Origin of the sequence: Rhodanobacter sp. Root179, from assembly GCF_001428465.1 — a bacterium.
Taxonomy (GTDB): Bacteria; Pseudomonadota; Gammaproteobacteria; order Xanthomonadales; family Rhodanobacteraceae; genus Rhodanobacter.
Map to the genome: position 1 here is coordinate 1 of NZ_LMHR01000085.1, position 56,369 is coordinate 56,369.

The window sequence follows — 56,369 nt, forward strand, 5'->3', positions numbered from 1 at the left end:
GTCACCGCGAAGGTGCGACTGCCCGCAGTGAGCAACTTGCCCATGTCGATGCTGGACAGGCCGGCCAGCGCCTTGATGCTGAAGTCGGGAAAGAACTGGGCACGGGCCGCATCGGTCTGCTTCAGTGCCGCCTCGACCTGCCAGCGGCTGGCCGCGATGTCAGGGCGACGGGCCAGCAGGTCCAGGCTGGCATCCGCCGGTACGCCGCCGTTGATCACGGGCAGCGGGCTGGCGTGCAGCTCCGGCAGCTCGGCCGGCGCCACGCCGAGCAGGGAAGCCAGCGCCACGCGACGGATCTTCGCCGAGCCGTCCAGTGCCACCCGCATCTCGCGCACCGCCGCCAACTGCGCACGGGCCTTCTGCGCCTCGTCGGGCAGGTCCACGCCCTGTTTCACGCGCAGATCGGCGATGTGGGCGAACTGCTGTTGCGTGGCCAGCAGGCGGTCGGCCAGCTGCAACCGCGCCTGGTCGGCCTGCCAGCCAAAGTAGGTGTCGGCCACGGCGTACTGGATCGCCAGCGCGGCGGCGCTGCGCTGGGCCTGGGCGGCGCGCGCCTGGTCCAGCGCGGCTTCCATGGTGGCGCGCTTCTTGCCCCACCAGTCGAAATCGTATTCCAGCTGCACGCCGAGATCGGCCTGGTTGTACCAGCTGAAGCCCAGGAACTTGCTGGGAATCAGGCCGTGGTCGCTCATCCGCGTGCGCGACACCTGCGCGCTGCCGTTGACCGACAGGCCGAGTTGGGCCGCCGCGAGCTTCGCCGACTGTTCGGCGTTCTCCACGCGGCTGCGTGCCAGCGCCAGGTCCGGCGACTGCTGCATCGCGCGACTCATCAGGTCGTCCAGTTGCGGATCGTTGTACTGCCGCCACCATTCGGCGCTGGGCCAGCCGGGGCGAACGGCCGTCTGCAGGCCGGCCAGGGGCGCCTCGTCGCGCAGCGCGGGCGTGTCCAGCTTGGCCGGGGCGCGGGCACAGCCGGCCAGCATCAGCACGATGGCGGCGACAAGCACGGTGCGACCGCAATGCGGGGCATGCTTCATCGGGGTTTCCTTCATGGGTGGCGGCTTTCGCCCAGTTGGTCGAGGTTGCCGGCCAGTTTGCGCAGCAGACGGTCAAGTTGACGTTTGTCGGTGGCGCTGAAGCCGGCGAACATGTTGGCAAGGCGGGGGAACATCGGCGGCAGCATTTTCTGCACCAGCCGCCGGCCTGCCGCGGTGATGCGGATCACCACCTTGCGCCGGTCGCTGGCGCCGGCGCCGCGGCTGATCAGGCCGCGCTTGACCAGCGCGTTGCCGATGCGGGTCATGTTGGTCGCGCCCTGGTTGGTGTAATCGCACAGCTCGCCGGGCGTGGAAATCCCGTCGGGGCGGCTGTACAGGATCATCAGGGTGAGAAATTCGCTGTGATTGAGCCTGTTCGGCTTCAGCTCGGACTCGAGTTCCTCCTCGATGTCCTGCCCAAGCATCAGCATCAGGCGGCACAGGCGTGCCTCGGCCGCAGGCATTTGCGGAATGATCCCGCTCACTCGCCCGATGCCCTCGTCCATCATCGCGATGCACTGCTTCAGTTGCGCCATTTCACTGATTCATATTTCACCAGTGAAGTAAAATATCAGCAGGTGGCCTACGCCTGCAAGTATCCGTCAGTGGATGCCAAACAGGCGCCGGGTGTTGGCGCGTGTCAGGTCGGCGACATGCTGTTCCGATTCCTCGCGCAGGCTGGCCACGCAGCGCAAGACCTCGACCACCCGGGCCGGCTCGTTGCGCTCACCGCGGTGGAAGGCATCCGGCTGGTCCGGCGCGTCGCTTTCCAGCAGCAGGAATTCGAGCGGCATGCCCGCCACGATGCGGCGCAGTCGCTGCGCGCGTTCGTAGGTCACCGGGCCGCCGATGCCCAGGTGAAAACCCATGTCCCACAGTTGGCGGGCCTGCTGCTCGCTGCCGGAAAAGCTGTGCACCACGCCACGCAACCCGCCCTGGCGCCGCAGGGTGAGGATGACTTCCTCCAGCGCGTTGCGGGCGTGCACGATCACCGGGAGTTCGTGTTCGCGTGCCAGTTCCAGCTGGCGCAGGAAGTACTCGCGCTGCATGTCCGCGTCCAGGTCCTCGCGATGGAAGTCCAGCCCGATCTCGCCGACCGCCACCGGTCTGCTGTCGTTCAGCAGCGAAGACAGCGCCTGCACATTTGCGGGAACATGATTCGACAGGAATACCGGGTGGAGACCCCACGCCGGATGCAATGCAGGATGACGACCGCAAAGCTCGCCGATAACCGGCCAGCTGGCGGCATCCACGGACGGCACGACCATGGTGTCCACGCCAGCCTCGAGTGCCCGTGCAATCACCTGGTCGCCGTCGTCCCGGAAAGCGGAGTCATTGAGATGGACGTGGCTGTCGGCGATCTTGCGCATGGTCGATTTTCGTGTCGTGGCCGAGAGAAATGTCGTGATGGCGTGAAGATAATGTAGCCGGACCGAGCTAACTCCGATTCAGTTGGAGCAAGGTTCAATGAACTCGCATGTTATTGCGCTCGCACCCGGCAATGCAGCCAGCCACAAAACAAAACAAAACAGAGGAGAGGTTGTTATGAACAGATTGACGATCAACGTGCTCAATATCGCGATCGCTGCGGTACTGGCGACCGGCATTTCCGCCTGCAATCGCAACGCCGACGCGGGCGTCTCCAACGGTGCGGCCGACGCCGGCAGCACGGATGCCGGCGGCGCCGCCGTGAAGTATGCCAAGGTCGTCAGCGTCGATCCGGTGCGCTCCACGGTGAACAACCCCAAGCAGGTCTGTCACGACGAAACCGTAACGCACACCGCTCCCCCGAAGGATGAGCACCGCATTGCCGGCACCGCGATCGGCGCGGTGGTGGGCGGGTTGGTCGGCAACCAGGTGGGCGGCGGCAAGGGCAAGACCCTGGCAACTGTGGCCGGTGCCGTCGGTGGCGGTTATGCCGGCAACCGCATCCAGGCCAGCAAGCAGCATGGGCAGGTGACCTCGACGGTCGAGCGCAAGTGCGAGACCGTGAACAACAGCACCACCAAGATTGTCGGCTACGACGTGCGCTACGAGTACAACGGCGTGACCCGTACCGTGCGCATGGATCACGATCCGGGCGACCGCGTGCAGGTGCAGGAAGGTGTCACCGCCGTGTCGGACGCCCACTGAAACCCCTCTCCCTCCCCGTAACAAGGAACTGACCCATGAATGCACTCACCAGCAAGTTGGCACTCGTTGCGGCAATGACCGGCGGGCTGGCCCTGGCCGGCTGCGCCACGACGCCCTACGGCAACAACGGCGGCTATAACGGCGGCTATCAGTCGCAGCAAGGCAGCTACGGCAACCGCAACGTCCGTTGCCAGTCTTGCGGCGTGGTGCAGGAAGTGCAGCAGGTCTATACGGATGGCAGCAGCGGCAACGGCGGCACGCTGGGAGCGATCATCGGCGCGGTTGCCGGTGGCGTGCTGGGCAACCAGGTGGGCAAGGGTGACGGTCGCAAGGCCGCCACCGTTGCCGGCGCGGTCGCCGGTGGCGTGGTCGGCAACCAGGTAGGCAAGCGCAACAGCGGCAGCGATGTCGCCTGGCGCGTCGTGGTTCGACTGGACAATGGCCAGTACGCCACGGTCACCCAGCGCGAGAACCCCGGCGTTCGCAATGGCGACTATGTCGAGGTGCGTGGCGACCACGTCTACGCGCGCTGATGCATATCGCGTAGTTTGATATTTGGACGTCTGGACGTCCAAATAAAAAGGCCCTCGAAAGAGGGCCTTTTTCTTGTCGGAATGTATTTGCGGTTCAATTCACCGCGTAGAAGGCGTGTTCGCCGATCGTCACGCTGGGGCGATTGTGCGACCACGCGGGCGAGATGGCGGTGGTGGCGAAGTGATCGGCGCGCGGAACCACCATGCGACGTTCTGCCACGGGCAATTGCCAGTTGTGCAGCGACATGCCGGCGATCTGCCATGCCTTGTTGAACGCTTCGAGGTTGGTGATCTCGAACGAGCCCGGCGTGGTCGTCGTGGCGAACTGGTGCGGTGCCGTCACCACCTTGCAGACGGTGTCGCCCCAGCGACCGCGATCGCGACGGCGCAGCGCCACTTCGGCGACCGCCAGCTGGCCATTGATCGGCTCGCTGCGTGCTTCGAGATACACCGTGGTGGCCAGACAGGCCTGATCGGCGACGGGTTGTGGCATCAACGTGGTCAGCCACAACAGCATGGAAAGTTTCATGTTCTGCCTCCAGCGTGCTGTACGCGCGAAGCAGAAGCAGCTTCACGTGCCGTTGCGGTGGACGGGCGGGCAGGCCGTTCCACCTGGATCTGTCGTCATGGCCGAAACTTGTGGCCATGGCGCTTTGCCACGGGATTGTGGCGGTCGAACGACGGTCAGGCCGTTCGGGGGACTGGTTTCGGTCGGGCGTTGCGCGGCGCTATGGGCCGTATTGCCTGCGACTTGTACGCACTCGTTGGCTGCGAGGCGTTGTTCCATCCGGCGATGTGGCTGCCGGGTCGCGCCGATTCGGAATTCATCCGGTTCGTCGCGTCAATCGACACCCCGTGTTACGGGTGCCGCGATATTCGATCGGCGGAGCCTAGTGGCGGAAATCGCCGCTGGCAAGTGCCGGGGTGCCGAAGTTTAACCGGCACTCACGATGGGTTGACAAGTGCCATCGCGAATCTCGTTGTTATCACGAACTATTGTGTTTACGACGGCCACGACGAAAGCAGGGTCATTGCGACATCGTCGTCGAGGATCAGCGTGTTCCCGTCGTTCGCTTCGGCGACAAGTTCGTCATTCAATATCGCGAGTGCCTCGAACGTCCCGTCGGTTGCAATCACGTCAAGCACGCGCCCGATGTCGCGCTCTTCCTTTCGCAGCACGTCGCCCGCATTTGCAGCTTGCGACAATGTGACGCGATGCAGGTGTCGCTTGTGGCCGCCACGAAAATGCAGGCGCGCCACGATTTCCTGGCCGGGATAGCAACCCTTGTCGACCACCACGGCCTGCAGGCGTTGCAGCGAGATTGCCGGCGGCAACAGTTCGCCCAGGCACGATTCCGGCAACCACGGCCAGCCGTCGCGCAATTGCGGCAATCGCCAGGCGTCGTCGCCGACGCTGGTGATGCGCAGGCTGTGCGAGTCGCAACCGAACGAAACATCGCCGTCGTCATCGCCGGTCGGTCCGGTCACCAGCGATCCCTGCGCCAGCGCAGGTCCGCTGGCGAGATGCCGCGGTGGCAATGCGGTGATGCGCACTTTCGAACGGAACACGAAACGGCGCAGCGCCTCGGCCATCACCGCGGCGCTGCCGCCACGCAACAGCAGCAGGTAGCGATCATCGGCGAGACGCGCCAGATGAAAGAGCGTCAGCACGCGTCCTCGTGGATCGAGCCAGGCGCTGAATTGCCATCGATCGACCGTCAGCGATTTCACGGCGCTGCTGAACTGGGCGTGCGCGAATGCAGGCGCGTCGGCACCTTCGAGCAACAATGTTTCGGCGGGCAGGGGCAGGTTCATGGGAATGGCGGAGTTGGGGACGGAGGGCTGCAGACACAAGGGCGCGGACGCCATGGCACGAGCCTGCATGGTTGTACTGCACTGCCGCAAGTATTAACCTTTGTCGGCTTACAAAAACCATGTCCAATACCACGACTCCCGCCGAATCCCATCCTGCTTCCGTTCCTGCGGAAACGACTGCCGTGCCTGCGGGTAAGCCATCGGAAAAGGATTCCACGGAGCGCGCGGTTCCCGATCCCACGCGTTATGGTGACTGGGAAAAGAACGGACGCTGCATCGACTTCTGAACGTTCGCGCCGGCGCTCGTCGCCGTCGTGCAAGGGGCAGGACAGAGGCGGCATGGACATCAGCGATTCCACACAGGATAGCCGCCATGGCAGATACGCAACGACCGCTCTCACCGCACCTGCAGATCTACAAGAAGCAGGTGCAGATGATGACCTCCATCACGCACCGCGCCACCGGCATCGCGCTGGCCGTCGGCAGCCTGCTCGTCGTCTGCGGCCTGATGCACCTGGCCACTGGTGAGGAAAGCTTCAACCACTTCAAGGGTGTGCTGGGCAGCCCGCTCGGCATGATCCTGATGCTGGGCTGGAGCTGGTCGCTTTTCTATCATCTTTGCAACGGCATCCGGCACCTGCTGCAGGACGCCGGCCTCGGTTATTCGATTCCCCAGTTCGTGCGTTCCAGCTGGCTGTCGGTCATCGGCAGCATCGTGCTGACGGTCGTGGTGTGGGCTTACGTGTTGATGGCCGGGGGTGCGGCATGAGTGCGAAGGATGTCGCCGTGAAGGATCGGCGCAACCCGTTGAAGACGGCTCGCGGCCTGGGTTCCGCCCAGTCCGGCGTGGAGCACTGGTGGACCCAGCGGGTTACCGCGGTGGCGTTGGTGCTGCTGGGCCTGTGGTTCGTGGTCACCGTGCTGTGCCTGCTGCACGCCGATTACGCCACCGCCCGCGCCACCGTGGCCAAGCCGTGGAATGCACTGCTGCTGATCGCTTTCGTGCTCACCATGTTCTGGCATGCCGTGCTCGGTCTGCAGGTGGTGATCGAGGATTACGTGCATACCCGCTGGAAGGAAGTGGTCCTGATGGTGGCGATCAGGTTCCTCGCGGTGCTGGGCGCGCTGGCTGGCGTGCTGGCCGTGCTGCGCATTGCGCTGACCCCATAAGACGCGAGGAAAAGGTTTCATGGAAAGCTACAAGATCCAGCAGCACCTGTATGACGTGATCGTGGTCGGCGCCGGCGGCGCCGGTCTGCGCGCCACCTTCGGCCTGGCCGAGAAGGGGCTCAAGGCCGCCTGCATCACCAAGGTCTTCCCGACCCGCTCGCACACCGTGGCGGCGCAGGGCGGCATCTCCGCCGCGCTGGGCAACATGGGCGAGGACGACTGGCGCTTCCATTTCTACGACACCGTCAAGGGTTCCGACTGGCTCGGCGACCAGGACGCGATCGAGTACATGTGCCGCGAGGCGATCCCCTCGATCATCGAGCTGGAACACTACGGCGTGCCGTTTTCGCGCACCGACGAAGGCAAGATCTACCAGCGCCCGTTCGGCGGCATGACCACGCATTACGGCAAGGGCACCGCGCAGCGCACCTGCGCCGCGGCCGACCGCACCGGCCACGCGATCCTGCACACGCTGTACCAGCAGGCGCTGGCGCATGACGCCACGTTCTTCATCGAATACTTCGCGATCGACCTGATCTTCGACGCGGAAGGCGTCTGCCGTGGCGTGCTCGCGCTCGACATGAACGAGGGCACCCTGCATTTCTTCCGCGGCCATGCCGTGGTGATGGCCACCGGCGGTTATGGTCGCGCCTACTTCAGCGCCACCTCGGCCCATACCTGCACCGGCGACGGCGGCGGCATGGTGCTGCGCGCGGGCCTCGCCCTGCAGGACATGGAGTTCGTGCAGTTCCATCCCACCGGCATCTACGGCGCCGGCTGCCTGATCACCGAAGGCGTGCGTGGCGAAGGCGGTTACCTCACCAACTCCGAGGGCGAGCGCTTCATGGAGCGCTATGCGCCCAGCGCGAAGGACCTGGCCTCGCGCGACGTGGTCAGCCGCGCGATGACGCTGGAGATCCGCGAAGGTCGCGGCGTCGGCGAGCACAAGGACCACATCTTCATCAACCTGATGCACCTCGGCCCCGAGGTGATCCACGAGCGCCTGCCGGGCATTGCCGAATCGGCGCGCATCTTCGCCGGCGTCGACGTGACCAAGGAGCCGATCCCGGTCATCCCGACCGTGCACTACAACATGGGCGGCATCCCGACCAACTATCACGGCGAAGTCGTGCAGAAGCGCGGCGACGATGTCGACGCGGTGGTGCCGGGCCTGTTCGCGATCGGCGAAGCGGCCTGCGTGTCGGTGCATGGCGCGAACCGCCTGGGCTCCAATTCGCTGCTCGACCTGGTGGTGTTCGGTCGCGCCGTGGCGCATCGCTGCGCCGAGCTGATCAAGCCGGAAACCGCGCACAAGGATCTTCCAGCCAACGTGCTGGACAAGGCGCTGGAGCGTTTCGACGGCCTGCGCAACGCGAACGGCAGCAAGCCGACCGCGCAGATCCGGCTGGAGATGCAGCGCACCATGCAGAGCGACGCGGCGGTGTTCCGCACCGGCAAGACGCTGAAGGAAGGCTGCGAAAAGATCTCCGCCGTGCGCGACTCGTTCAAGGACGTGCGCGTCAGCGATCGTTCGCTGGTGTGGAACTCCGACCTGATCGAGACGCTGGAGCTGGCCAACCTGCTGGATCAGGCGGTCGCCACGATGTACGGCGCCGCGCAGCGCGAGGAAAGCCGCGGTGGCCATGCGCGCGAGGACTTCCCCGAGCGCGACGACGTCAACTGGATGAAGCACACCCTGGCGTGGGTCGACGAGACGGGCAAGCCGCGGTTCGATTCCCGCCCCGTGCACATGAATCCGATGACCGACGAGGTCAAGGCCGTGCCGCCGGCGAAACGCGTTTACTGATGCCGCCAGGCGGCTGCGGCCGCCTCGTGGCATGGACATCATTGGTTGTACGGTCGGGGCGCAAGCCCTCCTGCAGAAAGTCGAAGGGTTCAGCACATGGCAGAGTTTTCGCTACCGAAGAATTCGAAGATCCAGCCGGGCAAGCATTACCCGGCCAAGGATGCGAAGAAGCCGCGCACTTTCCGCATCTATCGCTGGTCGCCGGATGACGGGCAGAACCCGCGCATCGATACCTACGAGGTCGACCTGGCCGCCTGCGGTCCGATGGTTCTGGACGCGCTGCTGAAGATCAAGAACGAGATCGATCCCACGCTGACCCTGCGTCGCTCCTGTCGCGAAGGCATCTGCGGTTCGTGCGCGATGAACATCGACGGCACCAACACGCTGGCCTGCACCAAGGCGATCGGCGAATGCGATGCGGGCGACGTGAAGATCTACCCGCTGCCGCACATGCCGGTGGTGAAGGACCTGATCCCGGACCTGACCCACTTCTACGCCCAGTTCGCCTCGATCAAGCCGTGGCTGCGCACGCAGAGCCCGGCGCCGGATCGCGAGCGCCTGCAGTCGCCGGAAGAGCGCAAGAAGCTCGACGGCCTGTATGAATGCATCCTGTGCGCGTGCTGCTCGACCAGCTGCCCGAGCTACTGGTGGAACGGCGACAAGTACCTTGGCCCGGCGATCCTGCTGCAGGCGTACCGCTGGATCGTCGACAGTCGCGACGAAGTCACCGGCGAGCGGCTGGACGACCTGGAAGACCCGTTCAAGCTGTACCGCTGCCACACCATCATGAACTGCACGCGCACCTGCCCGAAGGGCCTCAACCCAGCCAAGGCGATCGCCGAGATCAAGAAGCTGATGGTGGAACGGCGTTCGGCCTGATCGCGCCGCGCATCGTTCACGACGACAGGCCGCCGCGTGCGGCCTGTCGCGTTCTGGCGCAACGGCTACACTGCGCATTCATGGAAACGACCGAGCCCCGTGATGGATGAAGCCCGCATCAAGCGCCTGCGCTGGCGCGCCCGCCGCGGCACGCGCGAGCTGGACGCGCTGTTCGGCGGCTGGCTGGACGAATGCTTCGCCGGCGCGGACGAAGCGCAGCGGCAGGCGTTCGACCAGTTGCTCGACGTGCAGGACCCCGACCTGTGGGACTGGGTGATGGGCCATGCCCGCCCCGAGCGCGCGGACTGGCAGGCGATCATCGATGACATCCGCGCCCGCCATCGGCTTTGAATACCGACCTTCGCGGCTGCTGCGGGCGGCGCTGATCCTGGTCGCCGGGGCCGCGCTGCTGGCCACGCTGCTGTGCATGATTCCGTGGTGGTCGAAGCTGCTGCTGGCGGCGATCGTGCTGCTGTCGACGGCTCTCGTGCTGCGACGCCTGGCCAGCGGTCCCGTGGCGGCGGCGGGCTGGAGTGCCGACCAGGCATGGACTTTGCGCCTGCACGATCACGAGGACGTGCCGGCCACGCTGAGTTCGTTCCGGGTGCTCGGCGAAATGATCCTGCTGCGCCTGCGCACCGACGGGCACGGGACGCAGATGCTGCTGATCGCCACGGACAACAGCGACGCGGACACCCGTCGCCGGCTGCGCATGCGGCTGGCCACGATCCAGGCTGCCGACGCCTTGCCCCGCCTGTGACTGAACCGCAACTTCCGCCGTGCGGCAGGGTCCGAGCGAATACCTGATAATGGATGACCGGGCGGCCCGCCCTGCGACTCCCCACAAGCGACCCGCCCATGTTCCGACCGCTAGAACTCTTCATCGGCCTGCGCTACACCCGCGCCAAGCGGCGCAACCAGTTCATCTCCTTCATCTCCACCGTGTCGATCGTGTGCATCGCGATCAGCGTGATCGCGCTGATCACGGTGATGTCGGTGATGAACGGCTTCGACTACCAGATGCGCTCGCGCATCCTCGGGGCGATTTCGCACGCCACGGTTTCCGGCGTGGGCGAGAGCGTGCAGGAATGGCCGCGCGCGCTGCAGATCGCCGAGGCCAACCCGCATGTGCTGGGCGCGGCCCCCTACGTGGAGACCGAGGCGATGCTGCTGGCCCGCCGTTCCGGCCCGGCGCTGGTGCGCGGCATCGAGCCGGCGCAGGAGCCGAAGGTCGTCGACATCGGCAAGCACATGCTGGAAGGCAAGCTCAGTGAGCTGACTCCGGGCAGTTGGAACATCGTGTTGGGACGCGAACTGGCGATGACGCTGGGCGTGGGCGTGGGCGATCGGGTGACCATGGCGGTGAACCAGTTGCGCGCCACGCCGATGGGCAGCATGCCGCGCATGCGCGCGTTCCACGTGGTCGGCACGTTCGAGGTCGGCATGGAGCAGTTCGACTCCGGCCTGGCGCTGATCAACATGAGCGATGCGGAGAAGCTCGGCGAACTGAGCGGTCCGACCGGCATCCGCCTGCGCCTGGACGACTTGTTCAATGCGCGCCCGGTGGCCACCGAGCTGGCCGACCAGCTGGGCCAGGTCTACCGGGTGCAGACCTGGATGGATACCAACGCGAACCTGTTCGCCGCGCTGTCAATGGAAAAGATGGTGATGTTCATCATCCTGTCGCTGATCATCCTGGTGGCGGTGATCAACCTGATCTCGATGCTGATGATGCTGGTCACCGACAAGCAGGCCGACATCGCGATCCTGCGCACGCTGGGCGCCACGCCGCGCAGCATCATGGGCATGTTCATGGTGCAGGGCGTGCTGGTGGGTTTCGTGGGCATCGGTTTCGGCGTGGGCTTCGGCTCGCTGCTGTCGTGGAAGCTGCCCGGCATCATCAAGTGGATCGAGCACACCTTCCACGTCACCTTCCTGTCGCCGGACGTCTACTACATCAGCGAAGTACCGAGCCGGCTCGACTGGCACGACGTGGGCTGGACCGCGCTGCTGACGTTCGCGTTCTCGCTGCTGGCCACCCTCTATCCCGCGTGGCGCGCCTCGCGCACGCAGCCGGCGCAGGCGCTGCGCTATGAATAAGACCGTCATGACCGAGAAGACCGAAAACGTGCTGCGCGCCACCGGCGTGGCCAAGACCTATGCCGAAGGCGGCCTTCGCACCGACGTGCTGAGCGACGTCAGCTTCAGCCTGAAACGCGGGCAGACCATGGCGATCGTCGGCGCCTCCGGCTCGGGCAAGAGCACGCTGCTGCACATCATCGGCGGGCTCGACACGCTGACCGCCGGCGAGGTGGAAGTGGACGGCCGCGTGCTGTCGAAATTGTCCGACGCCGAGCGCGGCCGCGTGCGCAACCGTTCGCTGGGTTTCATCTACCAGTTCCACCACCTGCTGCCCGAGTTCACCGCGCTGGAGAACGTGTGCATGCCGCTGCTGATCCGCGGCACCGCGATCGCCGAAGCGGAAAAGCAGGCGATGGTGCTGCTGGAGCGGGTCGGCCTCGGCGGACGCACGCATCACAAGCCGTCCGAACTGTCCGGCGGCGAGCGCCAGCGCTGCGCGGTGGCCCGGGCGCTGGTGACCCGGCCGGCCTGCGTGCTGGGCGACGAACCCACCGGCAACCTCGACGAGGCCAATGCGGCGCAGGTCTACGAATTGATGCTGGAACTCAATCGGGAGATCGGCACCAGCTTCGTGCTGGTCACCCACGATCCGCATCTGGCCGCGAAGATGGATCGCACCCTGGTGCTGCACAACGGCAGGCTGCAGGAAGCTCCACGGGACTGACGTCCCGGCGAAAACCTACACGCATTTCATCTGCGCCGCCGCTTCCGCCGCGCTAGTCTCGGCTTCTTCCAGGATGGAACGGGGCGCGCGGCATGGGGCGACTGACGGCGATCACCGCGGCGCTGGCCCTGCTGCTCGGGGTCCTGCTGGTGCAATGGTTGCCGCGACTGCCGCCGCGCGGGTGGCTGCCGTGTCTGGTGCCGGTGATCGTCCTGCTCGCCTGGCGCTGGCCACGCTGGCGCTGGCTGGCCTGCCTGCTGTTCGGCGCGGCGTGGGCGGCGTGGCATGGTGCGGCGGCAATGGATGCGCGGCTGCCGCGCGCGCTGGAAGGGGTCGACCTGGTCGTGGTCGGCAGCATCGCCGATTTGCCGCTGAGCCATCCCGATGCCAGTCGTTTCAGCCTGCGCGTGGAGCAGGCCAGCCTCGATGGAAAGCCCGTCGCGCTGCATGGGCGGATCAGCGTGTCCTGGTACCAGGATGCACCACCGCTGCAGCCATGTTCGCGCTGGCATCTGCTGCTGCGACTGAAGCGGCCTCGCGGCCTGCTGGACCCCGGGGCGGCCGACAGCGAACGTTCCGCGCTGGAGCGCGGCATCGTCGCCACCGGCTACGTGCGGGACGACCCGGACAACCGCTCGCTCGGCGGGCGGCGCTGGTGCGTCAACGCGATCCGCGATGCGGTCGCCCGCGGCATCGCCGTACGCGTCGGCGACCACCACGATGCCGCCTTGCTGCAGGCATTCACCGTGGGCGACACCCGCGGCCTGCAGCCGCAGGACTGGGCGGTGGCGCGCGCCAACGGGGTCTCGCACCTGATCGCGATTTCCGGCTTCCATGTCGGCGTGGCCGCGGTGTTCGGCGTGGGGCTGGCATGGCTGTCGTACGCGTTGTGGCCGGGGCTGGGTTTGCGTCTGCCGCGGCCGCTGGCCCAGGCGGCCGCGGCCTTGCTGGTGGCGACGATCTACAGCGCGCTGGCCGGCTTCGGCCTGCCGACGGTGCGCACTCTGCTGATGATCGCCGTGGTGACGCTGGCGCGTTGCAGCCGGCGCGGCAGCGGCGGAGCCCAGTCGCTGGCGCTGGCGATGATCGCGATCCTGCTGTTCGACCCGCTGGCGGTGCTCGCGGCGGGATTCTGGCTGTCCTTCGTCGGCGTGGGCTTCCTGATGCTGTGCCTGCAATCGCGCGGGCGCGGCCTGCGCGCCTTCCTGCACGAGCTGACCGCCGGGCAGCTGGTGATGACGGTGGGCCTGCTGCCGCTGACGATGTGGTTCTTCGGCCAGGCTTCGCTGGTCGGCGCCTTGTCGAACCTGATCGCGGTGCCGCTGGTCAGCTTCGTGATCGTGCCGTGCGCGCTGGGCGGCATGCTGATGCTGGGCCTGTGCCCGCCGCTGGCCGGACCGGTGTTGTGGCTGGCCGCGCGGATGGCCCACGCGCAATGGTGGCTGCTGGAGCAGATGGCGACCTGGCCGGGTGCGCACTGGTATCTGCCCACCGTACAGCCCTGGGCGCTGCTGCTCGCGGTGCTGGGCGCGCTGTGGCTGTTCATGCCGCGGGGGATGCCGCTGCGCTGGCTGGGCCTGCTGCTGTTCCTGCCCTTGCTGCGGCCACCGCTGTCCACGCCGCCGGAAGGCGCGTTCCAGGCGTGGGTGCTCGACGTGGGACAGGGCCTGTCGGTGTTGCTGCGCACGCACGACCACGTGCTGGTCTACGACGCCGGCGCACGCTATCCGTCGGGCTTCGACCTCGGCGAAGCGGTGGTGCTCCCCGCGTTGCATGCGCTGGGCGTGGGCCGGCTCGACCTGCTGATGATCAGTCACGGCGACAACGACCACGCCGGCGGCGCCCGGGTCGTTGCCGAGGCGTTTCCGGGCGCACCGCGCTACGCAGGCGAACCGGCGCGGATGCGGCTGCCGATGCGCCAGTGCGTGGCCGGCCAGGCGTGGACTTGGGATGGCGTGCGCTTCCGCGTGCTGAATCCGCCGGCGGGTGCGGCTGACCGCGACAACGACAGTTCCTGCGTGCTGTTGGTGGAGAACCGCTCCGGCCGGTTGCTGCTCAGCGGCGACATCAGTTCCGCGGTGGAGCCCTCGGTGGCGACGAGTCTCGGAACGGGGCCGCCTGTCGTGCTGCTGGTGCCGCACCATGGCAGCAAGACCTCGTCCGGCGCGGGCTTCATCGCCGCGGTGCAGCCGTCGGTGGCGATCGTGTCGGCCGGCTGGCGCAACCGCTTCGGTCATCCGAAGCCCGAAGTGCTGGCGCGCTACGCGGCAGCCGGGGTGCCGATGTTCAATACCGCGGTGCAGGGCGCCATCGCGCTGGATTTCCCGGTCGATGCCCCGCCACGGCGCGAAGCCGGCTGGCGCCAGCGGCAGCCGCGTTACTGGCGCGAGTGAGGAATGCCACACCCGCCGCAGTACGGCCGGGCCAGACTGCTATCATGCGCGCTTCCTGTCAGGTCGCATGTTGGGGTCGAAAAGTGCTGGAAATTCTGATGGCTGGCGGCTGGGCGATGGTGCCCATCCTGATCTGTTCGGCGATCGCCCTGGCGATCGTGCTGGAACGTTGCTGGACGCTGCGCCGGCAATCCGTGTTGCCGCCCGGCCTGGGCGACGAAGTGCGCCAGTGGGCACGCTCGGGTCAACTCGATCCCAAGCACCTGGACACGCTGGCCAGCGGCTCGCCGCTGGGCGAATTGCTGGCCGCCGCGCTGACCGTGCGCCGGCAGCCGCGCGAGATCATCAAGGAACGCATCGAGGACACCGGCCGGCACGTCATCCACCGGATGGAGCGCTACCTCAACACGCTGGGCACGATCGCCCTGATCGGCCCGCTGCTGGGCCTGTTCGGCACGGTGATCGGCCTGATCCGCATGTTCATGGAGGTGATGGCCGGCGGCATCGGCGATCCGGCGAAGATGGCCGGCGGCATCGGCGAGGCGCTGATCTGCACCGCCTCGGGCCTGACCGTGGCGATTCCCGCCTATGTGCTGCATCGCTATTTCCGTTCGCGCGTGGCCGGTTACTGCGTGGAGATGGAAAAGCAGGCCACCGCCCTGTTGGACGAGCTGACCCTGTCGCCGGCGGCCGCCACGGCCGCGGCCAGCGCGGCGGCACGACCGCGCCGGACGCCGGCGCCGACCGCGCCAGGCGCAGGCTGAGCGCATACCGATGCGTATCAGCAACGACCGCCGGGGCGACGACTTCGAGATCAACGTGATTCCGTTGATCGACGTGCTGCTGACCCTGTTGATGTTCTTCGTGCTCACCAGCACCTTCATCCAGCACTCGCGCATGCAGGTGACCCTGCCGCAGGCCAGCGCCCAGGATCGCGACCTGAACACCCAGGTGCTGACCATCATGATCGACCGCGATGGCCGCTTCTTCGTGGGCAGCGACGAGGTGATGGGCGAGGGCATCGAGGCGCTGAAGCAGACCATCGCGCGCAACGCCGGTGACGACCGCGACCGCCCGGTGACGATCCGTGCCGATGCGATGACGCCGAACCAGAACGTGGTCACCGCGATGGACGCGCTGGGCCAGCTCGGCTTCACCCGGCTGTCGATCGCCACCACGCCGACCAAGCCGGGCGCGGCGCAGTGAGCAAGCGCAAGGGCGGGGTGTGGGATGCCGAAAGCCGGCGCGTCTACGCGCGGCTGCTCGGCTATACCCGGCGCTACTGGGCGGTGGGCCTGGTGGCGATCCTCGGCATGGCGGTGGACGGTGGCGGGTTGGCGATGTTCACCAACCTGCTCAGGCCGATGTTCGACGACCTGTTCCTCAACAAGGACCCGTACCTGATCTTCTGGATGCCGATCTGGATCATCGCGATCTTCGGCATCCGTGGCCTGGGCACCTTCGTCAGCAATTACGGCATTGCCTACATCGGACGCAACATCGTGCAGGCGATGCAGCACGACGTGTTCGCTTCCTACCTGCGGCTGCCGGCAACCTTCTTCGGCCGCGAACCGTCGGGCCAGCAGATCTCGCGCATCACCTACACCAGCGAACAGGTGGCCTCGGCCTCGACCGATGCGGTGAAGGTGGCGGTGACCGAAGGCGTCACCGTGATCGGCATGTTCTACGTGATGCTGCACAACAGCGCCTACCTCACGCTGACTTTGCTGGTGATGATTCCACCGATCGTGCTGATCGCCACCGTGGTCAGCCGGCGCTACCGGCTGATCAGCCGGCGCATCCAGGGCATGATGGGTTCGGTGACCGGCACGGTGGAGGAATCGGTCGGTGCGCATCGTGAAGTGCGCATCTACGGTGGCCAGCAGCACGAGGCCGCGCGCTTCGACCAGGTCACCCACCAGGCCCGCCGTTTGAACCTGAAGATCGCCGCGACCAGCGCGATGTCCAGCACGGCGATCCAGACCGTCGCGGCGTTCGCGCTGGCGGCACTGGTCTTTCTGGGTACCCGGCCGGGCGTGATCGACCATATCTCCTCGGGCGTGTTCATTGCGGTGCTGACCGCGATGGGCGCGATGATGCCCTCGCTGAAGCGGCTGACCCAGGTGCAGGCAAACATCCAGCGCGGCCTGTCGGCGGCGGAGGACCTGTTCGAGGTCATGGACCTGCCGCCCGAAGTCGACCACGGCACGCGCGAGCTGGCGCGCACCCGTGGCGACCTGCGTTTCGAGGGCGTGCGGCTGACCTATCCGAACAGCGATTACGAAGCCTTGCGTGGCGTCGACCTGGCCTGCGCGCCGGGCACGGTCACCGCCCTGGTCGGCCGTTCGGGCAGCGGCAAGAGCAGCCTGGTCAGCCTGCTGCCGCGCTTCTACGAGCCGGGTGCGGGGCGCATCGTGCTCGATGACGCGGACTACCAGGAATACACGCTGCCCTCGCTGCGTCGGCAGATCGCCTGGGTCGGCCAGAGCGTGGTGCTGTTCGACGACACCGTGGCCAACAACATCGCCTACGGCGAACTGGCCGGCGCCAGCGAGGCCGACATCGTCGCGGCGGCCGAGGCGGCCAACGCGATGGAATTCATCGCGCGCCTGCCCGACGGCATCCACACCCGCATCGGGCAGAGCGGCAACACGCTGTCCGGCGGCCAGCGCCAGCGCATCGCGATCGCCCGCGCCATCCTCAAGAACGCGCCGATCCTGGTGCTGGACGAAGCCACCAGCGCGCTCGACACCGAATCCGAACAGCTGATCCAGCAGGCCTTGCAGAGGCTGATGCGCGACCGCACCACCCTGGTGATCGCCCACCGCCTGTCCACCGTCGAAGGCGCCGACCAGATCGCGGTGATGGATCAGGGCCGCATCATCGAGCGGGGCAGGCATGCCGAACTGATCGCGCTGGACGGCCAGTACGCCGCGCTGCATCGCATGCAGTTCCATGACCATGCGGCCGACCAGGCCGGCGACTGAGGAGCGGCCGTGGCGCTGATCGACACGCTCGAATCAGCCTGGTATCGCGGCGCCCCGGCGCCGTGGTGGACGGCGCCGCTGGCGCTGCTGTACGGCGCCGTCACCCGCACCCGCGGCCTGCTGTTCCGTCGCGGCGTGCTGCGCAGCGTGCGACTGGCCGCGCCGGTGGTGGTGATCGGCAACCTCAGCGTGGGCGGCACCGGCAAGACGCCGTTGACGATCGCCGTGGTCGAAGCCCTGCGCGAGCGCGGCCATCGTCCCGGCGTGGTCAGCCGCGGCCATGGCGGAACCCAGCGCGAACCGCTGCTGCTCGGCGCTGCGCCCGACCCGGCCCGGGTCGGCGACGAACCCTGCCTGATCCACGCCAGCGGCGTGCCGGTGGCGGTCGGGCGCGATCGTCCCGCGGCGGCGCAGTTGCTGCTGGATGCCGGCTGCGACGTGGTGCTCGCCGATGACGGCTTGCAGCACTACCGGCTGGCGCGCGACGTGGAGATCTGCGTGATCGACGGCGTGCGTCGTTTCGGCAATCGCCGCCCGCTGCCGGCCGGTCCCTTGCGCGAACCGGTCAGCCGCCTGCAGCGTGTCGACCTGCGCGTATGCAATGGTGGCGCCGCCGAGCCCGGCGAATATCCGATGCAGTTGCACGGGGGCGACGTCGTCGCCCTGGCCGATGGGCGGCGGCAGTCGCTGGCGACCTTCCGTGGCCAGCGCGTGCATGCCGTCGCCGCGATCGGCAACCCGCAGCGATTCTTCGACAGCCTGCGCGACGCGGGCATCGAGGTGATCGGACACCCGTTTGCCGACCACCATGCGTTTGTCCCGGGCGATCTCGCCTTCGGTGACGAGCTGCCGCTGCTGATGACCGACAAGGACGCGGTGAAGTGCGCCGGCTTCGCCCACCCGGACTGGTTCCGGGTGCCGGTGCGGGCGCAGTTGCCGCTGGCGTTCTTCGACGCGTTAACCACCCGCGTCGAGGCGGCGCTACGCCGGTACTGATTCGCCGCCGATCCACAGCCCGCGCAGCAGCTGCCCGCCGATCCAGTAGCACAGTTCCGCCGGCTGCTTCGCCTGCCACACCGCCAGGTCGGCGCGCTGACCGACCGCCAGCGTGCCGCGATCGTGCAGGCCCAGCGCACGCGCCGCATGCACCGTGACGCCGCGCAACGCCTCTTCCGGCGTCAGGCGGAACAGCGTGCAGGCCATGCCGGCGGCCAGGCGCAGCGACAGCAGCGGCGAGGTGCCGGGGTTGCAGTCGGTGGCGATCGCGATCGGCACGGCGTGCTCGCGCAGCCGCTCGATCGGCGGCAGTTTCGTTTCGCGCAGCGCGTAGAACGCACCCGGCAGCAGCACCGCCACGGTGCCGGCCGCGGCCATCGCGCGGATGCCGTTGTCGCCGAGGTGTTCCAGGTGATCGGCCGACAGGCCGCCGTACTCGGCGACCAGGGCCGCGCCATCCAGGTCGGAAAGCTGTTCGGCATGCAGCTTCACCGGCAGGCCGAGCTGCTTCGCCCGTTCGAACACGCGGCGGGTTTCCTCGCGGCTGAAACCGATGCCTTCGCAGAACGCGTCCACCGCGTCGACCAGGCCCTCGGCGGCCAGCGCGGGCAGCATCTCGTCGCAGGCCAGGGCCACGTAGTCGTCGCGTCGATCCTTGTACTCCGGCGGCAGCGCGTGCAGGCCCAGGAAGCTGGTGCGCACGCCGATGCCCAGTTCGCGCCCGATCCGGCGCGCCACGCGCAGCATGCGTCGCTCGCTGTCCAGGTCCAGCCCGTAGCCTGACTTGATCTCCAGCGTGGTCACGCCATCGGCCAGCAAGGCGCGGGCGCGCGGCAGCGATTGCGCCAGCAGCTGTTCCTCGCTGGCGGCGCGGGTGGCGGTGACGCTGGAGGCGATGCCGCCGCCGGCACGGGCGATCTCCTCGTAGCTGGCGCCGTTCAGGCGCAGGTCGAACTCGTGGGCGCGATCGCCGCCGAAGACCAGGTGGGTATGGCAGTCGATCAGTCCCGGCGTGACCAGCGCGCCATCCAGCGAGCGGAGCGTGTCGGCCAGCGTGGCGGGTTCGCCGGGCAGCTCGTCCATCCGGCCGAGCCAGGCGATGCGGCCGTGATGCATCGCGATCGCCCCGTGTTCGATCAGTCCGTACGGCGCCTCACCCGCGAACGTGGCCAGCGTCGCGTTGATCAGCAAGGTGTCCCAGCGAGGATGGCTCATGTCGATCGGGTTCCGGCGAAGGTCAGGAGGGGCAGGACGGAGGAATCAGGATTGTGCAGGCGACGGCGGGTCGGCCGGCGCGGCCGGCTCGTCGAACGCGGTGGTGCGCACCGCGGCCGGCGCGGCGTCACCGGTCTCGTCGAGCGAATCGTCGGCCAGTTCGTAGACCACGTCCTGGCTCTGGCGCTGGCTGGCCTGCTGCCGCTCGAAGTCCTGCACCATGCGCTCGGCAAAATCGCGGTAGACCGGCGTGGGGCAGAACAGCGAGGCGGCGGCGCGGGCCAGCAGGCAGGCGGCCATGATCGGGATCACCATGTCCTGGTTGTCGGTCAGCTCCATCGCGATCACCGCCGAGGTCAGCGGCGCGCCGGTGACGCCGGCCAGGTAGGCGCTCATGCCCAGCAGCACCACCGCGGCTGCCGGAATCCCGGGCAGGAAGTGGGCGATGTTCTGGCCCAGGCCCGCGCCGACCGCCAGCGCCGGCGAGAAGATGCCGCCGGGAATGCCGGCCCAGTACGAGACCACGTTGGCCAGCAGCTTGGCGATGCCGAAGCCCTGGTCGGGCATGTTCGCGGCGCCCTGCACGATCGCCCGCGCCTGGTCGTAGCCGGTGCCGTAGATGCTGTTGTGGGTGCACACGCCGAGCACGGCGAGGGTGAGCCCGCAGCCTGCCGCGAACGCCACCGGCCAGCGCGCGCGCAGGCGACCGACCCGGGCCAGCGGGCCACGCTGGCTCAGCAAGATCAGGCGTGCGAACAGGCCGCCCAGCAGGCCGCAGATCACCCCGGTCAGCAGCACCGCCAGCCAGGCGTGGCCCAGTGGCAGGCTGGCCTCGACCTCGCCGAAGTACGAGTAGTTGCCCATGATGCCCAGCGAGACCACGCCGCCGATGATCACCGCGGTCAGCAGCAGGCCGCTGAAGCGGTGCTCGAAGGTGCCGGCCAGTTCCTCGATCGCGAACACCACGCCGGCCAGCGGCGTGTTGAACGCCGCCGCGATGCCGGCCGCGCCACCGGCCAGGATGAAGCGCGAAGCGGCCTTGGGATCATTGAAGCCGAAGCGCCGGCCCAGCGAGTAGAACAGGCCCGCACCCACATGCACGGTCGGTCCCTCGCGGCCGATCGACGCGCCCACGGCCAGCGCGATCAGGGTCAGCGCCATCTTGCCCGCGGCAATCGGCAGCGCCAGCATCCGCGCGCGAAAGCCTTCGTCCTCGATGTGCAACGTGCCGATCACCTGGGGGATGCCACTGCCCCGCGTCGCGCGGAACCTGCCCTCGGTGACCCGGGCGAGCAGGGCGAACACGATCGGGGTGAGGATCAGCGGAATCCAGACGCCGTGGTCGAGGATGCGCAGGAACAGCTGGTACGACCACACGCTGGCCTTGGCAAACAGGATCGCCGCCAGCGCCACCAGCACCGCGCCGAACCACAGCACCAGCCGGCGTTTCCAGTGATGCGGCGCGAAGAACTCGTGCCCGAGCAGCGCCCGCAGGCGCGGGTTCGATGAGGTTGAAGCGGGTCTGGAAGGCTCGGACATGATCGCGATTATCGCAGAGCGGTGGCTGGCGATGGGTTCGAGCCTGTCGCATCCCCCATCCGCCCTGCGGGCACCTACCCCCGTTTTACGGGGAAGCAAGCATGCCGCGTCGAGGCTCGTCGCTTCCTTCCCCCGCCTGCGGGGGAAGGTGCCCGCAGGGCGGATGGGGGTGCGCTCCTGCTCTCGCTCTGTTCTTTCAGCGCGGCCGCCAGCGCGTCTCGTACAGGTCGAAGCGCCGGTCCTTGAGGTTGGTCACCGCGCCGGCATTGCGGGCGCGGGCCAGGCTTTCCAGGCGCAGGTCGGCGAACAGCACGGTCTCGATGTTCGGCGTGGAGTCGGCCGCGATGCCATCGCGGGCGAACGGGAAGTCGCTGGGCGTGAGGATGCAGCTCTGGCCGTACTGGATGTCGAAATTGTTGACGCCGGGCAGGTTGCCCACGTTGCCGGACAGCACCACGTAGCACTGGTTCTCGATCGCCCGTGCCTGCGAGCAGTAGCGCACGCGCAGATAGCCTTCGCGCACGTCGGTGCAGAACGGCACGAACAGGATCAGCGCGCCCTGGTCGGTCAGGTGGCGGGCCACCTCGGGGAATTCGGAGTCGTAGCAGATCATCACGCCGATCGGGCCGCAGTCGGTGAGGATCGTCGCGGCGCTGTCGCCGCCGGAGATGTTCCACACGTTGCGCTCGCTGGGCGTGGGATGCAGCTTCTCGCGCTCGTGCAGCGAACCGTCGCGCAGGCACACGTAGCAGACGTTGTGGATGTCGCCGTTGGCCTGTTCGGTGGGGTGCGTGCCGGCGATGATGTTGATGTTGTAATGGACGGCCAGACGGCTGAACAGCTCCTTCACCTGGGGCGTGTACTGGCTCAGCTTGCGGATCGACTCGAACGGCGACAGCTCGGTGTTCTCGATCGACAGCAGCTGCAGGGTGATCAGCTCGGGGAAGGTGACGAAGTCCGCGTTGTAGTCGGCGGCGATGTCGGTGAAGTATTCGACCTGGGTGGCGAACTCCTCGAACGAGGTGATCCTGCGCTGCTGGTACTGCACCGAAGCCACCCGCACCGAATCGGGCAGGCGCCGGGGCGAGGGGATCGGCGGCATGTCCGGCTGGTCGAGCAGGCGCGGGTTGCGCCAGACCAGGTGCACCGCATAGCCCAGCGAATCGTGGTCCGACGGCACGTACGCCCGCAGCAGGCCAATCACCTCGAAATCGTTGTTGAGCTGGAAGCTCAGGGTGAGGTCGCGGCGCTTGCCTTCCGCCACTGCCTGCACATACGCCTCGGCGCTGCCGTAGCGCTGGATGTTCCTGGCCAGCCCGGGGATGCGCCCGCCGAACACGATGCCGCGCAGCTTCAGGTCGGTGCACAGGCGCTTGCGCGCGTGGTACAGCCGCTGGCCGATGCGCATGCCGCGATAGTCCGGGTGCACCACCACTTCCATGCCGTACAGCCAGTTGCCGTCGGGCTTGTGGCGCGAACCCATGCCGCCGCCGGTGATCTGCGACCAGGTATGCGGGGCCAGCGCGGTTTCCTCGTCGATGCGGAAGGTGGCGCAGTAGCCGACCACCTTGCCCTCGTACTCGACCACGAGCTGGCCTTCGGGAAAGTGCGTCTGCTGGGAGCGCAGCATCTCCGGCGAGTGGCCCCACTCGGCGGTGTAGATGCGCGCGGTCAGTTCGGCCAGTTGCGGCACGTCGTCCAGGCGGGCCTGGCGCAACAGCAGTTTCGGGGTGTTTTCGCTGGTTTTCTTGCTCATGGGCCTGTGCACGGTCGGTTTGCGCTCGGGTGAATACGGAGCGGGGCGCCGGTTACACTGCACCATTCGGTGCGGAGCAAGCGTGATGAGCGAGTGGGCGAGTCCTTCGGGTTTCGAAGCCGGCCAGCTTTGGCGTGGCGACGGCTGGCTGGCCGACGGCCGGTTCGGGCTGTCGCCCGACGGTGCGCTGCTCGACCCACCGGCCGGGTCGCAGGCCCCGATCGGTGAGTGGGTGTTGCCGGGCATGCCGAACCTGCATTCGCACGCGTTCCAGCGGGCGATGGCCGGCCTGGCCGAACGTCGCAGCAAGGCCGACGACAGCTTCTGGAGCTGGCGCGAGACGATGTACGCGTTCGCCGCGGCGATCACGCCGGAGCAGCTGAAGGCGATCGCCAGCCAGCTCTACGTCGAGATGCTGAAATCCGGCTACACCCGGGTCTGCGAATTCCACTACCTGCACCACCAGCCGGACGGCACACCGTACGCGCAGCCCGAGGCGATGTCGCTGGCGTTGATCGAGGCGGCGCGCGAGGCCGGCATCGGGTTGACCCTGTTGCCGGTGCTGTACATGAGCGGCGGTTTCGACGGCCGGGCGCTCACCGCGCGGCAGCGCCGCTTCGGTCATTCGGTGGACGGCTATCTGCGCCTGCTGGAAAGCCTGCGCGCGCACGAAGACGACGCGGTGCGCGTCGGCATCGCGCTGCACTCGCTGCGCGCGGTGCCGGAACAGGCCTTGGCCGAGGTGCTGGCCAGTCCGCTGGCCCGCACCGGTCCGATCCACATCCACATCGCCGAGCAGATCGGCGAAGTGCAGGATTGCCTGGCCACCCGCGGCGCCCGTCCGGTCGAGTGGCTGTTCGAACATGCCGACGTCGACGAACGCTGGTGCCTGGTGCACGCTACCCATCTGACCGAGGCGGAAGCCGCGCAGCTGGCGCGCAGCGGCGCCGTCGCCGGCCTGTGTCCCACCACCGAGGCGAACCTGGGCGACGGCCTGTTTCCGCTGGCCGACTTCCTCGACGCCGGCGGCACGCTCGGCGTCGGTTCGGATTCGCACATCTCGATCTCGCCGGTGGAAGAGCTGCGCTGGCTGGAATACGGCCAGCGCCTGGCCACCCGCCACCGCAACATCGCGGCGCGACAGCAGGGCGACAGCGTGGGCGAGACCTTGTGGCGGGCCGCCCTCGTCGGCGGTGCCCGGGCCAGCGGCGCGGCGGTCGGTGAACTGCGCGCCGGGGCCCGCGCCGACCTGATCGTGCTGGATGACGCCTCGCCGCTGCTGGCCGCCCGCGACGCGCGTTCGCTGATCGACAGCTTCCTGTTCTCCGGCAACACGCCGCTGGTGCGCGACGTGATGGTCGGCGGCCGCTGGCAGGTGCGCGATTTCCGGCATCGCGACGAGGCCGCCATCGCGGCACGCTACCGCGCCGCGGTGGGCGCGCTGGCGGCGCGTTGAGGCAGCACGGCGGAAGATGAACGCCGGCCATCGACTGCTCGCCCTGGCGTCATCGGCGTGGACGACAGCGGCGTTCTGACGGACACCTGCCACGAATGGAGTGTCCCATGCGTCGAATCACCTCCTGTCTTGCCCTCGGCGTGCTGCTGGCGGGCAGCGCCTCGCTCACCGGCTGCATCGTGGCCGCGCCCCGTCCGGTCGCCCACGTGAGGGTGGTGGAGCCTGTCCACGCCCGGGTCTGGGTGCCCGGTCATTGGGGCCCCCGCCGCGTCTGGGTCGGCGGCTACTGGCGCTGACGCCTCCGAGGTCAGCGCCGCCGGCATCGGCGGCGCTGGCCCCTACGCACGACCGACGCGATTTGCCACACTCCGTTTTTCTGTCGGCGTGCCTGCATGCGTTCGAATGCCTTGCTCGCGGTGGGACTGGCGCTGTGCTCGGCGCTGTTCTTCACGCTCACCTACGTGCTCAACCGCAGCCTGGTCGCCGGTGGCGGGCATTGGGCGTGGGCGGTGATCCTGCGTTACCTGCTGACCTTGCCGCTGCTGGCCGTGGTGCTGCCGTTCCAGGGCGGGCTGGGCGAACTGCCGGGCGAGCTGCGCCGGCATGCGCGGCCGTGGTTGCTGTGGAGCGGCGTGGGCTTCGTGCTGTTCGGCGTGCCGCTGACCTGGGCGGCCAGCAGCGGGCCGTCGTGGCTGATCGCCGGCAGCTTCCAGACCACCGTGCTGGCCGGCCCCTTGCTGGCGCCGCTGATCTATCGCGACGAACGGGCACGGCTGGCCTGGCGCACGCTGGCGATCGGCGCGCTGATCGTGGCTGGCGTGTTCGCGCTGCAATGGGGTCACGCCCAAGGTCAGCTGCATGCCGGCGACTGGCTGGCGATCGGCGCGGTGGTGCTTTCCGCATTCGCCTATCCGCTGGGCAATCGGCAATTGCTGTTGCATCTGGAGCAGGGGCCGACGCGACTGAACGCGGTGCAGCGCGTGTTCGGCATGACGCTGTGCAGCTGGCCGCTGTGGCTGCTGTTCGCGGTGATCGCGTGGTTCACCGTCGGCCCGCCGAGCTTGCGCGAGGCGCTGCTGGCCGGCGGCGTGGCGCTGTCTTCCGGCACCATCGCCACCATCCTGTTCTTCCGCGCCACCGACATGGTGCGCAGCGAACCGACCGCGTTGGCCGCGGTCGAGGCGATGCAGGCCGCCGAGCTGCTGTTCGCCACCGTGCTCGGCGTGCTGTTACTCGGCGAGGCGTGGCCGCGCGGCTACGCGCTGTTCGGCGCGCTGGCGATCATCGTCGGCATCGCGCTGTTCGGCTGGGTCAGCGGCCGTGGCGCCGCGGGCGACGACGAGGCCGTGCGTGCATTGCGCGGTGATCGCAGCGCCTGAGCGGCTTATGCTTGCGCGATGCCCACGTCCCCAGGCAAGACAGACACCATGAACCACGAAGCGGAGCCGGCTCCGTACATCCACCACGGCACGCCCGCGTTCCGTCACACCAACCTCGCCCTGTTCGCCGCCGGCTTCGCCACGTTCGGACTGCTGTACTGCGTGCAGCCGCTGATGCCGGAGTTCAGCCGCCACTACGGCGTCAGCGAGGCCGGCGCGGCGATGTCGCTGTCGTTGACCACCGGCGTGCTGGCGTTCGCCATGCTGTTCGCCGGCGGCTTGTCCGATGCGTGGGGACGCAAGTCGATCATGGTGGCCTCGCTGCTGGCCTCGGCCGTGCTGGTGCTGGTCACCGCGCTGATGCCGGACTGGAACGCGCTGCTGCTCGTGCGCAGCCTGCTCGGCCTGACCCTGAGCGGTTTGCCGGCGGTGGCGATGACTTACGTCAGCGAAGAGATGCACCCGGAATCGGTTGGCCTGGGCATGGGCCTGTACATCAGCGGCAGCGCGGTAGGCGGCATGGGCGGGCGGCTGATCTCCGGCGTGCTGGCGGACTTCTTCGGCTGGCGCGTGGGCGTGGCGACGGTGGGCCTGGTCGGCGTGCTGGCGGCGCTGATCTTCTGGCGCGTGTTGCCGCCGTCGCAGCACTTCGTGCGGCAGCCGCTGCGCTGGCGCAGCCTGCTGGCCCGCTTCGGCGGCATGTTCCACGACCGCGGCCTGCCATGGCTGTTCGTCGAGGGCTTCCTGCTGCTCGGCGCCTTCGTCACCGTCTACAACTATCTCGGCTACCGCCTGCTGGCGCCACCGTACAACCTCAGCCAGACCGTGGTCGGGCTGATCTTCGGCATCTACCTGATCGGCACCTTCAGCTCGGCGTGGATGGGACACCTGGCCGGCAAGCTGGGCCGGCGCAAGGTGTTGTGGACCGCGTTCGCGCTGATGCTGCTGGGCGTGGCGCTGACCATGACCACGCCGCTGTTGCTGGTGATGCTGGGCATCGTGGCGATCACGTTCGGCTTCTTCGGCGGCCACTCCATCGTCAGCAGCTGGGTCGGCCGTCGCGCCGGCGCGGCGAAGGCCCAGGCCGCTTCGGTCTATCTGTTCTGCTACTACATGGGCTCCAGCATCGCCGGCGCCAGCGGGGGACTGTTCTACGCCGCGCACGGCTGGAACGGCGTGGCGCTGTTCGTCGGCGCGCTGGTGCTGGCCGGGCTGCTGATCGCGCTGTGGCTGTTCCGCCTGGCCCCGCTGGTCAATGTGGCGACGCCGCCCACGCCGATGAGCAAGGGGGCGATGCCGTAGCTCCCCCTGCGGGTCCCGAGGGGAGTCCTGCAGGTGAGGGGGTGCTTTTGATCTTGCGGGACTGACGCGAAGAGCGGACCCCACCCCGGCCCTCCCCTGCACGCAGGGGAGGGAGAACGGTAGATGCAGGGGAGGGAGAAAGGCTCAGCGGGATGCGGGTTTCAGCATGTCCTTCACCGCGTCGTAGCTGCCGTCGTTCGCCGCGGCGGGAATCCCCAGCAGATGGGTCATCAGCGGATAGACGTCCAGGTTCGGGAACGCGGGCACCTTCGCGCCGACGCGGAACGCGGGGCCGTGGGCCACGAAGATCGCCTGCATCAGCGGCTCGGCGTTGTCGAAGCCGTGCTCGCCCAGGCTCACCCGGCCCTTGCGCTTGGCCGCGTAGTCGGTGGTGGTGATGCGCCAGTGCACGTTCGCCAGGCACAGCAGTTGCGGCACGCGTGCGTTGTGGCCGTAGGCCAGTCGTGCGGGCACGCGGCTCTTGTCCCAGCACTGCATGTGCGCCTGCGGCTGTTCCAGGGTCTGTTCGATCTGGCGGAACGCGGCTCGGTCCTCGGCGCTGTCCGACTTCGGATTGAACCCGGCCAGGATGCCCAGGCTCACCGCGTGGACCTGGTCCAGCGGGATCAGCGTGTCGATCATCACGTTGTTCGCTTCGGGCACAGTGGCCATGCCGTGGTCGGACACCACGATCAGGTTGATCCGGTCGAACAGGCCGCGCTGCTTCAATCCGCTCACCAGCTGCGCCAGCGCCGCGTCGGTTTCGCGCAGCGCCTCGTTCACCTGGGGCGTATCCGGGCCGTAGACGTGGCCGGCGTGATCGACCCCGTCGAAGTACAGCGTGAGGAAGCTGGGCCGCTCGGCGACGGGCAGGTCCAGCCACGCCAGCACCTGGTCGACCCGCTGGGCCGGCGTGACCGCACCGTCGTAGGCCAGCCAGTGGTCGGGGCGATGGCCGTGGATGTCCGCTTCCGAACCGGGCCAGAACATCGTGGCCGTGCGCAGTCCATGCTGGTCGGCGGTTTCCCAGATCGGCGTGCCCTCGGCCCACCAGCGACCGTCGCTGATCGCCTTGCGGCTGCTCAGCGAGAACTTGCCCAGCTGCGGGTCGAACATCGTGTTGTTGACCACGCCGTGGTGGTCCGGGGTCAGGCCGGTGACCAGGGTGTAGTGGTTCGGGAACGTCAGCGACGGGAACGCCGGCTGCATCGAAGCGGCCTGCACGCCACCGCGGGCAAGCATCGCCAGGGTCGGGCTGAGCCCGCGCTGCATGTAGTCGTGCCGATAGCCGTCGATGGAAATCAGCAGCACGGGCGCGGGCTTGCCCGTCGTAGCGGCGATGGCAGGTGTGGCTGCGGGGCGCTGCGTGGCGCAACCGAAGCTGAATGCTGCCAGGGAGCAGAGCAGCAGGCGAAACAGGATTTTCATACGGACAACCTTACGATGCATTGAAACCAACTGCACATGATCGCGCACCCTCATGACCAATACACGTCTTGATCGACATTCCCGGACGACACGCCTGCTGATGGCCGGCTTGGTGGCGCTCGTTCCGCTGGGTACGGCGGCGGCCTGGCAGTCCACCGCGCAGCCGGTGATCCGGCCGGTGTCGCCCAGTGTGCGGTTCCAGCAGGCCGCGCAGCAGCAGAAGACGCGCGACGACCTGCAGCAGAGCCAGCTGCAGCAGCAGTTGCACAATGCCGTGCAGGACACCGCGAAGCGTCCGTCCGCGAATGACCCGCGCGCACTCGAGCAACTGGACAAGGCCCAGCAGGCGCAGCGCGACCGTGACCGCGCCGCGCAACAGGACCTGCTCGATCGCCAGCGCGACCAGCAGAACGTGCAGCCCTTGCCCCGCGTCGTGCCGAAGGCGCTGCCGACCTCCGCGCAGGGCGGTTAAGCCGCGCGGCTCCGCCTGGAGCCTGTGAAGAAAACCACTTCCTGTGGTTTTCTTCTATCGCGAGCCCGGTACACGCCCGGACTCGCTCACATGAAACAGTCACTTGCATGACTGCTTCATGCCCGGCCCTCATGGCCGACCTGAGAGGTTGAAAAACTCACAACCTCTCAGCCGAACAGGTCGCCGTGCGCGATGCGCTGTTCCAGGTTCAGCAGGTAGCGCTTCGTCGGCAGGCCACCGCCGAAACCGGTGAGGCTGCCGTCCGCGCCGATCACGCGATGGCAGGGCAGCACGATCGGCAACGGGTTGCGTCCGTTCGCGGCACCCACCGCCCGCACCGCCAGCGGCTTGTCGATGCGCCGGGCCAGTTCGCCGTAGCTGATCGTGATGCCATACGGAATCCGCCCCAGCTCCTGCCACACCTCCAGCTGGAAGGGCGTGCCCACCGGATGCAGCGGCAGCTCGAAGTGCTGACGCTGGCCGGCGAAATATTCCTCCAGTTGCACCCGGGCGAACTGCAGTGGCGCCGCCGCGCGTACCCAGCCCGGATGCGCCTGCTTCGGGTGCCGTTCGCGCTCGAACCAGATCTGGCGCAGCCCATGCCGGTCCGCCACCAGGCGCAGCGTGCCGACCGGGCTGTCCATCTCGTCGTACCAGATCGTGTCGGGGCCAGCGGTCATGCCATCGTCTCCGTCTTGCGTGGGCGTGGTGGCGTGTCCGCGGCACCGCGCCAAAGGTGGATCACGGCGTACGCGCGCCACGGGCGCCAGCGGTTCGCCAGTTCGGTCAGCGCCTTCGTGCCCAGCGGCGTGGCGGAGGTCGTCGCCTCGCGGCGCAGGATCAGGTCGGCGGCAGGGAACGCATCCGGATCGCCGAGCGCGCGCATCGCGATGTAGTGCGCGGTCCACGGGCCGATGCCCGGCAGCGCGACCCAGCGCGCCACGAACTCGTCCAGCGACTGGCCCGCCCGAAAATCCACGTGGCCATCCAGCAAGGCCTGCGCCACGCCGCTGATCGTCGCGGCGCGCGCAGTGGTTAGCCCGACCTCGCGCAGATCCGCCGCGGCCAGCGCGGCCGGCGTCGGAAACAGTCGGGTCAGGCCGGGCCACGGCGCCGTCGGCAACGGTTCGCCCCAGCGCTGCACGATCCGGCTTGCCAGCGTGCGCGCCGCCGCCACGCTGATCTGCTGGCCCAGGATCGCCCGCACCGCGATCTCGAAACCGTCCCAGCCGCCGGGCAGGCGCAGCCCCGGCTCGCGGCGGCGAAGCGGGCCCAGGATCGGGTCGGCGTGGAACGTGTCGGTGATCGCCCGCGGGTTCGCATCCAGGTCGAACATCCGGCGCAGCGTCGTCACCACGCCGAGGATCTGCGTCGGCTGCGGGCAATGCAGTTCCAGTTGCAGCGCATGTTCGCCAGCCGGCCACGCGCGCAGGCGCAGCCAGCCCGGCGTGTTCGCGGGGCCGAACACGCGCGCATAGCTGTTCTCGTCGACCTGTTCCACGCCGGGCAACGCGCGGGTGCGCAGGAACGCGAGCAGCGCATCGAACGCGTACGGTGGCCGGTAGCCCAGCCGTAACCGCAGCGGCGCGCCCGCCATCGCGCGCGGATGCCGGCGCAATTCGCGCGGCGCGATCCGGTTCGCCTGGGCGAACGCGGCGTTGAACCGGCGCAGGCTGCGGAAGCCGGACGCGAGCGCCACTTCCGTCACCGGCAGCGCCGTCTCCGTCAGCAGCTGCTTCGCGAACAGCAGCCGGCGCGTCGTGTGCACGCTGATTGGCGGCGCGCCGACATGCTCGACGAACAGCCGGCGCAATTGCCGCGCGCCCACGCCGACCTGGGTGGCCAGCGCGTCCAGCGATTGCTCCGCCAGCGCGCTGGCCTCGATCAGCTTCAATGCGCGGGCCACCGCCCGGTTGCCGCGTTGCCCTTCGTCGCTGCCCGGCGCCAGCTCCGGGCGACAGCGCAGGCACGGCCGGTAGCCGGCCACCTCGGCGGCCGCCGCGTTCGCGAAATAGCGCACGTTCTCGTGCTTCGCGGAAGGCGCCGGGCAGACCGGGCGGCAATAGATGCCGGTGCTGCTCACCGCGACGAAGAACAGCCCGTCGAAGCGCGCGTCGCGGCTGCGTCGGGCCTGTTCGCAGATGGATGCCGCGGGCAGGGAAGGGGCGGGATTCATGACCTCAGGCTAGCACCGCCGCGTCGAGCAGACTCGCCGTTTTCGGACACCAATACCGCGCGCCTCGATACGCAGGCATCAAGGCCGCAGCATCAATGCCGCAGCATCAATGTCGGATGACGGGCAGCGCGGCGGTGTCGCCGTGCGGGCACGCCGCCACGCGGCCGGCCCGAAATGCATCCGCATCCGCCGCGCTCGCCGGCCCGCCTTCATCACCGCCATCGAACGCGGCGCGCCACACGCCATCCGCCGCGCGCCGCCACGTCGTCGCGAACCGGCCGATCGTGTAGCGCCGCTTCGCGCCGGGTGCCATGTTCTCGAACAGGTACGCACCGCTGGAATACGCGAGCGTGCCATCGCCGCTCACCACGACCTGTTGCGGATACCAGTCCAGGCGCACCGACTTGCCCTCGATCATCGGCGCCCAGTGCTGCAGGATCGCGGCGCGACCGCGCGTCGGCTGCGGCGTATTCGCATCGAACACCGCGTCGGCCATCACGTGCCCGGCAAACGCTGCCGCATCGTGTTTCTGCACGCTTTGTGCGAACGACAACTCGCGCTGCCATACCGCGCACTCCGGCGTCGCCGCCTGCGCGATGGCCGGGGCGATCGCGCACGCCAGCAACATCAGCCCACTCTCACGCAACGTCATCAGCCTGCTCCCCGCGGACCGCCCGCCGCCGCAGGATTCTCCTTGTCCGGGCATACGGCCAGTGCAGGACGGCAGGGGGTGGACGCTTCAGGCCGCGACAGGCGCGGCCGGCGCAGTATGATCGTCGGCGTCGCCAGGGCTGGGGGAGGCCCGCATGACTGCACTGCAACGCGGTTTGCTGATAGCGGCCCTGATCCTGCTGGGTCTGGGCGAGTGGATCTGGAACATGCACCTGGTGCAATCGCAGGTCCGGCAGATGATGCAGGCGCAGGCGGCGAAGCCGCACGACCGCCCGTCGTCGCTGCCCGCGCACAAGTTCACTCGCGAGCAGGGCTATGCGTTCATCGCCGCGCTGAAGAAGGCCGAGGCGATCGCCGATCCGCTGCAGCGGTGCCTGGCCTATCCCGATCCGCCGGACAGCCACTGGTCGCGCGATGCGGTGGTCGCGTATTGCCATTACCGCCTGCAACCGCGGCTCACGTTCGCCGAGGCGCAGTCGCTGATCCAGCACGGCAAGGCGGCCGAGCTCGATCGCCGCCTCGCAGCCGCCCTGCATGCGCAACAGACCGTCCCGGACTCACGTGGCCTGCTCGATCGCATCTACCAGGATGCGTTCCAGAACGGCTCGTTCGAGGTGCGGCCCACGCTGGATGCGTGGAAGCGCGATGCGCCGGACAGCGCGTTCGCGTTCGCCGCCAGCGGCACGGCCTACGTGTCGATGGCCGCCGAAGCGCGCGGCGAGAACTACCTGAGCGACACGCCGGACAGCCAAGTGCAGGCGATGGACAAGCTGCTGGCCCAGGCCGACAGTGACCTGCGCCGGGCGATCGCGCTGGACCCGAAGGTCACTCCCAGCTACGCCGCGCTGATCCACGCCGGCGGCATGGGCTACGGGCGCGACTATGTCGACGCGGCGATCCGCGATGCGCTGGCGGCGGTGCCCGACGACTATTCCACCTACAGCATGGCGCTGTGGGCGCGCCAGCCGAACTGGGGCGGTTCATACGAAGCGATGGACCAGCTGGCCGCGCAGGCGCGGGCCCGGGCGCCGAACAATCCGCTGATGAAGGTGCTGTCGACGGAGCGGCCGTTCCAGCAAGTCTGGCGCTGCGACTGCAGCGATGCGGACGAGATGGCGGCGTATCCGCATGCGGTCGACGAACTGACCAGCAGCAGCAACCTGCTCGGCATCGGCCGGATGGCCAGCAAGTACCGCGACCAGACCATGGCCCTGATCTACCAGTCCGAAGCGCTGCGCTTCACGCCCGGCGACGAGGACGCCCGCGTGAACCGAGCGTTCGCCCTGGTCGACTACGACGAATCGGCCTGGGCCGCGGCGGACCTCAGCCAGCTGCTGGACCGCTCGCCCGGTAACGCGAGGGCGCTCGACGCGCGCGCGAACGCGTACGAGATGCAGGGCGACTACCGGCGTGCCGAGCAGGACTTCCGCGCCCTGCTGGCGCTGAACCCGGGCGACACGCGCGCGCTGGGCAAGCTCGGCGACATGTTCGTCAACTGGGAAAAGAACTGGGACAAGGGCTGGGCCGTGGCCGACCAGCTGATCCGCGAGCAGCCGCAGAACCCGTACGGCCTGCTGCTGCGCGCCGGCATCCAGGAACAGCAGCCCCGTGGCGGCCTGGACGCGACCGTCCAGCAACTGCAGGCGCGCTTCGGCAAGGACCCGAACATGGCGAAGATCATCGTGCGCATGCGCGCCGCGGTGGCGCTGCGCAAGCACACCGGCATCGACGGCAAGCCCGCGGCGCCGTGAGCCGGCCCCCGGTTCGACCCGGCCGCTGACCTATACTCGGTGGTCTGACTCACCGGAGCCCTTCGTGATGAACGCACCCACCCGCATCGACACCACCCGCACCATCCGCGCGCCCCGCGGCAGCGAGCTTTCCTGCAAGAGCTGGCTCAGCGAGGCGCCGTTCCGCATGCTGCAGAACAACCTCGATCCGGAGGTGGCGGAGAACCCGGCCGAGCTGGTGGTGTACGGCGGCATCGGTCGCGCCGCACGCAACTGGGAGTGCTTCGACGCCATCCTCAAATCGCTGCGCGAACTGAACGACGACGAGACCCTGCTGGTGCAGTCCGGCAAGCCGGTCGGCGTGTTCCGAACGCACAGGGATGCGCCCCGCGTGCTGATCGCGAACTCCAACCTGGTGCCGCACTGGGCCACCTGGGAGCACTTCAACGAGCTCGATAAAAAGGGCCTGATGATGTACGGCCAGATGACCGCCGGCTCGTGGATCTACATCGGCTCGCAAGGCATCATCCAGGGCACCTACGAAACCTTCGTCGAGATGGGCCGCCAGCACTACGGCGGGAACTTGAAGGGGCGCTGGATTCTCACTGCCGGCCTCGGCGGCATGGGCGCGGCGCAGCCGCTGGCCGCGTCACTCGCCGGTGCGTGCAGCCTCAACATCGAATGCCAGCAGAGCCGCATCGACTTCCGCCTGAAGACCCGCTACGTCGACGAGCAGGCCAGCGACCTCGACGACGCGCTGGCGCGCATCGCGAAATACACCGCCGCCGGCGAAGCGAAATCCATCGCCCTTCTTGGTAATGCCGCCGATGTGTTGCCCGAGCTGGTCAAGCGCGGCGTCAGGCCAGACGCCGTCACCGACCAGACCAGCGCGCACGACCCCGTCAACGGCTACCTGCCGCAGGGCTGGACCGTGGAGCAGTGGTTCGAGCGCCGCAAGGCCGACCCCGCTGGCACCGCCCGCGCCGCCAAGCTGTCGATGAAAACCCACGTCGACGCGATGCTGGCGTTCCACGCCCAGGGCATCCCCACCTTCGACTACGGCAACAACATCCGCCAGATGGCCCAGGACGTCGGCTGCGAAAACGCGTTCGCGTTCCCCGGCTTCGTCCCCGCCTACGTGCGCCCGCTGTTCTGCCGCGGCGTCGGACCTTTTCGATGGGTTGCACTCTCGGGCGATCCGGAAGACATCTACAAGACCGACCAGAAGGTCAAGGAACTCATCCCCGACGACGAGCACCTGCACCGCTGGCTGGACATGGCGAAGGAGCGCATCAGCTTCCAGGGTTTGCCGGCGCGCATCTGCTGGGTCGGTCTGGGCCTGCGCGACAAGCTCGGCCTCGCGTTCAACGAGATGGTGCGCAACGGCGAGTTGAAGGCGCCGGTGGTGATCGGGCGCGATCACCTGGATTCCGGCTCGGTGGCGTCACCGAACCGGGAGACCGAGGCGATGAAGGATGGCTCGGACGCGGTATCCGACTGGCCGCTGCTCAATGCGATGTTGAATGTTGCAGGTGGCGCGACCTGGGTATCGCTGCATCATGGCGGCGGGGTGGGGATGGGGTATTCGCAGCATTCCGGCGTGGTGATCGTTTGCGATGGCACGAAGGAAGCGGATGAGCGGATTGCGCGGGTGCTGTGGAATGACCCGGGGACCGGGGTGATGAGGCATGCGGATGCGGGGTATGAGGTGGCGGTGGAGTGTGCGGGGGAGCAGCACTTGAAGCTGCCGATGATCTGAGCCATTAAGGAGGACAGGGCGAAAGGATTGATGTATTGAAGTTGCGCAAGGTGGAGGCGGAGCTTGCGCGCGATCGACTCTCTCCGGGGGCTTAATTGCCTCCATCCCTTTTCTTCAACTCCATTGGCGCCTACGCCGGGGCGGCCAAAGCCGCGGTCAGCACCCTGATCTATGGAGGAATTGGTCTCTCAAAACGAGCAACTGGGCAGAGGTGGCCCGGTTGGCTTAACCTCTTGACGGTGCCGGAGGCATATCAGGCGTCGCGGCATGGAGCAGAAGGGGGATTCCGATGACGATCTTGGATGAAGTGCGTCTGTGGGCGCGCGAACAGTGTGACTGGCAGCGTGAAGCGGTGGCTCGGCTTGAAGAGCACTTGTCGCTCAGCGCCGATGACGACGAAGACCTTTACGCCATTCTCAAGGCGGCTAGAGGTATTCCCGATCCCGAAGGAAGAGCGCCACGCCCACAAGTTGACGGGCCGATCAATCGGCCCACGCGATCTACTGATGCCGTCAGTCTATTGGCGGTCACCGAGACACGAAACGTCAATGCGCTTGCCAGAAATGGCGCGCTAACTTTTGCACCCACCGGCTTGACCGTTGTCTATGGATCGAACGGGTCAGGAAAATCTGGGTATGCACGTGTTTTGAAGCAGGCCTGTTTTGCGCGGGACAAGCGGGAAAGGGTTCTTCCGAACGCCGATTTGCCGAGGGAAGAGGCTGGGGTGCCCAGCGCAGATCTTGTGGCCACTATTGGAGACCAGGAAGCATCATTCACCTGGACCGCTGATGCCGCAGAGCTCACTGAGCTGAGTCGGGTGGCGGTCTTTGATCATACGTGTGCTCGTGCGTTTGTAGATAACGAAGGCAGTTTTTCCTACTCGCCGGCCGGCTTGGACATCCTCGCCGACCTCGGCGCGACGTGCGTGCGAATGAAAGCAAAGCTTCAGCGCGACATCGACGCGTCCGCTCCGAACGTGGAGCCCTTGCGGGCGCTTATGAACCGAGAAGCGACGGTAGCTGGAAAACTGGCCAAGGCGCTTCCTGCTGGAGTTTCGGAGGCCCAGATCATTGGGGCTGCCGGACTGAGCAAGGAGCAATCTGATCGATTGGATGCAGTGACGCGTGCGTTAGCTGCACCCGACCCCAAGGTTCAAGCCGCTGCCTTCCGTAACCAAGCCCTGCGGGTGAAGGTGATTGCCGATGCTATTTCTTCGGTATCAGCCGTTGTTAATCAAGAGAAAGCCCAACAGCTTCGGGTATTGGTCGATGCCTCCAACAGGGCCAAGGAGGCGGCTGATCACGTGACGAGAGTATTCAATGAAACGCCTGGCCAACTTCCAGAGACCGGCAGCGAACCGTGGCGTGCGATGTATGAAGCGGCTCGAAACTTCGCGGTGACTTCTGAGCCCATAAAGTCCTTTCCCAGCCTTGAGAAGGGGATGCCGTGCCCTCTTTGTCAACAGGAGCTTGAAGCCGAGGCTACCAGTCGGCTTTCGACATTCGAGGCCTTCATCAAGGGGGATGTTCAGCAGAAGGCGGATGAGGCGCGTGAGGCCGCCGCCGTTGCCTTCAGGCAGCTACGTGATAACCGTATTGATATCGGACTGACCGCAGCGGTCGTTGCTGACCTTACATCCCTCTCCGAGGGGTTGGTTGATCGGTGTTCGGAGTTCCAAAGGCAACTGCGAGAGCGTCAAGGCGCGATTGTGGCCGCTTGTGGAAAGGATGGACGTTGGGAGACCGTGCCCGATCTGGAGGACGGACCGGTTCAAGAGCTCAACCAGTTGATGGCCGATCTTTCAGGTAGGGCCACGGCGATGGACGACGCCGCTGACGAGGCGCAGAAGCTTGCGTTGACCGCAGAGCGGGACGAGCTGGAGGCACGTCGACTGCTCGGAGATCTCAAAGGCGTGGCTATCGAGGCCATCCAGCGCCATGCGAACAGAGCCAAGCTCCAAGCATGCGCTTCCGATGTCCACACGCTCGCGATCACCCGAAAATCCACAGAGCTGACGAACAACTTGGCAACTGCTGAGCTGATGGAAGCGCTCAACGGGGAGTTAGATCTCCTCAACATCGCCAATCTTCAGGTCGTCATGAAAGCAGGGGGGGAAAGGGGGCGCAGCACCTATAAGCTGATATTGGAACGTCCAGGAAGGTTTCCTGCCGGCGATGTCCTCAGCGAAGGGGAGCAGCGCGCGGTTGCGATCGCTTCCTTCCTCACCGAACGAAGGCTCTCCGGAGACCCGAGTGGCGTAATTTTCGATGACCCCGTTTGCTCGTTGGATCACCGTCGGCGCCAACGAGTTGCCCGTCGCATAGTAAAGGAGGCGGATGAGCGACAAGTGATCGTTTTCACCCACGACATGTTTTTCCTTTTTGCGCTGATGCAGGAAGCGGAAGAGCTCGGTGTAGCGGTCTCACCGCGCACAGTATCCCGAGCCAAAGAGGGGTTTGGAGTTTGCGTCGATGAACTTCCGTTCGATGGCGCTTCGACAAAATCACGAGTCGGGTGGCTGAGAAACAAGCAAGTGGAATGCGCGAGGCTGCACCGCGATGGTGAGGAAGTCGCCTACAACGACCAAGTGGGAAGGCTCTACAGCAAGTTGCGCGAAGCTTGGGAGGGATGTGTCGAAGAGGTGTTACTGAATGGAACCGTGGAACGCTTCAGGAAGTCGGTGGAAACCAATCGACTAGCCAAGGTTTACATCACTGATGACGACGTTTCCAAAGTTGTCGCGAACATGGGGCGCTGCTCGAACTACGCCCACAACGTCGCCCGACGAGGGGATATTGAAATGCCAACACCAGAGGATTTGACGGCTGATATCGAAATCCTTGAGGGTTGGCGAGCGGAGTTGGAATCGCGAAAGAAGGTGAAGCGGGCTGGATGAGGGAGCAAAACGGGGGCAGAGTGCGCTTTCTAGCTGGTCCCCGGGAGTCCAACCAATTAAGGGGTCGGAGCGGTCGCTGCCCGAACCTAATGAAATTTTGAGGACAGCAATGATGGATGTCGAGGACGAGCAAAGTGGCCGGCTTTTAAGGGAGTTTGAAAGCTTGCGGCCAACATACGAAGAATTCTCCAAGAGCGTTAGCTTGCTCTTGGGAAAGCTGCTGAGAAAGCCCCTTCAGATTCATTCGATCAACTGTAGAGTTAAGGATCCAGGTAGTCTATCGGGGAAACTCCGCAGGCCAAACAAAAAGTATGATCAGCTTGATCAAATTACCGATCTCGCCGGCGTGCGCATTACTACGTACTTCGCAGAAGATGTTGAGCTTGTCGCTAGGGTTATAGAAAGTGAGTTTCAAATCGACACACAAAATTCGGTCGATAAAAGAGAGGTACTTGATCCGGACCGTTTTGGTTACCAATCTTTGCATTACGTTTGCTCACTCAACGGTGACCGTGTGAATTTGGGGGAATATAAGGATTTTACCGGAATAAAGGTTGAAATACAGGTGCGGTCGATCTTGCAGCATGCTTGGGCTGAAATTGAGCATGATCTTGGATATAAGGCAGGTTCTGTTGTGCCTAAACCGATCAAGCGAAGGTTCGCTCGAGTTGCCGGTCTCCTCGAGCTGGCTGACGATGAATTCGCGAGAATCCGGAGGGAGCTATCCGAGTACGCTGAGTCGGTATCGGAAGTTATAAAAGGTGCGCCTGCGAACGTGGGGATAGACAAGATTTCCTTGCGGTCCGTGTTCGAAACATCGCCCTCTGCCGTCAAACGGCTCTCGGAAACGATTGCGAGTCTTATAGACGCGTCTCTGTTGCCGTTGGATGACAGGCAGATTGATGAATTTGTGGCTAGCTTAATCCTGCTTGGCGTTGATACTGTGGCGAAGCTAGAACAGGCTATTGCCTGCAGAGCTCATATAGTGGGAGAGTTTGCAGAAAAATGGCTTGACGGCACGGATCACCTCTATGTGCCGCACGAGATCGGATTGCTATATTTGTGTTATGTGCTTTTGGGCGAGATGAAGGATACCAAAAAAGCAATAAAGTTCATTGAAATTAATCATTTCTTGGATGGCGCCAATTTAGTGCATAGAATCTTCAACACATATGACTCTATTGTTGATAAGGGACGCAACGATTAAAGAGACGTGGCTAATTAAGCCTTGTCTCTCGTGCGGAAGGTGCAATTAATGGGGGCGTGGCTAATTAAATTCCAATTGAATGGGACGTGGCTAATTAAATTTTCCCGATGTCTGGCAGGGCCGTCCATCCGCCGGGAATAATTGGCCACTCCCCTTTTTTTGGAAAGGGAAAATGATGAAGATCGTGACACTCGATTCGCTGGATGCCCAATCCTGTGTGTTCCTGGCCGACATGCTGGACGATCCGGTGCTGCGAGCGTCCCTGTTTGGTGGCAGCGGACACATCAGTGCGTGGCATGCTGAGCGAATCTGGTCGCACGCCGTTGATGATGAGACAAGATGGCTGGTGCGTTGCGTAGAGTCGCAGCGCATTGTCGGAGGCATCGGTGTCGTGCGCGAAGAGGTGCGTTTGTTCGTGCGCTCCGATCTCCAAGGCCAGGGCTATGGCCGCGCATCTCTCGCTGCGTTGCTGCAGTTGCGCCAAACACTCGGGGTTTGGCCCAACTTGAGTGCGTGGACGGTACGCGAGAACCGCGCAGCGCGGCTGGCGTTTGAGGCTGCGCAATGGCGGGAACTCGGCCTGCGCCGGCAAGGCGGTGGGCTACCGACCTTGGTGCGCTATTGCAGTTCGCTCGTTTGATCAACCACGTCTGAGGAGAAAGTCATGGACGCACCCCAGGAAGAAGTGAAGGTAAAACACGACCCGGCGTTGACGAAGGACACCTGGTGGCACAGCTTCAACGCGGATGGTGGGGAAGCCGGCTACGTCGCCACATCGGATTTGGAGGAGCTACCGTCGGAGGTCCAGGTTGCGCTCGGACTGTTCGTGTGTGATTTCAAGGGCCTGGATGAAGAGGCGGTCAACTGGAACGTCACCCACGTAAGCAAGAACGGCATGTCTCGATTGAGCGGCCCCAAGTTGCTCAAAGGTGGCCAGCGTTCGGGCAACAAAGGCTGTGGTGAGGAGGAGCTGTGGGCTGTCCCCAAGGATCCGAAACACAAGAAGACCCAAGTCGTCGCCAAGGGTTCTGCCGAGTTCTGCTACCTGGAAATCATCTACCTGATCGACGGCGGTCTATGCCCGTGCAAGCGGTGTTGCAAGTCGCTGGTCGCGTTGGCGGATCGCACGAAGTCTGTCATCGTGGTGCGGCCGATGGTTGATTACGAGTTGATCAGCAAGCATCGTACGGAGCTGGCTCGCGGGGAGACGTTCCTGCTCCTGTTCCGGCCAGGAGTGAAGACCTTCCTGGTCTGTCACACCGCGGCCAACGAGGCGCCCGACTCCCCACTCGCACGAGATCTGACCGCGCATCCGACAAAAGCATGGTGCACCTGCGCCGCCTGCGGACTCGCTTTTACGGCCAGGTTCGCGCACGAAAATGTGAAAAGCAAGAATGTGAAGAAGGACAAGAAAGGTGACTTGGCGGTCACTACCACCTGTCCGCATTGCCATGTGTCGGGCGAGATGCCGGTCGTCAGGGAAGGGGTGGGCGCATTCCCGGCCGCCACCGTGGATATCTATTTCTGAAACCAAAACCAATTAAGGCAACTTAAGGGAGCGTGGCTAATTAAAATTCGGTCGCCGCCCGAATTAATGAATTAATGGGGGCGTGGCTAATTAAGTTAGATCGTCGTCTGGCAAGGCGAGCCGCTTGCCTGGCTTAATTAGCCACGGCCCCTTTCTTTCCGCTTTTCCTGGTCCCGCTTTCGCACGAGGATGCCGGGACGTGGCGAATTAAATCGGAGCTTGCTCGAGGAAAGTCGACTCTGACCCCTGTTTTTGAGACTGCAGGAAGAGGTGTCAGGGATTTTTTTTGGGCAGGGACATTTCCGGCGTGTTCACGGTGCTCAAAAACGAGGCCAGATCAGGTTCACTTCCTGGGCCCTGGAAAATTCGACCGGCTTCGTTGGGCGCGCCGGCGACGGCACGTCGGTGGCCGATCGGCGTGCGCATGGCACACTGCTGCCATCCCCACGGGTTCAAGCCCAGGAATCGAGCCATGACTGACGTTCACATCACCCGGGAAGAACATGGCCGGCATGGCCGCTATGTCGCAACGGTGACCGGTATCGAGGCCGAAGCCGAACTGGTTTTCACGCATCGCGGGCCGGGGCTGATCAGCGCGGACCACACCTTGTCCCCGGAGAGCCTGAAGGGTACCGGCGCGGCGTCGGCGCTGGTCGATCGGCTGATCGCCGACGCGCGCGGGCAGGGCTTCCGGATCATTCCGTTCTGCCCCTACGTTCGCGCGCGCTATCTGAAGAACCCGGCCTGGCAGGACGTGATGACGGTGGAACCGGGCGTAGTGCCGGAACCCTGCACCGACGAGACGTGACGTCCGGTGCCGGCGCATCCGTGCCGCGTGGGTCGTCCGAAACGCCGACCGCTCCGTCGAATCGTTGCGCACGACGGTTTGAACCTTGCGTGCGAGGTGGATGGCCCTCGCGGTCCAATGCTTCGAACCTTGCGCTTCAGGGTTGTTGGCTTGGGTGCAAGCCTGCGGCCTTCGCGCTTGGGCGTTTTCTCCTGGTGATCGGCTGGAGAACGGTCGAAGGCTCCCCGGTGAGGGGCGGCGGTGAGCCCCAGGGAGCCGGCCGCCGCTGCGCCGGTTCTCGCCACCCCACCTAGGCAAGACCACTGCATCACGGCAAGATGCAGCGGACGATAGTCGGGGATCGGTCAGGGGAAGGGGGCAGGGGAAGCTGGGCAGGTTCATTGAACCGCTTTGCTGCTCGACTGCGAGACATGGGGGACATGGCTCATCAGATTCACGAACCGTCTTCCGGGTCGGGCTCGGCTGTGCCGTCCTGATTGGCCACTTTCCGTTTCGATCGGCTCGATTGCGATGCAGGTGTTTCGGAATTCCATCCACCGACAGGAGCTCCCATGCTGTTCAATCAACCCAATTCATACCGGGGCAAGATTCCCCTGGAGTTGTACGTCGAACTGCAGAACAAGTTCCCGCAGGACGAGCTGGAGTCCGATCTGGTGTGGCTTCGACGCATAAAGAAGGATCCGTCGCTGTACCAGAAGATGTTCGGGACACCGCAGTTCAAGCTGGAGTTGATCCAGGCCGTGCAGCGTCGGGCGGCGATTGCAAAGATGGCCGCCGCCGGGGCGACGCGACAGGGAAAGGACTGGAAGGCGTGGTCTCCCGCTGCGCGTTATCAGGAGGATATGGCGCGTGAGGTCCAGAAGTCCGGCAAGCAACCGTCGGAGTACGCCAAGGAAGCCTATGCGCAGTTGCTGGAGCAGTTCGACGCCACGACTCCAGTCAACGGGAGCGTGTTCTGGAACGGCATCAACGAACTCGCCCTCATGAAGAAGATCGACAAGTGGAACAGCAGTGGGGAGATCTTCGGCCAGCTGGAGGCCACCACGGCTGCCCGCTATGTGAACAAGCAATTTGTGTGGGAGCCGGGCGGTGCTTTCGCGAACTACTTCACGAGTGTGTCCGGCAAACTCGGGCACGCGGCACGAGGGCATGTCACCGCAGTTTGCCGGTGTGGACTTCGCAACGATTCCATCCTGACCACGACCGAACTTCCGGCCATGGTCAAGTTGATGACTGACCAGATCAAGGCGAAGAAGGAGCCCGTCATCACCGATTTTACCATCATCGTGATCGAGCCCATCCTGCTGCCGGACCAGCCGTATGCGATATACACCAACAACGATCTGGCGAAGGTTTCGATCGTCAGCCCGAAGCCCGGGAAGCGCATCAGTGGTCGAGACGATTGCAACGTGGACGGACAGCTTTCCATCAGCAATCCCTTCCTTCAATACTACTGGGCTGCCCGGGGACGCCGGCCCGAAACCGCGGCTGTGACCAAGATCAAGGAAGATCTCAAGTCCCTGATCACGTGGCCGTGACTCGGCCGAGCGGAAACCGGGATCCGGTTCACTTGCGGGCATCCGAATATTCAAGGAAGTGATCGGCGCACGCGCCGAGGAATAGATGGGGGGCGAAATAAGGAAAAATGCGCACTCTGCCGCCTGCGTTTCCCTGTTGCTTTTCAGCCTGAGAGGAGTACCCCGATGAGCGCGTCGAGGAAGTGGATGTTCGGCGTTCTAGCGATGTGTGGTTTGAATGTCTCAGGCGCGGTTCAAGCCTATCCAGAGAATTCGGTCGAGGCAGGGGCAAAGCCGGTTCCCTCGTGCGGGCCGCATCAGCTTGATGGCGTTTCTGCAGCGGACAACATCGCGGCGCATCGCCAGTTCGAGCTGCCCACGCTGTCCTACGCAGGTAATGCGGTTCCCTCCCACTGGAATGTCCCTTTTACGCTGCTTGTTGACGCGTCCGGGCGTGTTGCCTGCCAAGTGATGGATAGCGAGTTCGGGCAGCCGCGCGCACTCAACAACACGCGGCGAGAACTTCTTCGGGCGATGTCTGGCTGGCGCTACCGGCCATTTGGGGTCGACGGCAAGCCCTCTGCTGTTGTCATCAGTGAGCGGGTCGCCGAGCAACAGGTCCCCTCGAAGCACCAAACATTACCCGATGTTCCGCTCGACCAAGTGACGATTTCGCTATCACGTAGCGGGTGTTTCGGAACGTGCCCAAGTTACGAAGTGAGCATTCACGGAAACGGGAAGGTGGACTATGAGGGTGTCGGCGATGTAGACGTGCAGGGAAAGCACAGCTTTTCGATTCCGCCGGCTGATGTGGCGGCGCTTGTGGAGAACGCGCGACGCGCCGATCTCTGGTCCATGAGAACCAGTTACAGCGCACTTATCACTGATAGCCCGACCTATGTGCTCATCTTGAAGATGGGACAGCAAAGGCATGAGATCGAAGACTATGTGGGTCGCATGGTTGGCATGCCTGTCTCGGTTGGCGACTTCGAGGAAGAGGTGGATCGTGTGGGACGCACGTTCGAGTGGACGAGTCTGTCCATGGCGGCTGTCGAGCAATTGCAACGTGAAGGCTTTGATTTCGACTCGCAACAGGCCGCGGACACTCTGGCGCGAGCCGTAGCCAATGAGCGGGGCAGCGACGAGGCGGCGATGTTGCGCATGATCGATCTGGGCACGCCCTTGAAAGGCGGGAATGCAGCACGGCCACCACCAGGCGTGCCCGTACTGACGGAATCAACATTGCTGAACGATGCGCTGGTTCACCATCGCGCAGCGCTGATCGGCCCGCTCGTGGCGCGTGGGTTGCTGAACACTCATGGGGTGCTCGACAGGAACAAGCTCGACAAGGCTTTTCAGGACGCGATACGGGGCGGCCGTCTGGCAGCCGTGCGGAAGATATGGAATACGGGTGATGGCAAGGTCCAACCTTCGCTTTGGTTCGTGGACGAGAGTGACGAGGGTGCAAGCGCAACCCGCAAACGGGTGCCGGTTGCCCTGCTCCTGTCGCGCTCCTACCGTGATGCGCACTGGGACGGGCAGGCAATTGCCGAATGGCTCGCTGCAAAGGGCTGCGACCTGAAGGCGCGTGCAGCTGATGGCGATACTCTTCTGCACAGAGCGGTCGATGCAGGTGATATCGGATTCGTCCGCTATCTGCTGCTGCATGGCCTGGATGCGTCAACCCCAGGAGCTTACGGGTTGCCTGCGTTGGGGAGCGCGCAGAATGAGGACATCGCGCTACTGCTGCTGAGGGCTGGTTCAAGCTGGCATATGGACGATGGTGGAGCGGGCTTCGGGCGCTACGCGAAGGAACAACATTGGGCACGAGTGCTTGCCTATCTGGAGCAGCACAAGGACGAAGCGCGCTGAAGAGAAGAGACCCCAATTAAAAGGCAATCAAAGATAGGTGGCTAATTAAACTCGGGTCAAAAAAACGGGCTCGGGTTCACTTGCAAGCGTTTTAATCCGCCAGAACCGGTATCGGGATAAAAAGGTGTCGAAAAGAAGGGTGCCGGCGTGCTCAAGCGCGGATTAGCTTCAGCCCCCGAAGGGAGGGGCGTCCTTCGTCTTGCGGCGGCGAGCTGGTGGTTGGTGGCTTTCGCCGGGCAGCTGGTGTTCGGGGCGTACATCCTCGCCACCTACGGCTCGGCGACGCTGCACGACGCCGCGGCGGCCTGGAACCGCGTCTGGCCTACGGGCTATCTGCCTGGGCAGCCGCGGGGCAATGCCATCGTGATGGTTCACGTACTGCTGGCTTCGCTTGTGGCGATCCTGGGATCGCTGCAGATGATCCCTCTACTCCGACGACGTGCGCCTTGGTTCCATCGGTGGAACGGCCGTATCTACATCTCGGTGGCCATCGTGGTGGGGGTGGCCGGTCTGGCGATGCTGGCGACCGGTCGTGCCTTCGTCGGCAGCTCGCAAAACACCGGTGTCGCCATCAACGGCGTGCTGCTTCTGATTTGTGCGGTACTGGCTTGGCGGCGCGCGCGACAGCGCGACTTCACTGCGCACCGCCGCTGGGCACTGCGGATGTTCGTGTTGGCAGCGGGGGTCTGGCTGTTCCGTATCGGTCTGGCGGCCTGGATCGCGGTCAACGGAGGCATCGCCGGGTTCGATCCAATGACGATGCGGGGACCCGCGCTCTTCACCCTGGCAATGGGCGAATGGGCATTGCCGCTGCTCGTGGTGGAAGCTTACCTACGCGTGGAAAGGGCAGCTGCGGCGGCAGGGCGCTATGCCGTGGCCGCGTTGCTGATGGCACTCACCGCCGCGACGGCCTTTGGCGCCTACCGGGCGACGCTCGGCATGTGGTGGCCAGCAATGTAAAGACGCAAAGAACAAAAAGAGAAGGCGGTTCACTGGATCGGGCTTGTCTGGACATAGTGGGAGGTATGGAAACGAGGCAGTTGCTGGAATGCCGCATGGCTGAACGTGGCGGTTTTGGCGTTTCCGCAGGGATCGCAGTTGTCGTCATCTTCGTTCGCGCGCCATGACGCCGTCTTTCCGTGGTCCATTATGCGGACCGTGTGCTACTTCACCCGCGTATCCGTCGCCACCCAGTTGACCTCCCAGGTCTTGCCGCCGTCGTCCGAGAACGCCTGCTCGAATTGGATGGTGTTGGCGTCGAGCGGCGTGATCACGAACCGGACAAAAATCGCGCGCCCATCGAAGTCCTCCTGGTCGTAGAACTCGCCGCGACCATCGATGAATTGGCCGATCGTCGGTTGTCCCAGCGTCCCGCTCCGGCTGCTGGCGAAGTTGAGGCTCCATTGCCGCGACTGCGGGTTGTAGAGGCGCAGGTTCAGGCCTTCGAAATGGCCGGCCGGACCGTCGGCCGTCAGCTCGACCAGGTTGGCGCGCCCATCCCAGACCTTGCGCACGGTGGTGATGCCTTCGTAATGCGCCCATTCGTCCGATCCGGACAGCGGACGCACGAGCCGCTTCAGCTTTGTCTTCCAGGTGCCAATCTCGGAATCGAAATCGTGCTGGCCGTCGCGCGCGGGCGCTACCGCGTGTCTGGCAACCTGCGCCGGCTGTGCGGAAACATGGGCGGACGGCAGACCGGACAGCCCCGTGCTGACTATCCAGAACAGGAACACACGAATATGGCTTGGCATGGCATCCTCCAGCACTATCGGTTGGCTGACGCTAGAGGCACCCATGTCCAGCGACAAGACGGCACGTCAAGGTGCGTATCTGTTGGCGAAGTCCCATCCGCTTGCCGAGTGTCCGCTGCACGCGGCCTTCGTGGCGGTCGGCGGCAAATGGAAGCTCACCATCCTGTATTGGCTCGCCCGCGAGACCCATCACTTTTCCGCACTGCTGCGCCGGGTCGCGCCGATCTCGCACAAGGTGTTGACCGAGCAACTGCGGGAGCTGGAAGCCGACGGACTGGTCGAACGCCTGGCGACAGCGCCCGTACCCGCGCCGGTGCAGTACCGCCTGAGCGATTACGGCCGCACGGTCCTGCCGCTGGTGGAGAACGCCCGGATCTGGGGGCAGTCACACCTGCAGCGCGTGCGCGGCGCGGACATGAGGCGGCCGGCGGCGAACTCGCTGAGCTGTTCGGAGGCACTCGTGACCGGCACGAGTGCAGGAAGCGTGGGCACCTCAACCTGACCGGAATGGCGCTTGCTCGTTGCACGTATTTTTCCTGGAGGGAGGGGCTTGCTTGAACGACGTGGAACTTCAACCCGGTGGTGCTGCGGCATGAGCAGCTTGAAATTTCAGGCGACAATCGAGATCAACGGGATCAACCCGTACGTGCGGGTCAGTGCAGCGCAGGCGAGCCGTTTGAAGGCGGGCTGGCGCAAGCCGCTGCCGGTTCGGGTGCAGGTGAATGGCCAGCCGGAAACGCCGTGGCGCGTCAACATGATGCCCATGGGTAATGGCGACTTTTATCTGTATCTGCATGGCCAGGTGCGTGAAGCCTCGGCAACTGTCGTGGGCGATCTCGTCGAGGTGGATGTGGCTTTTGACGAGAGCTATCAGGCCGGTCCCGCACATCCCGTGCCGGCATGGTTTGCCGAGGCGCTGGCCGCGCAGCCTGCAGCCGCAAAAGCCTGGGACGCGCTGGCGCCCAGTCGCCGGAAGGAGATCCTGCGCTACTTCGCGCAGCTCAAGTCGGTCGAGGCCCATGCTCGGAATCTGCAGCTGGCGATGCATGTGCTGTCGGGCGGGCAGGGACGTTTCATGGCGCGCTCGTGGAATGTCGAGCCCGAAGGCGCTGGCTGAAGCCGGCGAGGGAAGCCAGGTGAAAGGCCAGGCGAAAGGGGACGTGGCCAGGCAAGTCCAGTTGTTGCCTCCACCCGGGCATCGGGCAACCGCTCCTGCGTTGCCTCCACTCGGGCATCGGGCAACTGCTCCTGCGTTGCCTCAACTCGGGCATCCATGCCCTCGCCATGCCCTCGCCATGCCGTCACCATGCCCTTGCCATGCTCTCGGTCAGGTCGGGTTTCGAACTAGAAAAACTCGCAACCTCTCAGTGCGTGCCTGAGCGCAAATCGTCGAAGTACGCGGCGATCTCTTCCGGAAATGCGTAGCGCTCTTCGGGCAGTGGCGAGCCGGCGTCGATCAGGGCGTTCGCGCAGGCCAGCCAGTCGCCGCCGGGCGTGGTTTCGGCTTGGGAGGCGAAGCTGAGTGTGCCGTAGACGTTGTCGTTGAAGCCGTGGCGCTCGTCGTAGCGCGCACCGTGGGCGAGCAGGAAGCGGGCAAGCGAGGCGTTGCCGCGGAACACCGCCCAGTTGAGCGCGCTGCCGTCGATGTCGCCGCCGCGCGCCGTGATCGGCCAGCCCGCCTCGACCATCACGCGCACGGCTTCCTCGCCGTTGGCGGACGCCATTTCCGGCAGCAGACGCAATGCGGCGGGCGGCAGTTTGCCGATGAGGCCCGGCTCGTCGGCCAGCATCGCCTGCACGGTGGCACGATCGCCTCGCGCGCAGGCACCGAGGAAGGCGTCATGCGGTTGGTCGTCGGGCACGGCGCCGGCCTGCGCCAGTTGCCCGGCCACTTCGGTGAGGCCGAGGCAGCAGGCGAGGCGATAGGCGGAGACTCCGTGTCCGTTGCTGGCCGAGGCATCGGCGCCGGCGTCGAGCAGCAGGCCGATGGTCGCCGGCGAGCGACGGCGGCGGATGGCGTGCAGCAGGGGGCTGCCGCCGGGGCCGGGTTCGTTCGGGTCGCCACCGTGGGCGAGCAGCAGGCGCAGCGTGTCGGGATGCTCATGGTCGAGCGCGCGGAACAGCGCATTGCAGCCGGTCACGCGGGCGCCGGCGTCGAGCAGCAGGCGGACGATCGTGCTGTCGGCGATTTCGGTGGCGTGGTAGAGCGATTCGTTGTCGTTGGGATCGGCGCCGGCCCGCAGCAGTCGCTGCGTCAGCGCGGCGTCGTGGTTGCGACCAGCGGCGCCGTACAGGACGCTGAGCGGATCTTGCGGCAGCTGCGGATCGGTCCATCGCGCATCCGGATTCGCACCCGCGGCGAGCAGCAGCTCCACGCAGGCGCGAATGCCTGGCGCGTACGCGGGCAGCGCGATCATTCCGGAGAAGGTGGCGCAGGCCAGCGGCGGCATGCCGTTGTCGGCGCGGGCCGTCGTGGCCCAGGCGGGGTCGGCGGCGAGGGCGGCCTGTACCGTGGCGACGTCGCCGATGGCGCAGGCCAGCACGGGCCCGCCGGCCAGCAGCTGCGGATGTTCGCGCAGCAGGCGCTCGGCCAAGGCCGGCCTGGCCGTCTGGTAGCCGTGGCCGAAGGCCCAATGCATCCATTGGCGCTTTCGCGTGGCCGCGTCGACCGAAGCGGCCTGCAGCGCGACGTAGTCCTTCAACTGCGACCACGAGCCGAAACCGTATTCGCGCGCGATGCAGGACTGCGCGTCGTGCAGGCGCAGCTCCATCGCGGCGATGGCGGGGTGATCGAGCCGGGCGGCGGCGGGCAGGGCAAGGCGGACGCGTTCGAGCGCATCGGGTGCGCCGTGGCGGACATCCTCCAGCAGCTGCTTGGCCTGTTTCTTCAGATGGTCCAGGTGCGGACGGGCGGGCAGGTTCTTCATGACAACCTCCATGCAATGAATGCCGAAGGTCCGCAATCCCGGCTGCACAAAGGTTGATGGTGGCACGCCATCGACAAGTGGGTTGAACCCTTCCCGCGGACCCGGAGGCGGCTTGCGACGCCGGGTGCAAGCATAGACCAGCAGGGAGGCAATCCAAACCTCGGGGGCGGAACGCGCTTTCTTCGGGACGAATTGCAGAAAGCCGGTTTTGCCCCGGCTTTCCGTTCCACAGGAGCGCGTGCTTGCGACGGCGTTCACACCCCACGCACGGCATGACGGATGGCGGGTACCCCGGGGCTTCCCGTTGCGCGAGGATGGGTGCTGCGTGATTCCTTTGGACGAGGACATCCTCATGCCCCGACTGCTCCGCTGGCCCGCTTCGCTGGCCCTGTCGACTGCCGCCTGCCTGCTCGCACCGGTCACCCTGTCTGCCTTCGCCGCACAAGCCGGCGCTCCGCCACCGGCGCGTACGGCGGACGTGGTCGAGCATCTGTTTGGCCACACCGTGCACGATCCCTACCGCTGGATGGAGGGCGACAACAACGCCGGGTTCCAGCGCTGGCTGGTCGCCCAGGGCGAGTACACGCGGGGCAAGCTGGACGCCTTGCCTACCCTGAAGGGCTGGCAGCAGGCGCTGGCCAGCACCGATGGCGCCACCGTCATGCATCGCCGCCAGCGCCGTGCCGGCGGCAGGCTGTTCTTCATCCGCCAGGACGCGAAGGGCAGTGGCACGCTGATGGTGCGTGACGCGGATGGCACCGAGCGCGTGCTGCTGGATCCGGCGACCCTCCAGGGCGACGGCGGCCACGCCTCGATCACGCTGTACACGCCATCGCCCGATGGCAGCAAGGTGGCGGTGAACGTCGACCACGGTGGCAGCGAAGTCACCCGCCTCGAAGTGCTGGACGTGAAGACCGGCAAGCCCACCGGCGATGCGGTGGAGCCGGTGTGGGGCGAGTTCGGTGCCGAATGGCTGCCCGACGGCAGCGGCTTCGAGTACACCCAGATGGCGCCGCCTGCGCAGCGTACCGGCGGCGACCCAGTGCAGGACATGCGCGCACGCCTGCACCGGCTGGGTACGCCCTCGTCGCAGGACCCGATCCTGCTGCGTGCCGGCCAGGGCGAAGGCGTCAATCCGTCGTTCGCGATGCCCTCGCGCAGCTTCCCGGTGATCGAATTTCCCGCCGGTTCGCGCTGGGCGCTGGGCGAGTCGCTGGGCGCGCAGGCCGACCAGCGCTACTGCGTGGCGCCGCAAGCCGAGGCGGTGAAGCCTGGCGCGGCCTGGCACTGCATCGCCGACCTGGACGACCACGTGCAGTCCGCGGCCATCCGCGGCGATACGCTGTACCTGGTTTCCACCCATGCGCGCTCCCTTGGAAACGTGCTGGCGCTGGACTTGTCACGCCCGGACGCGTCGATCGGGCAGGCTCGTTCCGTCCTGCCGCTGCAGGGCGACGACATGGTGGCCGGCACCAGCCTGTACGACGTCCAGCAGGTCGCGCCGGCCCGTGATGCGCTGTACGTGAAGGTCTCGCGGAACGGCATCGACGAGATCCGCCGCGTCGACTACCGCAGCGGCAAGGTGGACGCCGTGCCGATGCCATTGCCCGGCGTGGCCTCGCTGTTCCGCACCAACCCTGGCCAGGACGGTTTCCTGCTGGAACTGCGCGGCTGGACCACACCGCCGAAGTCATGGCGCTACGACCCCGCGGCCGCCACCCTGCACGGCCTGGGCCAGGACGAAGGCAGCCCCGTCGACTACAGCATGGTCGAGGCCACCGAGACCGAGCTGGTCAGCGAGGACGGCACCCATGTGCCGCTCACCATCCTGCATCGCAAGGACGCCGCGCTGGACGGTTCGCACCGGGCCATCGTGTTCGCTTACGGCAGTTACGGCATCTCCGTGCTGCCTTCGTTCAAGCCCGTCCGGCTGGCATGGGTCAAGCGGGGCAATGTCTTTGCCTACGTGCACATACGCGGCGGCGGCGAAAAGGGCGAGGCCTGGCACCAGGCCGGCAAGGGGCCGAACAAGCACAAGGGCGTGGAAGACTTCGTCGCCGCCGTGCAACGCCTGAGCGAGCTCGGCTACAGCCGTCCGCAACGCACCGCGCTGCTCTCCGGCAGCGCGGGCGGCCTGGTGGTCGGCGGTGCGCTGGTGCGTGACCCGGACAAGTTCGGCGCGGCCGTGTGCCTGGTGGGCGAGCTCAACCCGATCCGCCTGCTGCATGCGCGCAATGGCGCCAACCAGATCGGCGAAATGGGCGACCCGCGCAAGGCCTCGGACTTCCCCTGGATGCTGGCGATGGACCCTTACCAGCAGATCACGCCGCACACGGCCTATCCGGCGGTGCTGCTGGCCGTGGGCCTCAACGACAACCGCGTGTCCACCTGGCAGACCGGCAAGTTCGCCGCGCGCCTGCGCGGCGCCGACACCAGCGGACGGCCGGTGTGGATCCGCACCGATGCCAACGGCGGCCACGGCATGCAGACCTCGCTAGGCGCCGAGGCCGCCCAGTTCGCCGACATCTACGCCTTCCTCGATGCGCAGTTGCCGGCGCAGTGAGCAACGGGATGCGGCTGGCGCCGCAGAGCTCGGCTGCGCCGGGGCTCACCATGCTCGGCAACACCGCGCTGCGCCGGTTACGGAAAACGGGCTCGGCTGATTCGGCGAATCATTTCGGCGTGAGGTGGTACAGGCCGCCGGGGCTGGCGTCTTCCACCATCCAGAGCGAGCCGTCCGGCGCTTCCTCGATATCGCGGATGCGTTTGCCGATCGTCCAGCGCTGGGCGGCGGTGGCGCCACCCTTGCCGTCGAACGTGACGCGAATGATGCCTTCGCTGACCAGCCCGCTGAGCAAGGCGCTGCCTTGCCAGTGCGGAAACAGGCGGCCCTTGTAGAACATGAGATTGCCCGGCGCGATCACCGGCACCCAATAGATCACCGGCTTGACCAGGTCGGGTCGCGTATCGGGGTTGGGGATCGGCACGCCGTTGTAGTTGATGCCGTAGGAGACCAGCGGCCAGCCGTAGTTCTTGCCGCGCTTGATCAGATTCAGTTCGTCGCCACCGCGCGGGCCATGCTCGAGTTCCCACAGTCGACCATCGGGGCCGAAGGCGAGGCCGTAAGGCGTGCGGTGGCCGACGCTCCAGGTTTCGGCCGGCGTCAGGTTGGGCCCGGGAAACGTATAGGTGCTGACCACCGGTGCTGTCTTGGCTTTCTCGGTGTCGGTTGCCGGATCGATCAGCGCAATGGTGCGCGCACCGACCTTGCCCGCCCACGGATTGCCCGGCGCGGGTTTGCCGTCCAGCGTCAGCCGCAGGATCTTGCCCACCGGCTGATCGGGGTCCTGCGCAGGCGTGAAGCGCTGGCGGTCGCCCACGGTGAGGAAGAGGTACTTGCCATCCGGTGAGAACGCCACCGCCGCGCCGGCCTGGCCGCCCTTGCCGGTGGGCATCTGGCGCCACAACACCTGGAAGTCGTCCAGCCGGGGCTGCTTGCCGTCCAGCACGAGCCGGCCGCGGCCCAGCGCCAGGCCGCCGCCGTAGTCGCCCGGTGCGACATAGGTGAGATAGACGTTGTGGTCTTTGGCGTAATGGGGGGAGAGGAACACGCCCAGCATGCCGTTCTGGCCCTGGAACCAGCTGGGCGGGACGCCCTCGAGTTCGGTCTTGGCGCCCTGCGGGGTGACCAGCTGGACGCGGCCGACCTTTTCGGTCACCAGCATGCGGCCATCGGGCAGGAAGGCGATGCGCCATGGCAGGTCGAAGCTCGCCACCCTGGTAATGGTGAAGGGAAGGTCGGGGTCGGCTTTCTGCTCGCCTGCATTGGTCTGCGCATGGGCGGCGCCTGTCAGCAAGGCCACAAGAAAGGCCGCGGTTGCCAGCTTCATCATGTGCATGTGTCCTTGCGTCCGGATGACCCGGGGCATCTTAGTGGTCTGAAGTTGTGTCGGTGTGACGGCGCCTTTCAATCCGGTGGCGTGGATGCCTTCCGTTTCCTTTGAGCGGGATCGGGAAAGTCCTAACATGCCCGGATGTCGCCGATCCATCCGAAGGCATCGCGAGCATGGCCTTTCCGGTTCACACCCACAGGTACGAGGGAAGCACGCCGCTTCATGCTCCCCTGGCATGGCCGACCATGCGGATCGAGCACCGGCTCCTGAACCCCGGTTTCCTTCGCCCCGTCACCTGCACATGCACCACGGTCAGTGTGGCTCTTGGCGGTAGCGCACTTGCCCGCTGGAGGGACGGCACGTTCCGGCCGGTGGCGGTGCGTCCAGGGATAGCGACCCTCCAGCCCATCGGCCTGGAAGAGACGGAAGTCGAGATCACTTCGCCCGTCGAGTCCCTCCTCATTTTTCTCGCGCCCTCGGTGACTGACTCCAGCGCGCTGGGTGATTACGATATCGATCCGGCGCGAGTGGAACTGGTGCGGTCGGCGGGAATGTCGGACACGCTTCTGTACGAGGTTGCCGCCGCCTTTCGCGACATGGGTTCCCGGCCGCCCGAGTCGACGGACCTGCTGTTTGCCGAAGGCGCGAGTTGCATGCTCGCGGCGCACCTCATAGCCAGGTACTCGAACATCTGTTCGCGCCCCGTGCCCCTCCTGCCGGGTCTTCCGGGTCACAAGCTGAAGAAGGTGATCGACCTTGTGGAGTCCCGCTTCGCGGAGGCGCTCAGCTTGAGCGAGCTGGCCGCCGAAGCCTGTCTCAGCCCGTTTCACTTCTCCCGGCTTTTCCAGGAGGCCACGGGCCTCTCGCCGCACCGATACATCACGCAGCGCCGCATCCAGGACGCGAAAGCCAGGCTTGCCGAAGGTCGACTGTCGTTGGTGGAGATCGCCCTGGAGGCGGGGTTCGGGTCGCAGGGAAACTTCAATCGCATCTTCCGGAAGCACACCGGGCTGACCCCATGCCAGTTCCGGGCGCTGCGGCGCAATTCACCCAAGACGCACTCCTGATTGCACCGTCTGAGCAAGAACGGCCTTCGATTGCGCAAGATCGGCAAATACGGCCGCCTTTCAAGCGTGGATGCTACGGCTCGGCCCTGAGTTCAAACGCTGCCGCCGGTGGGCGTGAAAGCCACACGTCTCACGACGGCCATCTTTCGGAGGTGCAGCATGTCGAAGCAACCCACCATCGTTTTCTGTCACGGTATCTGGGCGGACGGCTCGTGTTTCAGCAAGGTGATCCCGGCCTTGCAGGCTGATGGGCACGAGGTGATCTCCGTGCAATATGGCCTGGATTCGTTCGAGGAAGATGTGGCGACGGTGAAGCGGACGCTCAACCGCGTCGGCAGCCCGGTCCTGCTCGTCGGTCATTCCTATGGCGGAGCCACCATCACGGCCGCGGGCGTCGATGAGCGGGTGGTCGGCCTGGTCTATATCGCCGCGGTCGCTCCGGACGCCGGCGAGACCGTGCAGGATCAACTGGACAAGTTTCCGTCGGACATCTTCTCCCGCGTCGAAGTCGCGGACGGTCGCGCCTGGATGCTGTCGAACGGCACCGAGTTTTTCGCCGGAGATCTCTCGGACGAAGACCAGAAGCTCGTGTGGGCGACCCACTATCCGCCTGTCTTCGACCTGTTCCATCAACAGAAGCTCGGCGCCGACGACATTGCCTGGAGGTCGAAGCCGAGCTGGTACGTTCTGGCGACGCAGGACCACACCGTGCATCCCGATTTGCAACGCTGGGTTTCCGGGCGCATGGGGGCAACCGTCACCGAGGTGGCAAGCAGCCACGTGCCGATGCTTTCCCAGCCGGCCGTCGTCATCGACGTCATCCGCAAGGCCGCCGCTGCGGTGCGGGAAGCCAGCCCGCAAAAGAAGGTCGCCATCGTTTGACTTGCCGGAAGTGCACCTGACCTTTTCGTTTGGAGCGGATCCTGTCGCAGGCGCCGGACGGGGCATGTCGCAGTGAACATGGAAGGACAGCGCATCGCCAGGGTTGCGTCCTGATCGACTGCAGTTCGCGTGCTTCGGCTCCCCTTGTGGGCATCGCTTTCGCTGCTTTGCGTGGCGACTTCGTGCAGGGCAGCTGCGCCTGCAAACACGCAGCTGCCCGAATACGCCGGTGGATCACTTCGCCGATGGGCTGATCCGTCATGCCCATGACGACGGCCCCCGTACGGATCACGTAATGGGCTCCGACGGAAACAGTGTTCGGGACAATTCCCGATCGGCCAGCGAGCCATTCGGATTGTTCCCGATGCTTTTCGTCCAGGGCTGCTGATGAACGGTCGCCCCGGTTCCCGCTGACCTCGGGTCCTGTCCGCGCGGACGGTGTTTCTGTCCGCGGACAGTGCCGGCGCTACCGTGGGGCGCGGCCGCAGGGGTCTGGAACGTTATGTGCTTGGAGCACGGGACCTCGATACCGTGGAAGCACGCCCATGTTCGTCACACCGCCACTGCCACCGCCAACCATC

General features: G+C 66.0%; 53 protein-coding genes (1 of these 53 running past the window's edge). 37 read left to right on the top strand and 16 right to left on the bottom strand.

Going from position 1 to position 56,369, the window contains the following annotated elements:
- The 3 genes from ASD82_RS13155 to ASD82_RS13165 all read right to left on the bottom strand — a co-directional run.
- The coding region (locus ASD82_RS13155; protein WP_056718284.1) for an efflux transporter outer membrane subunit at positions 1-1,037 on the bottom strand (1,037 nt) is incomplete at its 3' end.
- Between the two features lie 11 nt (positions 1,038-1,048).
- Positions 1,049-1,573 (bottom strand): MarR family transcriptional regulator, encoded by a 525-nt coding sequence (locus ASD82_RS13160; RefSeq protein WP_056718285.1) that lies wholly within the window; start codon positions 1,571-1,573, stop codon positions 1,049-1,051.
- 66 nt (positions 1,574-1,639) lie between these two features.
- Complete coding sequence (locus tag ASD82_RS13165; protein WP_056718286.1) at positions 1,640-2,407, bottom strand: TatD family hydrolase; 768 nt, start codon at positions 2,405-2,407, stop codon at positions 1,640-1,642.
- Between the two features lie 175 nt (positions 2,408-2,582).
- On the opposite strand from ASD82_RS13165, the gene ASD82_RS13170 reads away from it, so the two are divergent.
- Both ASD82_RS13170 and ASD82_RS13175 read left to right on the top strand, forming a co-directional pair.
- Positions 2,583-3,170, top strand: coding sequence for a glycine zipper 2TM domain-containing protein (locus tag ASD82_RS13170; RefSeq protein WP_056718287.1), 588 nt, complete (start codon positions 2,583-2,585; stop codon positions 3,168-3,170).
- Between the two features lie 35 nt (positions 3,171-3,205).
- Positions 3,206-3,703, top strand: a complete 498-nt coding sequence (locus tag ASD82_RS13175; protein WP_056718288.1) for a glycine zipper 2TM domain-containing protein — start codon at positions 3,206-3,208, stop codon at positions 3,701-3,703.
- A gap of 94 nt (positions 3,704-3,797) precedes the next feature.
- Here ASD82_RS13175 and ASD82_RS13180 read toward each other — a convergent pair whose 3' ends face one another.
- Entirely contained in the window at positions 3,798-4,232 is a 435-nt protein-coding gene (locus tag ASD82_RS13180) for a cell wall hydrolase (protein WP_056718289.1), read from the bottom strand.
- A gap of 473 nt (positions 4,233-4,705) precedes the next feature.
- Positions 4,706-5,518 (bottom strand): folate-binding protein YgfZ, encoded by an 813-nt coding sequence (locus tag ASD82_RS13185; RefSeq protein ID WP_056718290.1) that lies wholly within the window; start codon positions 5,516-5,518, stop codon positions 4,706-4,708.
- Between the two features lie 119 nt (positions 5,519-5,637).
- On the opposite strand from ASD82_RS13185, the gene ASD82_RS17430 reads away from it, so the two are divergent.
- From ASD82_RS17430 to lpxK, 14 genes are all read left to right on the top strand, one after another.
- Positions 5,638-5,805: a DUF1674 domain-containing protein gene (locus ASD82_RS17430; RefSeq protein ID WP_007808051.1), complete on the top strand. Its 168-nt coding sequence runs from the start codon at positions 5,638-5,640 to the stop codon at positions 5,803-5,805.
- Positions 5,806-5,891: 86 nt separating this feature from the next.
- Complete coding sequence (gene sdhC / locus ASD82_RS13190) at positions 5,892-6,287, top strand: succinate dehydrogenase, cytochrome b556 subunit (protein ID WP_056718291.1); 396 nt, start codon at positions 5,892-5,894, stop codon at positions 6,285-6,287.
- On the top strand, positions 6,284-6,688 hold the full coding sequence (gene sdhD / locus ASD82_RS13195) for a succinate dehydrogenase, hydrophobic membrane anchor protein (RefSeq protein ID WP_040673274.1): 405 nt from the start codon (positions 6,284-6,286) through the stop codon (positions 6,686-6,688). The genes sdhC and sdhD overlap by 4 nt, the downstream gene beginning before the upstream one ends.
- 19 nt (positions 6,689-6,707) lie before the next feature.
- The gene (gene sdhA, locus ASD82_RS13200) at positions 6,708-8,495 is read left to right on the top strand and encodes a succinate dehydrogenase flavoprotein subunit (protein WP_056718292.1); all 1,788 of its coding nucleotides are present in this window, start codon (positions 6,708-6,710) and stop codon (positions 8,493-8,495) included.
- Between the two features lie 96 nt (positions 8,496-8,591).
- Complete coding sequence (locus ASD82_RS13205) at positions 8,592-9,374, top strand: succinate dehydrogenase iron-sulfur subunit (RefSeq protein WP_056718293.1); 783 nt, start codon at positions 8,592-8,594, stop codon at positions 9,372-9,374.
- Positions 9,375-9,476: 102 nt separating this feature from the next.
- Positions 9,477-9,725 (top strand): succinate dehydrogenase assembly factor 2, encoded by a 249-nt coding sequence (locus ASD82_RS13210; RefSeq protein WP_056718294.1) that lies wholly within the window; start codon positions 9,477-9,479, stop codon positions 9,723-9,725.
- Positions 9,697-10,134 (top strand): protein YgfX, encoded by a 438-nt coding sequence (locus ASD82_RS13215; RefSeq protein WP_056718295.1) that lies wholly within the window; start codon positions 9,697-9,699, stop codon positions 10,132-10,134. Before ASD82_RS13210 ends, ASD82_RS13215 begins: the two co-directional genes overlap by 29 nt.
- 98 nt (positions 10,135-10,232) lie before the next feature.
- Positions 10,233-11,474: a lipoprotein-releasing ABC transporter permease subunit gene (locus tag ASD82_RS13220; RefSeq protein ID WP_056718296.1), complete on the top strand. Its 1,242-nt coding sequence runs from the start codon at positions 10,233-10,235 to the stop codon at positions 11,472-11,474.
- A 7-nt stretch (positions 11,475-11,481) separates the two neighbouring features.
- Positions 11,482-12,180, top strand: a complete 699-nt coding sequence (gene lolD, locus ASD82_RS13225; protein WP_056718297.1) for a lipoprotein-releasing ABC transporter ATP-binding protein LolD — start codon at positions 11,482-11,484, stop codon at positions 12,178-12,180.
- 92 nt (positions 12,181-12,272) lie between these two features.
- Complete coding sequence (locus ASD82_RS13230) at positions 12,273-14,573, top strand: DNA internalization-related competence protein ComEC/Rec2 (protein WP_056718298.1); 2,301 nt, start codon at positions 12,273-12,275, stop codon at positions 14,571-14,573.
- A gap of 98 nt (positions 14,574-14,671) precedes the next feature.
- Positions 14,672-15,337, top strand: a complete 666-nt coding sequence (locus ASD82_RS13235; RefSeq protein WP_007808032.1) for a MotA/TolQ/ExbB proton channel family protein — start codon at positions 14,672-14,674, stop codon at positions 15,335-15,337.
- 10 nt (positions 15,338-15,347) lie between these two features.
- Complete coding sequence (locus ASD82_RS13240; protein WP_007808031.1) at positions 15,348-15,779, top strand: biopolymer transporter ExbD; 432 nt, start codon at positions 15,348-15,350, stop codon at positions 15,777-15,779.
- Entirely contained in the window at positions 15,776-17,560 is a 1,785-nt protein-coding gene (gene msbA, locus ASD82_RS13245; RefSeq protein WP_056718299.1) for a lipid A export permease/ATP-binding protein MsbA, read from the top strand. Before ASD82_RS13240 ends, msbA begins: the two co-directional genes overlap by 4 nt.
- A gap of 9 nt (positions 17,561-17,569) precedes the next feature.
- Positions 17,570-18,556, top strand: a complete 987-nt coding sequence (lpxK, locus tag ASD82_RS13250; protein ID WP_056718300.1) for a tetraacyldisaccharide 4'-kinase — start codon at positions 17,570-17,572, stop codon at positions 18,554-18,556.
- Here the strand turns inward: lpxK and hutI are convergent.
- The 3 genes from hutI to ASD82_RS13265 form a co-directional block, all read right to left on the bottom strand.
- Entirely contained in the window at positions 18,542-19,771 is a 1,230-nt protein-coding gene (gene hutI, locus ASD82_RS13255; protein ID WP_056718301.1) for an imidazolonepropionase, read from the bottom strand. The genes lpxK and hutI overlap by 15 nt on opposite strands.
- A gap of 45 nt (positions 19,772-19,816) precedes the next feature.
- Complete coding sequence (locus ASD82_RS13260) at positions 19,817-21,310, bottom strand: chloride channel protein (RefSeq protein ID WP_056718302.1); 1,494 nt, start codon at positions 21,308-21,310, stop codon at positions 19,817-19,819.
- Between the two features lie 196 nt (positions 21,311-21,506).
- Complete coding sequence (locus tag ASD82_RS13265) at positions 21,507-23,066, bottom strand: bifunctional GNAT family N-acetyltransferase/carbon-nitrogen hydrolase family protein (protein WP_056718303.1); 1,560 nt, start codon at positions 23,064-23,066, stop codon at positions 21,507-21,509.
- 85 nt (positions 23,067-23,151) lie between these two features.
- Between ASD82_RS13265 and ASD82_RS13270 the strand changes: the two genes are divergently transcribed.
- The 4 genes from ASD82_RS13270 (at position 23,152) to ASD82_RS13280 (ending at position 27,203) form a co-directional block, all read left to right on the top strand.
- Positions 23,152-24,522 (top strand): formimidoylglutamate deiminase, encoded by a 1,371-nt coding sequence (locus ASD82_RS13270; RefSeq protein ID WP_056718304.1) that lies wholly within the window; start codon positions 23,152-23,154, stop codon positions 24,520-24,522.
- Between the two features lie 107 nt (positions 24,523-24,629).
- Positions 24,630-24,818 (top strand): hypothetical protein, encoded by a 189-nt coding sequence (locus ASD82_RS17815; RefSeq protein ID WP_157599276.1) that lies wholly within the window; start codon positions 24,630-24,632, stop codon positions 24,816-24,818.
- 96 nt (positions 24,819-24,914) lie between these two features.
- Entirely contained in the window at positions 24,915-25,901 is a 987-nt protein-coding gene (locus tag ASD82_RS13275) for a multidrug resistance efflux transporter family protein (RefSeq protein WP_056718305.1), read from the top strand.
- A 48-nt stretch (positions 25,902-25,949) separates the two neighbouring features.
- Positions 25,950-27,203: an MFS transporter gene (locus ASD82_RS13280; protein ID WP_056718306.1), complete on the top strand. Its 1,254-nt coding sequence runs from the start codon at positions 25,950-25,952 to the stop codon at positions 27,201-27,203.
- A 144-nt stretch (positions 27,204-27,347) separates the two neighbouring features.
- On the opposite strand, the gene ASD82_RS13285 is transcribed toward ASD82_RS13280, so the two are convergent.
- Complete coding sequence (locus ASD82_RS13285; protein ID WP_056718307.1) at positions 27,348-28,631, bottom strand: ectonucleotide pyrophosphatase/phosphodiesterase; 1,284 nt, start codon at positions 28,629-28,631, stop codon at positions 27,348-27,350.
- 52 nt (positions 28,632-28,683) lie between these two features.
- Between ASD82_RS13285 and ASD82_RS13290 the strand changes: the two genes are divergently transcribed.
- Complete coding sequence (locus tag ASD82_RS13290; protein ID WP_056718308.1) at positions 28,684-29,103, top strand: hypothetical protein; 420 nt, start codon at positions 28,684-28,686, stop codon at positions 29,101-29,103.
- A 167-nt stretch (positions 29,104-29,270) separates the two neighbouring features.
- Here the strand turns inward: ASD82_RS13290 and ASD82_RS13295 are convergent, their stop codons facing one another.
- The 3 genes from ASD82_RS13295 to ASD82_RS13305 form a co-directional block, all read right to left on the bottom strand.
- Positions 29,271-29,783, bottom strand: coding sequence for a methylated-DNA--[protein]-cysteine S-methyltransferase (locus tag ASD82_RS13295; protein WP_056718309.1), 513 nt, complete (start codon positions 29,781-29,783; stop codon positions 29,271-29,273).
- Positions 29,780-31,279: a DNA-3-methyladenine glycosylase 2 gene (locus ASD82_RS13300; protein ID WP_056718310.1), complete on the bottom strand. Its 1,500-nt coding sequence runs from the start codon at positions 31,277-31,279 to the stop codon at positions 29,780-29,782. The genes ASD82_RS13295 and ASD82_RS13300 overlap by 4 nt, the downstream gene beginning before the upstream one ends.
- 106 nt (positions 31,280-31,385) lie before the next feature.
- The gene (locus tag ASD82_RS13305) at positions 31,386-31,931 is read right to left on the bottom strand and encodes a nuclear transport factor 2 family protein (protein ID WP_056718311.1); all 546 of its coding nucleotides are present in this window, start codon (positions 31,929-31,931) and stop codon (positions 31,386-31,388) included.
- Between the two features lie 154 nt (positions 31,932-32,085).
- On the opposite strand from ASD82_RS13305, the gene ASD82_RS13310 reads away from it, so the two are divergent.
- The 6 genes from ASD82_RS13310 (at position 32,086) to ASD82_RS13340 (ending at position 41,071) form a co-directional block, all read left to right on the top strand.
- Positions 32,086-33,702, top strand: a complete 1,617-nt coding sequence (locus ASD82_RS13310; RefSeq protein WP_056718312.1) for a tetratricopeptide repeat protein — start codon at positions 32,086-32,088, stop codon at positions 33,700-33,702.
- Positions 33,703-33,769: 67 nt separating this feature from the next.
- Positions 33,770-35,440: a urocanate hydratase gene (hutU, locus tag ASD82_RS13315; RefSeq protein ID WP_056718313.1), complete on the top strand. Its 1,671-nt coding sequence runs from the start codon at positions 33,770-33,772 to the stop codon at positions 35,438-35,440.
- Between the two features lie 289 nt (positions 35,441-35,729).
- Positions 35,730-38,336 (top strand): AAA family ATPase, encoded by a 2,607-nt coding sequence (locus ASD82_RS13320; protein WP_082585355.1) that lies wholly within the window; start codon positions 35,730-35,732, stop codon positions 38,334-38,336.
- A gap of 112 nt (positions 38,337-38,448) precedes the next feature.
- Positions 38,449-39,543, top strand: a complete 1,095-nt coding sequence (locus ASD82_RS17435; RefSeq protein WP_162253828.1) for a hypothetical protein — start codon at positions 38,449-38,451, stop codon at positions 39,541-39,543.
- 172 nt (positions 39,544-39,715) lie between these two features.
- The gene (locus tag ASD82_RS13335) at positions 39,716-40,183 is read left to right on the top strand and encodes a GNAT family N-acetyltransferase (RefSeq protein ID WP_056718317.1); all 468 of its coding nucleotides are present in this window, start codon (positions 39,716-39,718) and stop codon (positions 40,181-40,183) included.
- A gap of 24 nt (positions 40,184-40,207) precedes the next feature.
- The gene (locus tag ASD82_RS13340) at positions 40,208-41,071 is read left to right on the top strand and encodes a hypothetical protein (protein WP_056718318.1); all 864 of its coding nucleotides are present in this window, start codon (positions 40,208-40,210) and stop codon (positions 41,069-41,071) included.
- 273 nt (positions 41,072-41,344) lie between these two features.
- Here the strand turns inward: ASD82_RS13340 and ASD82_RS17820 are convergent, their stop codons facing one another.
- Positions 41,345-41,497, bottom strand: a complete 153-nt coding sequence (locus ASD82_RS17820; RefSeq protein ID WP_157599277.1) for a hypothetical protein — start codon at positions 41,495-41,497, stop codon at positions 41,345-41,347.
- Positions 41,498-41,543: 46 nt separating this feature from the next.
- On the opposite strand from ASD82_RS17820, the gene ASD82_RS13345 reads away from it, so the two are divergent.
- The 4 genes from ASD82_RS13345 to ASD82_RS13360 all read left to right on the top strand — a co-directional run bounded on the left by ASD82_RS13345 (position 41,544) and on the right by ASD82_RS13360 (position 46,228).
- The gene (locus ASD82_RS13345; protein ID WP_056718319.1) at positions 41,544-41,879 is read left to right on the top strand and encodes a GNAT family N-acetyltransferase; all 336 of its coding nucleotides are present in this window, start codon (positions 41,544-41,546) and stop codon (positions 41,877-41,879) included.
- 551 nt (positions 41,880-42,430) lie between these two features.
- Entirely contained in the window at positions 42,431-43,417 is a 987-nt protein-coding gene (locus ASD82_RS13350) for a hypothetical protein (RefSeq protein ID WP_056718320.1), read from the top strand.
- Positions 43,418-43,582: 165 nt separating this feature from the next.
- Complete coding sequence (locus tag ASD82_RS13355) at positions 43,583-45,268, top strand: ankyrin repeat domain-containing protein (protein ID WP_157599278.1); 1,686 nt, start codon at positions 43,583-43,585, stop codon at positions 45,266-45,268.
- Between the two features lie 222 nt (positions 45,269-45,490).
- Entirely contained in the window at positions 45,491-46,228 is a 738-nt protein-coding gene (locus ASD82_RS13360; protein ID WP_235580721.1) for a DUF2306 domain-containing protein, read from the top strand.
- A gap of 203 nt (positions 46,229-46,431) precedes the next feature.
- Here the strand turns inward: ASD82_RS13360 and ASD82_RS13365 are convergent, their stop codons facing one another.
- Complete coding sequence (locus ASD82_RS13365) at positions 46,432-47,076, bottom strand: hypothetical protein (RefSeq protein ID WP_235580719.1); 645 nt, start codon at positions 47,074-47,076, stop codon at positions 46,432-46,434.
- Between ASD82_RS13365 and ASD82_RS13370 the strand changes: the two genes are divergently transcribed.
- Both ASD82_RS13370 and ASD82_RS13375 read left to right on the top strand, forming a co-directional pair.
- A complete protein-coding gene (locus tag ASD82_RS13370) occupies positions 47,063-47,521 on the top strand; it encodes a helix-turn-helix domain-containing protein (RefSeq protein ID WP_056718323.1) in 459 nt (152 codons plus the stop codon). The genes ASD82_RS13365 and ASD82_RS13370 overlap by 14 nt on opposite strands.
- Positions 47,522-47,611: 90 nt before the next feature.
- Positions 47,612-48,136 carry a DUF1905 domain-containing protein gene (locus ASD82_RS13375; RefSeq protein WP_056718324.1) on the top strand — a complete coding sequence of 175 codons (525 nt, stop codon included), beginning with the start codon at positions 47,612-47,614 and terminating at the stop codon, positions 48,134-48,136.
- A 247-nt stretch (positions 48,137-48,383) separates the two neighbouring features.
- Here ASD82_RS13375 and ASD82_RS13380 read toward each other — a convergent pair whose 3' ends face one another.
- Entirely contained in the window at positions 48,384-49,946 is a 1,563-nt protein-coding gene (locus tag ASD82_RS13380) for an ankyrin repeat domain-containing protein (protein ID WP_056718325.1), read from the bottom strand.
- A gap of 352 nt (positions 49,947-50,298) precedes the next feature.
- Between ASD82_RS13380 and ASD82_RS13385 the strand changes: the two genes are divergently transcribed.
- Entirely contained in the window at positions 50,299-52,509 is a 2,211-nt protein-coding gene (locus ASD82_RS13385) for a prolyl oligopeptidase family serine peptidase (protein WP_157599279.1), read from the top strand.
- A 109-nt stretch (positions 52,510-52,618) separates the two neighbouring features.
- Here ASD82_RS13385 and ASD82_RS13390 read toward each other — a convergent pair whose 3' ends face one another.
- On the bottom strand, positions 52,619-53,839 hold the full coding sequence (locus ASD82_RS13390; protein WP_056718399.1) for a PQQ-dependent sugar dehydrogenase: 1,221 nt from the start codon (positions 53,837-53,839) through the stop codon (positions 52,619-52,621).
- A 173-nt stretch (positions 53,840-54,012) separates the two neighbouring features.
- Between ASD82_RS13390 and ASD82_RS13395 the strand changes: the two genes are divergently transcribed.
- The 3 genes from ASD82_RS13395 to ASD82_RS13405 all read left to right on the top strand — a co-directional run.
- The gene (locus ASD82_RS13395) at positions 54,013-54,906 is read left to right on the top strand and encodes an AraC family transcriptional regulator (protein WP_056764654.1); all 894 of its coding nucleotides are present in this window, start codon (positions 54,013-54,015) and stop codon (positions 54,904-54,906) included.
- A 159-nt stretch (positions 54,907-55,065) separates the two neighbouring features.
- Positions 55,066-55,788 carry an alpha/beta hydrolase gene (locus ASD82_RS13400; protein WP_056718328.1) on the top strand — a complete coding sequence of 241 codons (723 nt, stop codon included), beginning with the start codon at positions 55,066-55,068 and terminating at the stop codon, positions 55,786-55,788.
- Between the two features lie 545 nt (positions 55,789-56,333).
- Positions 56,334-56,369, top strand: the 5' end (the start) of a protein-coding gene (locus ASD82_RS13405; RefSeq protein ID WP_056718329.1) for a DUF922 domain-containing protein. It continues 513 nt past the right edge of the window; the window shows 36 of its 549 coding nt (coding positions 1-36); it begins with the start codon at positions 56,334-56,336; its stop codon lies off the right edge, out of view.

Excerpts from the sequence above, each read along its gene's own strand:
- ASD82_RS13160 (WP_056718285.1), bottom strand. The coding sequence starts at position 1,573 with ATGGCGCAACTGAAGCAGTGCATCGCGATGATGGACGAGGGCATCGGG.
- ASD82_RS13165 (WP_056718286.1), bottom strand. The coding sequence starts at position 2,407 with ATGCGCAAGATCGCCGACAGCCACGTCCATCTCAATGACTCCGCTTTC.
- ASD82_RS13170 (WP_056718287.1), top strand. The coding sequence starts at position 2,583 with ATGAACAGATTGACGATCAACGTGCTCAATATCGCGATCGCTGCGGTA.
- ASD82_RS13175 (WP_056718288.1), top strand. The coding sequence starts at position 3,206 with ATGAATGCACTCACCAGCAAGTTGGCACTCGTTGCGGCAATGACCGGC.
- ASD82_RS13180 (WP_056718289.1), bottom strand. The coding sequence starts at position 4,232 with ATGAAACTTTCCATGCTGTTGTGGCTGACCACGTTGATGCCACAACCC.
- ASD82_RS13185 (WP_056718290.1), bottom strand. The coding sequence starts at position 5,518 with ATGAACCTGCCCCTGCCCGCCGAAACATTGTTGCTCGAAGGTGCCGAC.
- ASD82_RS17430 (WP_007808051.1), top strand. The coding sequence starts at position 5,638 with ATGTCCAATACCACGACTCCCGCCGAATCCCATCCTGCTTCCGTTCCT.
- sdhC (WP_056718291.1), top strand. The coding sequence starts at position 5,892 with ATGGCAGATACGCAACGACCGCTCTCACCGCACCTGCAGATCTACAAG.
- sdhD (WP_040673274.1), top strand. The coding sequence starts at position 6,284 with ATGAGTGCGAAGGATGTCGCCGTGAAGGATCGGCGCAACCCGTTGAAG.
- sdhA (WP_056718292.1), top strand. The coding sequence starts at position 6,708 with ATGGAAAGCTACAAGATCCAGCAGCACCTGTATGACGTGATCGTGGTC.
- ASD82_RS13205 (WP_056718293.1), top strand. The coding sequence starts at position 8,592 with ATGGCAGAGTTTTCGCTACCGAAGAATTCGAAGATCCAGCCGGGCAAG.
- ASD82_RS13210 (WP_056718294.1), top strand. The coding sequence starts at position 9,477 with ATGGATGAAGCCCGCATCAAGCGCCTGCGCTGGCGCGCCCGCCGCGGC.
- ASD82_RS13215 (WP_056718295.1), top strand. The coding sequence starts at position 9,697 with ATGACATCCGCGCCCGCCATCGGCTTTGAATACCGACCTTCGCGGCTG.
- ASD82_RS13220 (WP_056718296.1), top strand. The coding sequence starts at position 10,233 with ATGTTCCGACCGCTAGAACTCTTCATCGGCCTGCGCTACACCCGCGCC.
- lolD (WP_056718297.1), top strand. The coding sequence starts at position 11,482 with ATGACCGAGAAGACCGAAAACGTGCTGCGCGCCACCGGCGTGGCCAAG.
- ASD82_RS13230 (WP_056718298.1), top strand. The coding sequence starts at position 12,273 with ATGGGGCGACTGACGGCGATCACCGCGGCGCTGGCCCTGCTGCTCGGG.
- ASD82_RS13235 (WP_007808032.1), top strand. The coding sequence starts at position 14,672 with ATGGCTGGCGGCTGGGCGATGGTGCCCATCCTGATCTGTTCGGCGATC.
- ASD82_RS13240 (WP_007808031.1), top strand. The coding sequence starts at position 15,348 with ATGCGTATCAGCAACGACCGCCGGGGCGACGACTTCGAGATCAACGTG.
- hutI (WP_056718301.1), bottom strand. The coding sequence starts at position 19,771 with ATGAGCCATCCTCGCTGGGACACCTTGCTGATCAACGCGACGCTGGCC.
- ASD82_RS13260 (WP_056718302.1), bottom strand. The coding sequence starts at position 21,310 with ATGTCCGAGCCTTCCAGACCCGCTTCAACCTCATCGAACCCGCGCCTG.
- ASD82_RS13265 (WP_056718303.1), bottom strand. The coding sequence starts at position 23,066 with ATGAGCAAGAAAACCAGCGAAAACACCCCGAAACTGCTGTTGCGCCAG.
- ASD82_RS13270 (WP_056718304.1), top strand. The coding sequence starts at position 23,152 with ATGAGCGAGTGGGCGAGTCCTTCGGGTTTCGAAGCCGGCCAGCTTTGG.
- ASD82_RS17815 (WP_157599276.1), top strand. The coding sequence starts at position 24,630 with ATGCGTCGAATCACCTCCTGTCTTGCCCTCGGCGTGCTGCTGGCGGGC.
- ASD82_RS13275 (WP_056718305.1), top strand. The coding sequence starts at position 24,915 with ATGCGTTCGAATGCCTTGCTCGCGGTGGGACTGGCGCTGTGCTCGGCG.
- ASD82_RS13280 (WP_056718306.1), top strand. The coding sequence starts at position 25,950 with ATGAACCACGAAGCGGAGCCGGCTCCGTACATCCACCACGGCACGCCC.
- ASD82_RS13285 (WP_056718307.1), bottom strand. The coding sequence starts at position 28,631 with ATGAAAATCCTGTTTCGCCTGCTGCTCTGCTCCCTGGCAGCATTCAGC.
- ASD82_RS13290 (WP_056718308.1), top strand. The coding sequence starts at position 28,684 with ATGACCAATACACGTCTTGATCGACATTCCCGGACGACACGCCTGCTG.
- ASD82_RS13295 (WP_056718309.1), bottom strand. The coding sequence starts at position 29,783 with ATGACCGCTGGCCCCGACACGATCTGGTACGACGAGATGGACAGCCCG.
- ASD82_RS13300 (WP_056718310.1), bottom strand. The coding sequence starts at position 31,279 with ATGAATCCCGCCCCTTCCCTGCCCGCGGCATCCATCTGCGAACAGGCC.
- ASD82_RS13305 (WP_056718311.1), bottom strand. The coding sequence starts at position 31,931 with ATGACGTTGCGTGAGAGTGGGCTGATGTTGCTGGCGTGCGCGATCGCC.
- ASD82_RS13310 (WP_056718312.1), top strand. The coding sequence starts at position 32,086 with ATGACTGCACTGCAACGCGGTTTGCTGATAGCGGCCCTGATCCTGCTG.
- hutU (WP_056718313.1), top strand. The coding sequence starts at position 33,770 with ATGAACGCACCCACCCGCATCGACACCACCCGCACCATCCGCGCGCCC.
- ASD82_RS13320 (WP_082585355.1), top strand. The coding sequence starts at position 35,730 with ATGACGATCTTGGATGAAGTGCGTCTGTGGGCGCGCGAACAGTGTGAC.
- ASD82_RS17435 (WP_162253828.1), top strand. The coding sequence starts at position 38,449 with ATGGATGTCGAGGACGAGCAAAGTGGCCGGCTTTTAAGGGAGTTTGAA.
- ASD82_RS13335 (WP_056718317.1), top strand. The coding sequence starts at position 39,716 with ATGATGAAGATCGTGACACTCGATTCGCTGGATGCCCAATCCTGTGTG.
- ASD82_RS13340 (WP_056718318.1), top strand. The coding sequence starts at position 40,208 with ATGGACGCACCCCAGGAAGAAGTGAAGGTAAAACACGACCCGGCGTTG.
- ASD82_RS17820 (WP_157599277.1), bottom strand. The coding sequence starts at position 41,497 with ATGCGCACGCCGATCGGCCACCGACGTGCCGTCGCCGGCGCGCCCAAC.
- ASD82_RS13345 (WP_056718319.1), top strand. The coding sequence starts at position 41,544 with ATGACTGACGTTCACATCACCCGGGAAGAACATGGCCGGCATGGCCGC.
- ASD82_RS13350 (WP_056718320.1), top strand. The coding sequence starts at position 42,431 with ATGCTGTTCAATCAACCCAATTCATACCGGGGCAAGATTCCCCTGGAG.
- ASD82_RS13355 (WP_157599278.1), top strand. The coding sequence starts at position 43,583 with ATGAGCGCGTCGAGGAAGTGGATGTTCGGCGTTCTAGCGATGTGTGGT.
- ASD82_RS13370 (WP_056718323.1), top strand. The coding sequence starts at position 47,063 with ATGTCCAGCGACAAGACGGCACGTCAAGGTGCGTATCTGTTGGCGAAG.
- ASD82_RS13375 (WP_056718324.1), top strand. The coding sequence starts at position 47,612 with ATGAGCAGCTTGAAATTTCAGGCGACAATCGAGATCAACGGGATCAAC.
- ASD82_RS13380 (WP_056718325.1), bottom strand. The coding sequence starts at position 49,946 with ATGAAGAACCTGCCCGCCCGTCCGCACCTGGACCATCTGAAGAAACAG.
- ASD82_RS13385 (WP_157599279.1), top strand. The coding sequence starts at position 50,299 with ATGCCCCGACTGCTCCGCTGGCCCGCTTCGCTGGCCCTGTCGACTGCC.
- ASD82_RS13390 (WP_056718399.1), bottom strand. The coding sequence starts at position 53,839 with ATGATGAAGCTGGCAACCGCGGCCTTTCTTGTGGCCTTGCTGACAGGC.
- ASD82_RS13395 (WP_056764654.1), top strand. The coding sequence starts at position 54,013 with ATGGCCTTTCCGGTTCACACCCACAGGTACGAGGGAAGCACGCCGCTT.
- ASD82_RS13400 (WP_056718328.1), top strand. The coding sequence starts at position 55,066 with ATGTCGAAGCAACCCACCATCGTTTTCTGTCACGGTATCTGGGCGGAC.